Source organism: Parapedobacter indicus (assembly GCF_900113765.1).
Lineage (GTDB): Bacteria > Bacteroidota > Bacteroidia > Sphingobacteriales > Sphingobacteriaceae > Parapedobacter > Parapedobacter indicus.
The window spans coordinates 1-57,671 of the sequence record NZ_FOQO01000013.1 but is presented as its reverse complement, the minus strand read 5'-3'; the positions used below and the strand labels follow the sequence as shown (position 1 = coordinate 57,671).

The following is a 57,671-nucleotide window of genomic DNA, read 5'->3' as shown; positions in this document are numbered from 1 at the left end:
CCACACAACGGATAATAATATTTATGATCCGGTGGCGTCATGGGATAACGTGCATTTTGCAAACAATATTCGGGGTTTTGCATACAAGATCTTTGCACATCTTAACGAATTTTGAATCGTTAAGACAGCAGAATTATGGAGATTAGAAAAATAGCATTAGGAGACCAGGGTTTGGTTGTACCGAATATCGGTTTAGGTTGTATGGGCATGACGGGTTTTGAAGAGGGCCACATGTATGGTCCGGCAGATGAACAGGAATCCATCGCTACCATCCACCGCTCGCTGGAATTGGGTGGAAATTTCTTGGATACGGCAGATTTGTATGGCCCCTTTAAAAATGAACAGCTTATTGCCAAGGCCGTTGCCAATAAGCGTGACCAGTATATTATTGCAACCAAATTTGGCTGGGAGATTGATGATCACGATAAAGTGACCTGGGCCATTAACGGTAAAAAGGAATATGTAAAAAAGGCGGTGGAGCGCTCACTGAAAAACCTCAAAACGGATTTCATCGATTTATACTATACGCACCGGCTGGATAAGAATACACCGATTGAGGAAACCGTAGGCGCCATGAGTGAATTGGTTAAGGAAGGGAAAATCGGTTATATTGGTCTATCGGAGGTATCATCAGAAACCGTAAAACGGGCACATGCCGTTCACCCGGTAACTGCTGTGCAAAGTGAATACTCCTTATTTGAGCGTACTGTTGAAGAGCGCGGTGTTTTAAACACGTTAAAGGATTTGGGCGTAGGCTTTGTGGCTTATTCACCGCTCGGCCGCGGGTTTTTATCCGGTCAAATCAAAAGTATAGACGATCTCCCTGAAAATGATTTTCGCAGAGCGATTCCGCGGTTTCAGGAAGCGCATTTTTACAAGAATATCGAATTGGTAAAAGCGATTGAGGCATTAGCTGTAGAAAAGAATGTGACATCTTCTCAACTTGCACTGGCATGGATCATCAGTAAAGGTATTGTTCCGATACCCGGAACAAAACGCCGTCAGTATCTGGAGCAAAATCTGGAGGCCACGCTTATCGAATTAAATGAATCGGATTTGTTGCGATTAGAAAGCATTGTGCCACTTGGTACCGATACCGGTAAGCCTTATGATGAATTTAGTATGGGTTTGATTGACTAATGAACGCTATTAAATCAATTTCTCAGTTCCATCATCTTTTATCGCTTCCCGAGCCCCTGCATCCGCTGGTTAGTGTCATTAATCTGGATCATTGCATTTTTTTGGAAGATGAAATCTGGAAAGGATTTGTGAACCGCTTTTATTGTGTGGCATTAAAAAGGGAAGCTACCGGAAAAATCAGATACGGACAGCAGCACTATGATTACGATAAAGGTGTGCTAAGTTTTACTGCGCCTAACCAAGTTCAGCACCTCGATTTGCAAGCCACGGAATGTGGTTCAGGTTATTTGCTGATTTTTCATCCCGATTTTTTATTGAAACATAGCTTGGCCACCAGCATCCATCAATATGGCTTTTTCTCTTATTCCGTAAATGAAGCGTTACATTTATCGGCAGAAGAAGAGGAAAATCTTGTGACCATTCTGGATAAAATCGACAAAGAGTGTATGCACATCGACAGGCATACGCAAAAAATTATTCTTTCGCAGATTGAACTGCTGTTGGACTACTCAAACCGTTTTTACGAACGCCAGTTTATTACGCGTAAAAACAACAATCATCAATTGTTAGCGAAATTTCATCACCTGGTTGATGAGTATTTTAGCGGGGGGCAAACAGAAACTCGCGGCTTGTTGACTGTGCAGCACATCGCAGAGTTGATGAATCTCTCTCCCAACTACTTGAGTGATTTACTTCGGGTACACACGGGTCAGAATACACAACAACATATTCACGAGAAATTAATAGATCAGGCTAAAGAGAGATTGTCAACAACCAATTTATCGGTCAGTGAAATTGCTTATGCGCTGGGTTTTGAACACGCGCAATCTTTTAGTACGCTTTTTAAGAAAAAAACGAGTATGTCGCCAATTGAGTTTCGGCAGGCTTTTAATTAATGCAGAACCTTTTCGGCTTCAACTCCGTTCCCGTTTCAGCAAGAATCCGAGCGCAAACACCGCAAGCAGTATGATGATCGTACTCCAGTCTGCTTCACCGTCCATGGGCTGGCTTTCGGCGGTTGAGAACAAGTTCTCCTCTTCCATTTTGTATCCGTGCCTTACTGGCGGCACGGTTTGGGGTGCTGTCGCTTTTGGCTTGGCCGCCCGCGTCTCAGACTTAGTGGGCTGACGGTGCTGCCCGCCTGTCTCCGGTGTCTGGGCCTTCGCCATTTGTGTCGCACTTTTCGGTGCGGCGGTCTCGGCGCCTTGTATCTGCCCGAGCTGTCGGTGGAGCGAGCGGAGTGCCGCTTGACCGTCCGTGCCCGCCGTCCGCTGCTCGACAAAGGAAAGTAGCTGCTCGTTGCCGCATACCTGATCTGAACAGGAGAGACCTGTGGCCTCCACGGTCTCCAGGTAAGCCGATGTCAGGCTGTTCAAGGTAGCCTCATCCGGTGTCCAATAGTCTTTGCGCACTACCTCCAACATCCGGGCGAGCATTCCCTGATAGGCATACACGTTGTCTGCGTCTTCGAAGCGCTGCCTGATGTCCAGCGCATATTTGTCGGCCACATACACATCGTGCCATTCCTGCCAGTCTTCGGCCCTGATGGCTTGGTCTGTCGTGGCCTGCCAGCCCCACATATTGTCCGTGATTTGCCCCACCATCCTCGCCCCGGCATACCCCTCGTCCAGCATGTTCGTGATCCAGGTGGGGTTGAGGTACCGCGTGTTCATTTCCCTGCCGATGAACCGATCGAGGGATTCTTGGCGCGTGGCGGCCGGATCGGTCAGGTTGCTCACCACCACATCGGGTTCTGTGCCATCCAGCGTTTTTATCGCCAGCGTCATCCCGCCGAGATATTGGAAGAAGTCGTCGTTGTCGAGCACGCCATACACATTGGTAGACCGGCTATGCACCACCGCCTTGGTGCCCGAGAGCGTCTGCCGGAATAGGGAAAGGGCTAGGTCTTTACCCGTCATCTCGCTGACGGTGCTGTCGTTGGCCCCCCAGAATCCCTGTCCATACAGGTGCCCCGATCGGTTGAAGTAAACATCCGCGATCTCGCGGCTATCCTCCCACTGATCAGACGCCTGCACGGCGTTGTCCACACCGATGCCATAGGTGCCACTGGCGGTGCCGAACAGCCGCACCAAGGCCAGCCGGCTGCGCAGCTCGGGGTCGTCCACGCCGAGGCTGTCCAGCTGGCGGACCGTCGAATCGACGTGCAGCCGGATGACATTGTCCGGTTCCGGGGCTTGGTAGGCTAGCGTTACGGCCTGGTCTAGCAGATTCATTACCTGCGGGAACATGTCGCGATACAGACCCGAAGGGGTGACCACTACATCTACGCGTGGCCGGCCCAGGCTGTCCCGCGGGATGAGCTCCACGCCCTTTACTTTTCCGAAGCCATCATAGGTGGGTCGCACGCCCAGCAGGCTTAAAATCTGGGATTCCATAATCCCCTCATGCCGGATGGTTTCTACGGACCATAGGTTGAAAGCCACCTTGTCGGGATAAGTGCTCTGATGCTTTTGCACGAAGTCGCTGACCAACTGGTCGGCCAGCGTACGGCCCATCTCATAGATCTCTGCGGTCGGCATCCGCGAAGCATCGAATGCGTAGAAATTCTTGCCGGTCGGCAACGCATCGGGGTTCCGGATTGGGTCGTTCCCGAGGGAGGGCGCGATGAATTTACCGTCAAGCGCATCCAACAGGGCCTGCATCTCGGCGTCGCCGCTCCGCATGATGCGCTCGTAGAACTCAGCCGCCAGCGCTTCGGATTCTTCGGCCGACAGCCCCTTTTGCCTGCTGGCCATCGCCAAGGCCGTCGAGCGGGCTTTCTCCGTATCGGGAGAAACTCCAAAGGTATGCATGCCCATGGGGGTCTGTTTCTCGTTCAGCTCCTGCAGGTAATGTTCAAGCCGGTCTACGTCCTCAGCCCGCACCTCCGCGGAGAGGTCCAGGTCGCGCAGGATATTGGCCTTCCTCGCCAGGCGGTTGATCGCTTTGAGGTGCGCATCTGCCAGCAAGGGGCTTTTTTCCACGGCGGTGCTGTAGTCGTTTATCGCACCCGCCAGCTCGCGCAGCTCCGGGCGCAGTCCGGCTTCCTTGAAGGGGGGCGTCAAGTGGTCGATGATGATGGCCCCGCCCCGCCGTTTGGCCTGCGTTCCTTCGCCCACGTTGTCCATGATATACGGATAGATGTTGATCAGCGAACCCAGCAGCGCATCTGGCGCGTCGGCGTCGTCAAGGCCGGCTTCGCGCCCGGAGAGCCACTCCAGCGTGCCATGGGTGCCTAGGTGGATCAGCGCATCGGCCTGTTGCTGCTGCAGGTACAGGTAGAACGCGATGTATTGGTGATGCGGCGGCAGGGTCACGTCGTGGAACAGCGCTTCTTCGTCTTCGTCCCAGCCCCTGGCGGGTTGGGGCATGAGCTGCAAGTTGCCTAAGGCAACCCGGGGCAGCACGAAAAAGCGTTGCTGGCGGTCATCGGTCCATACCATGATCCGCGCCGAATCCGGCTCGCCCCATTTCCGCACCACCTCCTGCCGGAAGCGGGGGTGCAGGCCTGCGAACCATTCCTTGTATTGGGCCAGGGGAACCATTACCGGGTCCTCCTCGCGGACCAGGCGCGCCAGCTCGCCGGGTGCCCAGGTGCCGATGTTCCGCCCGCCCGACAGTACCCGCTCGAGGAGCCAGTCTTCGGTCGTCTCCTCACGGCCCAGGTTATAGTCAGCTTGCTTTAGGGCATGCACGATACGATGTATGCTCTTGGGCAATACATTGAGGTAGCTGGCACCGATATTATGCTTTCCCGGGTGCCCGTTATAGTAGATCAGCGTGATTTTCTTATCGGTATTCGCTTTGGTACGCAAGGCCGTCCAAGCCTTTACGCGGTTTACCAGGTGGGTTATCCGTCCGGGCAGTACGGTTTTCCGCTGGTAGCGGATGCCCTGGCTATCCGTTACGGTTTCTTGGGTAGCCATGACCGTGGGCTGCACCTGGCCCATGATCTCGGGCCGGGCAAGCGTCCGGATCCGATCGGTCACGGGAATCCCTACGGTCGACCGTTCCCACTCGGCCAGGGGCTGCGAGAGGGTTATCCCGTTGATTACGGGCACGCCGAGCTGCGTAAACGCCTCCGCCAGTTTTTCGGGAGCCCCTCCAGGGAGGGAGGAATAATTGACCAGCACCATTATCCGCGCCTTTCCATCGCCATCAAGGCAGAAATCGCGGATCGATTTTTCCAAGGGGAAGCCATAAAACAGCAGCACGTTGAATCCGGCGTCGGCAAGACCCCGGGCATATGCCTTGAGGTAGTCGGCCTGTTCGGTAACGAATTCGTACCGGAACCCATACAGGCCCACCCAAGGGGCGTCTGGCGACTCTGTTGCATGCGCCTGCCGGAATGTTTCGAAGTCTTGGAAGAGCTCGCCTGTGCGCCAGTCAACGATGGCATGGTCCGGGAACGCCTGGGGTGCCGGCGGGTTGAACGAAGTACCTTCATGCCGATTGCAGAGAAACTGTACCATGGCGGCGATATTAGCCGGACTGGGATGCTCGTAATATGCATCCACTGTCGCATCGAATCGCATGCCCATGGCTTTGTAGTTGGCCGCCTCGGGCGTGGTGCCCACGGCATATACCGTACCTCCGGCAGCCATGGCCTCCTCCAGTTGCGTGGCGAACCGCTGCACGACCTGTCCGGTGTGCACATAACACACTACGATTGCCGCCGATGCGATCTCCGCTTGCCCATGCTGTGCCGTTACGATCTCAAAACGATCCCCGAAGCCCGGTTCGCCCGCCAAGATGGCGATGGCATCGGCCACTGGCTTGCTGTAGTTGTCTGATACGAGCAGGGCAATCCGCGTGGGTTTCTCCTGCTGGTGGGCCACTACGGGCAGCAGCCAGAGACTGCATAACCATATACAGATGCTTCTCATTTATTCTTCGGGAATGTAGATAACCTGCCCATCGTCCAGCTGATACGCCGTACCCAGGCGTTCGCCCTGCCCCGCAGCCTGCTCGGGCGATATCCGTTTCACCTTCACCTCCCTGCCTTTTTTGCTGATGATCTCCATTTGCCCATCCTTGTTTTTCTTGGTCAATGTCAGTTCGGTTTCCGGATTGAACAGGTCCAGCACGTTCAGCGCCGACATGAGGGCCACAATCATGGCCACGATGAGCACCACGCTGATGTCGAATAAATTGGCAACCCCGCTGATGGGGTCCTCCAGTGGCACGGGACTGCTGCCCGTCTTATTTCTGTTGAGCAATCTCATCTCGTTCTACCGTTAGTTGTCCATTTCTTGCCGGCCTTGCGGTTGCCGTCCGCAGCCGTCGCTCCAAAATAGCCTCGCAGGCCAGGAAGTCCGTTGATAGCCATTGCTCCCGCTTCAGGGAGATCAGGTAAGCCACGATGCCGCAGACCAATCCGATGATCGTGGCAGTAAAGGCCGTGACCATATGGCTGGCCATGGCCGACATATCGCCGGTTGACAGGGTCGACAGCGACTGACCCATGGGGATGAGTGTGCCGACCAATCCGAGCGAGGGTGCTATTTTTACTAGGAACCGGACCCGATCCAGCTTGGCGTTTTCCGCTTTTTCCCAAGCCTGCACCAACTCGGTGAGGTTGATGTCTGCCGCATCGTGTGCCAAGATCCGCGCGATTTCCGTTTCGTTCGTTTTCAGAAACGCATCGACCCGGCCCCGTTTCTTACGCGACCGCCACTCGGCGGCAAAGGCCCCCATTGACCAGACTACCCATATGACCATCAGCAAAAGCCCCAGAAAGACCGGCAGATGCAGCAGGTTTCCGATTTGGAACAACAGTTCTTCGATAAATTCAATCATGTTTTCTGCGATTCGTTACAATTCATAGTTGATGCCCAGGAAGAGCGTTCGGCCGGGTGCGTGGTAATAGCTTGTGGGCGACGTGTAGCTGCCATAGTACAGCTTATCGAACAGGTTGTTTACGGTGAAGTTGAGGCCGATGGGGCCAACCCTTTTCGCCAACTTCAAGTCGAACACGCTTACAGCATCCATTTTCTTCTCAGCGGTGTTTTCCAAGTCGCCGAAAAACGAGCCGGTATGCCGCCCCCATAAACTGATGTGCCCGATACGGGGATTGTCGTAGATCAGTGCCCCCGAGTAGATGTGGCGCGGATTGTCGCTCATCTCCTTGCCTTCGTATTCGGGATTCGTTTCGTATTTGTCGATTTTGGATTGGTTGTGGAAATAGCTGGCCTGTACCGATACGGACGGAAATAGGCGGTACCTGGCCGAGCTTTCCAGGCCCCAGAGATTGACTGAACCGATGTTGATGTACTGCCTGACCGGAAGATTGCCGGGATCGAAGTAATCGGGCACATCCGCCGCATCGATTAGCACGGCCGCGAGAAAGTCGCTATACTGCGAACCGTATATGCTGGCCGAAAGTTCAAGCTTGTCATCCAACTGGAAATCCGCCCCGAAATCGATCGAATAGCGCATGCGCTCCGGTTTCAGGGCCGGATTTCCGAGGCGGAAAGACGATCCGAGTGGTGCGGCGTTATACATGTAGAAGGCGCCCGGCGCACGGAAGCCGGTGGCGTATACCGAGCGTATCCGCAAGTTGGGGAGCAGATCGTAGGTAAGCCCCACCTTGGGGGTCAGCATGGAAGAGCTTGCATTGTCGTAGTCGATGACCACCGCCTCACCCGATTGGGTATCGAGGAAATGTCCGTTGCGGTTTGACCAGTGGTCGAACCGCAAGCCCAGGTTGGCATGCAGTTTTGAGGTAAGGCTTACGTCATCGTTCAGGAAGAACGAGATGAAGTCCTGCCTACCGCTGAAGTTTTGATCGCCCTGACTGGGATAGTTCTTTCGGGATACCACCTCCGTAAACCGGAAGTCGGCACCAAGCGTGATATCATTGTTCCATACCCGGTGGCTTACCTTGGCGATCATCCCGTAGGTATCCAGCGGTACCCGCGAGCTATAATTGACATCGTTGAAGGTATTTGCGCTTTCGTTCCACCTTAAGGCCTGGGATGACCGGTTTTGTACGTTATAATAGACGAGGATGTCTGGCGCAAAATCCGCCTGTACGTTACGGTAGCGCAATTGGTAGTTGCCCGTAAGCGTGCGGTCATCGTAAAGGGTAGTCGTTCCCGACCGTGGCTCCTGCTGGTTGATGTCGGCCGTCGCCGCCAGTGTGGCACCGTTGCTTAAGTCGTACGTCAGCTTCGCATTCACGTTGAGAAGCGACATCTTGGGTTTTTGGAAGTAATCGTTCCACAGGTTGTCCGCCAAATAGGCGTACCCGTCTGTTTGTTTGTACTCGGCGAATGCGATGGCGCCCCAGCGCTCGGCAAACCGTTTACCCAGCTTTACGCTCGCTTGGTAGGTATTCATGGATCCGTATCGGAAATCGGCGCTCAGCACGGGTTCCGCCGCCGGAAGCTGGGTTACCAGGTTGATGGTTCCTCCCATGGAACTGGAACCGTATATGGACGATCCGGGGCCCCTAACGACCTCAATGCGCTCGATGCTGTTGGCGGTTACACTGTTCCATTCGGATACGCCGCCCGTGTACGCATCGTTGATGGGCACACCGTCTTTCAGGATCAACGTACGATTAGCAGCGCCCGTGCCCCGCAGGATGACCCCGGTGTGCGTGCCGGTGGTCGTCAATCCGCGACTGCGATCTACCATCACCCCGGGCAGGAACGCCAATGCCTCGTCGATGGACTGTATTTGCCGTAGTTCGGGGGCGCTTTTTGACAAAATGGACACGCTGGAGGCGATCTGCCTCAACTCCTTGGGGAGGGGCGATGCTGTTATCGAGATCTCATCCAGAAATAGTTTACGGGCTGGCTCGTGGGCAGCTGTATCTACAGAAGGACTTTCAGACGGATCCTGCCGTTTGGTCTCTTGGGAAAACCCGGCAAAGCCGTAAGACAGGGCCATGATAAGCAGCGTAGATAGTCGGGAAAGACCTCCGGCTCGCGTAGATTCAACACGTGAAGTATACATAGTAGGTATAGAATAAGTAAAACGAATGCAATTAAGTTGCAATATTAAAGATTAGATTTTACAAAAGCAACAATGATGCAATAATAATCAGGCGGGAGACACAGAAGTAAGATGGTAAAATACCCAGCGGAAATGTCTATATTAGCAGATTGGCTGAATGATGAGTAAACCTATGGCGACTATACTTAGATTGACGAAATTGGAAGCGGAGGAACCCGTTCGGGTGAATTTTGATAATGTAGCATTCTATCACCGCAAGGGTGAGCATACCTTAATCACGTTTGTATCGCCGAGGTTTCATGAGCATACGCTCACTGTGAAGGAATCGATAGAACAGGTGGACCGGTTGTTGGGGATATAGCGCGGGGAGATGCCACCACTACACCCCAACGACGAACCTGTAAAACGTCTTAACCGTAACGGTTAAGGATTTGGTCGTACCTCTCCTTGGTTTGACATGTAGTGTATAGTCAAACTTTTTCTTCATGATATAGGGTTTCAGATCCACCGCCCCGTCTGTTACAGGAATAGACAGCGCCGTTTCGTATACATCCGGATTGTTGGCGATCTCTGCTATAACCTTCTCTTCAACACCATCGGCTCCGACCGCCATCCGGATCGTTTCCAGGTTCTGGAGGTTGTTGTCCTCGTCTGCATCTGCCAGTTCGATTGTAATACCTGTGAGATTAATCTCCCTGACGTTATTGGCACTGACCAAAGGGGCATTTTTCTGGATGATTGCATCCAGATCCATCGCTACTTCCTGAGTCACTTCAATGCCTTCGCCAGCAATCGGTATCGCCGGTATAGTCACGGTAATAGCCTCTGCTTCATAGTCAAAATCTGCTTTCAGATTTTCTTTGATTTTCTTGCAGGAAGTTAAAAAGCCTGCGGCGAAAATCAAAATGAATACTAAAACTGGATGAATCGTTTTCATATAGTAATGATTATAAATTTTGTGGCAGCGTGAAGTGATTTCATCAGAACGCTCGTTATATTTTAACCAAAATGGATGCCAAAAAGACTTGACCCTATAGATTACTTCCGGATTCTTTTTTTCTTGTAAAGGGTACGAAACGGACGGGGGTTAAGTTCGTTTTGGTGATCCCGCCATCTCGTTTTTCTATTAACATGAGGGTTTGTGTTGATGCTTCGGGGCCGACAGGGATAACCATTCTGCCGCCATCCTTCAGTTGGTCGATAAGCGGCTGAGGAATCTCTTCAGGGGCTGCGGTAACGATGATTGCATCGAAAGGAGCCTTTGTGTGGAGTCCTTTATGACCATCGCCGATGATGACGTGGACATTGTCATAACCCAACTTGTCCAACAATTTTTTTGTTCGCTCGCCGAGTTCGTTGACAATCTCGATCGTGTAAACCTCTTTGACGATTTCGGCCAATATGGCTGCTTGATATCCGGATCCGGTACCGATTTCGAGTACGCGGTCGCCGGCTTTGGGCGCCAGTAATTGCGTCATGTAGGCCACGATGTAAGGCTGCGAGATGGTTTGATGATAACCTATGGGTAACGGTCCGTCATCGTAGGCGTATTTTTGGTATGTGGCGGGGACAAACAAATGACGCTCTACCTTACGCATGGCTTCAAGCGTGGCGGAGTGGTTGATGCCGCGTGTTTCGAGTTGGGTGCGTACCATGGAATTACGTAGCGCGTCATAACGTTGAGCGACAACCGGCTGTAGGATCAAAAAAACAAGTAGTGAGAGTATGAGCGATTTCATTTGCATTGGATAACTATTCGTATAGTTGCCCCAGTGCGCCCTGGGAACAAGCAAATAGGAGCTCGTTGTAACAGTCATTATGAGTTACAATTTTAAAAGGAAAGAGTTTTGGAAAAGGACATGGCTATGTATTCTCCGGTAATGCTCGGCTTTATCGCACGCTTGAAATGTGAAGAATAGCGATAGGATGGCTAAGGAAAACAAGTTGACTTTCATAATTGGTTATTTCGATATGTAAAGATAAACTATGTTTATCAAAAGACGGAAGAGAATAACGAAGTGCTACATGGAGCATATGTATGGAGATGGCAAATAGATTGCTAAAGATAGTTGCTTTTTGATTTCGGGAATGTACCTTTGCGATATAACCAAATGGCGACCTACCCATGGTAAAGAGCACAGATGGAAGTCTGTCGGGATTCCGGATATCGGCACTTTAACGAAGAAAAGCAGTAGCAAGACAGGAAGAAAAATATGACTTTACTTTTTTTGAACCTTGGAACCACGGAACTTATCATCGTACTGCCGTTTTTGGCATTCATGTTTTACAGTCTCTTCCATGCGGCTACGAACATGGCGATACCCGGCACGCATCGGCTGATCTGGGGGCTATTGATTTTAGCTGTTCCCCTGCTCGGCAGTATTGCATATTGGGTGGTGGGAAGGAAGCCTGCCAAGGCAAAAAGATCATGAGGCTGGTAAAAATTTCGACCTTGAAAAAATATAACAGACATAAAATTCGATAACTATGCATCGGGGATGCATTGTAAAGACAATTAGGCTGAAATAAGGTGCAAATCTTTCTGGGATTTTTAGTAAAATTGGGGCGGTTTCATGCCGACCGAACCAATGTATAAATGCAACAGATGGCAACCATGGATGACAACCAACGGCTCATGCAGGATTTCCGAGACGGACGGGGGCACGCCTTTGACCGGTTGATGAAGCAATTTGTCAAGCCGCTGACGTGGCATGTCTACCGGCTATGCAGGAATAAGGAAGTGGCTGAAGACATCGTTGCGGAGACCTTTGCCAAGCTATGGAAGACCCGCGAAAATTTCGGTACCGAGGCCAACGTCAAATCCTTCCTGTATATCGCGGCGCGCAATGCATCGCTGGATTACCTCGGATCGGTGCAGCGCCGGGTCGCGGTGCGGCAAGGCGAGTTGGATGAAGACCTGGTAAGTCGAGATATCGATCCCCTCACCCACATCATACATGCAGAGCTTATCCAGGCCTTGGTGGAGGAAACCGCGCGACTGCCGGAGCGGCAGGGCGATGTCTTCCGGATGACTTACCTTGAAGGCCTCACCACCGAGGAAATCTGCCACCTGTTGGGTATCACCCCCAACGCTGTCTTTCTGGCCAAGAAAAAGGCCACCGCCGCCATCCGCAAGGCCTTCGCCGGGCGGTATCTGCATCTTTACTTGGCACTGGTAAGCCTGCTGAGCAGGGGTGGACAGGTGAATTAAATTTTTTCAACTTTTCGGACTCGCCGAGACAGATTCGCTCACCGATTTCGTTTCCACTAAAAAACGGAAGCATTGGACCAACACGAACGTATCGTCGCGCTACTCAGGAACTACCTGAAAGAAGAACTCACAGCAGCTGAGCGGGCTGAACTTGCGGCTTGGGCAGACCACAAACCCGAAAACCGATGGCTACTCAAACGCATCGGTCAGGAAGATCGGCTCATGGATGATATGAAAGCTTATTGGGACCTCTGGAACGACGAAGAGGCCACCGGTCGCGAACAACGAATTGGCGCAAACTTCCGGGATAAAGCGGAACTGGCCGCACAGTCTCGGGTGCCGTTGAAAACACGGGGATTACGCCGGTGGCTTCCCTATGCTGCGGCCGCTTTGATCGTGTTGGCCGTGGGCTTCTGGGTGGTTGGCAATCGATGGCCGATGGCCGATGACGGAACGCTCGCCGCGACTGAAATTCGACCCGGCGGCAACCGCGCTACGCTCACGCTGGCCGATGGCCGGACGGTTGATCTGAGTGAGGAGCAAAGTGGGATTGTCGTCGGTGATGGGATCACCTATCCCGATGGGACATTGGTTGACGCGTCATTGCGGGAAAGTGTATTGGAAAGCGGCAAAAGCGCAAAGCAATCCCATATGTTGACACTCACTACGCCCAAAGGCGGCACGTACCAAGTTACCCTTCCGGACGGAAGTAAGGTGTGGCTCAATGCCGCCAGCACGATTACATATCCGAGTCGGTTTGCTGGCAACGAACGCGTGGTAGAAATTTCCGGAGAGGCATTTTTGTCGGTGACTACAGACAAAAGTAGGCCCTTTAGTGTAAAAAGTAACGGTCAGATTGTGAAGGTGCTTGGTACAGCGTTCAACCTATCTGCTTACCCCGACGAACCCGAAACCAAAACCACATTAGTGGAAGGAAGTGTACGCGTGGCGCCGAACACCGAACACCAACAATCAATCACCATTCGACCCGGAGAACAAAGTGTCGTCCGCGGTGTAACGGCCATAGTGACCCAGGTAGACGTTGAGCGCTATACATCTTGGAAAAGTGGATATTTTTACTTTAAAAACACTCCATTCAACGAAGTTATGCAACAGCTTGCGCGGTGGTACGACATCGAAGTGATTTACAATGGCAGGATTCCCCAGGAAACCTTTTCCGGCAAGATGGATCGTGATTTGACATTGAACGCAGTGTTGAAGTTATTGAATGTCTCCGAAATCCAGGCACAGATTGCGGACAACGAAAAACTGATTGTCTATTGAGCAATGTATAAAAGATGCTGTATAACCAACTAAAGACTTAACTTAATGAGGATGCATATGGAGACATAGAAACTATATACCAGTCCGTAAAAAACAAAGGGAAGTGCTGTGAACACTCCCCCATTGTTTGGACATTATCGGTTTACAAACCGCGATTCAGTAACCAATTTTTTTACTATCCAAACGTACAAACGTAATGATAAATTATGGATTTTCCGAGCGGAGTATGTTGTCCTCCGTTGGGAAACACAACCAATTGTGGCGAATTATGAGGCTCACGTCTTTTCTTTTACTAGGGGTTTGCTTAAACATTAGCCTAGCTTCGATTTCGCAGACAGTTACACTAAAAGTGCATCAGCATCCGTTGCCGGAGGTGCTAACAACCCTTGAACAACAGACGGGGTTCCGAATTATGTACAACGACCGTTTTGTTAAACCCAGTATGCTGGTTTCGCTTAATGTGAATGGGCGACCTCTGGAACAAGTACTGGATCAATTGCTCGCCCCAGAACGATTGACGTATCATATCGAAGGCAAAACAATTGCTATTCGCCGGAAGGCAACAGGACTGCCTGTTTCGGACCAGAAGGACGAACCCATTCGACAAGAACGGGTCATTAGCGGCAGGGTAACCGATGATCAGGGAAACCCGCTGGAGGGTGTAACCGTACGAGTGAAGGAAACGAATGAGGCAACTACGACCAATTCAGCAGGGGAATATCAGATTAGTGTGGCGAATGGTGGAAACACGCTGGTCTATAGTATCATCGGGTACGAAAGTGCTGAACGGATTGTTGGGGATAGATTGTCTATAGATGTCTCGCTGCGGATATCGCTTAGTGATTTGGACGAGGTTGTGGTGATTGGTTATGGCAGCCGTCAGAAAAAAGATGTCACGACGTCCATTTCCACGATCGGTTCGAAAGAGATTTCGAAAAGTATCTCCATGACTCCGGAGTTGGCCATGCAAGGGCGTATGACAGGAGTCCATGTTTCAGGAAACACCGGAAGTCCGATGGCCCGGCCAACAATTAGGATCCGCGGGGTTAACACGTGGGGCGTTACAGAACCCTTGTATGTAATAGACGGGATTCCTGTAACCGAACTCGGGAGCGGGGTAGAAGGCCAAGATGAACGGGTTCGAGACGTTCGTGGTCCGATTAATGTGATGGCGATGATTGATCCCAATGACATTGAATCCATCTCCGTACTTAAAGATGCTTCGGCTGCTGCCATTTATGGAGTCAGGGCTGCCAACGGAGTGGTGTTGATCACGACAAAAAAGGGGGCTACCGAAAAGCCCACGATCGGAGTCAGCGCTAGGCATGGAATTCAAAATATCGTAAATGATTGGGAAGTGATGAATACCCAACAATATGTACGGTTTTACGAAAATGCGTATGCACAAAACCCCAATTTCGTGCTAGACGGGGTTTTTAATCCCCAAAGCTCGGAATATCTTGGAAATACGCCCGAAACCTTCGACTGGCAGAACGCGATAATCAATAAAAATGCGCCCAATCAGGAGATGTCCGTAAGGGTATCCGGCAAAACGGATGCGACCAATTATTATACTTCGGCCAGCTTTGCATCGGCTGAGGGTACGCTAATCGGCGAGCGGCTAGATCGCTATTCGTTTAACGTCAAATTGGATAATCGATTCAATAAATGGTTGAAAACTGGTGTGAATTATCGATTGGCTTATGTAGAAGGAAACGATAATCTCCAATCGAACCTTATAGACAGAGCAGAAACGCCCCCTTGGCAGCCTATCTATGATCCTCATGGTCCTTCATTTCTGCGAGGGTTTGCACAAGTTGCCAAAGGGTATGATGAAAATGGCGTTTGGTCTGGTGAAAAGCGCTACGGCGAAGGAACACGGGTTAATTCCGTGGCCTTGAGTCAGCTTAATTTCCTTGATTATAAATCGCTCAGGAACATGGGGAATGCCTTTTTGGAGGTAAATCCTTTATCGGGTCTGTCCATTAAGGGGTCTATCAGCATAGACTGGTATAGACATGACCGTTTTAGATTCGACGATTATAACGGTGCCTACTTCTCCTACGGGACTACCCCTACAGATCGTGGAGGAGGTAATTCTGTAGGCCTTTATTCGGAAAGAGGTACAACAAACTTCAACTTAATTAAGGAGTTGACAGTAAATTACCGTAAGGCCATAGGTCAGCATAGATTCGATGTGACGTTGAATGGAATGGACCAGCAATATTCAGCAAAGTATGCAACCGCAGAATCTGAATTCATGACCACCAAAGAAAAACATTTGCTGGCACTGGGGGGCGAAAATCAATATACATTGATCGAATCCGAACGATTCCGATGGGCCCTGCAAGGATTGATGGGAAGGTTGAGTTACAACTTTGCCGATAAGTATTACGCTGATGTGACCGTCCGCCGTGATGGAAGTAATCGCTTCGCCCCGGATCGGCGATGGGGTACGTTTCCGTCGGCTTCACTGGCGTGGCGACTTACCTCCGAACCGTTTATGGACGACGTAACGTGGTTAAATGATTTAAAATTTAGAGTCGGTTGGGGGCAATTGGGCAATCAGGAAGTAAGGCCAATGGCTTATCTTTCGCCCGTCGAAAAAAGACCCACGTATGCGTTCGGCTCCAGACCGGGCGGAGATGGCCTCGGTATATACGGTGTTGGCGCTGCCATGTTTTCATTTCCTAATTCGCAACTTGGATGGGAGCAAACAACCACCACCAATATAGGATTTGATGCCCAGGCATTCGGCGCGTTTTCGGTTTCTGCCGAATATTACTACAAGGAAACAACGGGCATATTGCAGGAAACCAGCATTCCACCGAGTGTGGGTAGTGTTGAGAGTCCTGTAGACAACATAGCTGCTGTACGGAATTCGGGATTTGAGTTGTCGTTGGGCTACGGCGGCACGATTGGAAAGGTGAATTACAATGTTAGTGCTAACTTGACAACGGTGAAAAACAGGGTGCTGACCACCTATAGGGGAATACCGCTCAGTGGCGAGCACCGGATTGAAGCTGGATATCCGATGAATTACATCTACGGATATAAAGCAGGCGGTATTTTCCAAAATCAAGCCGAGATCGACAACTATCTCCGAAATGTGCAGGATTTGACCATTTCGCAGACCTTCCAGCCGGGAGATAGGTACTTCATCGATATATACGGCGCACCGGATGCGGCAAACGGTCATAGTTTTTACACACCGGCTCCCGATGGGGTAGTAAATCAATACGACCGGACGTTTCTCGGCAAGACGATTCCCGGCTACTATTACGGGTTCAATTTCGGGATTGATTATAAAGGTATCGACCTATCGGTGTTCTTCCTGGGGGTTGGCGATGTATATAAATACAATGCCGCGAGGGCGACCATGGAGGGTACCGCCACGCGTGGAAACAACCGGAGTGTGAACGTGTTGAACGCATGGAGTCCGGAGAATCCTTCGACGGATATAGCGCGTGCGGTTGTTGGGGATCCGAATGGGAGCTTGCGTTATTCATCGTATTACGTAGAGAACGCCTCATACCTCAAATTGGGCAACGCCCAACTCGGGTATACCCTGCCGCAGTCTGCATTGACTTTCTTGAAGAACAATGTGAAATACCTGCGGATTTATACCAGTGTTAACAATGGTTTTATCTTGTCAAATTGGAGAGGGCTGGATCCTGAAAATGATGCGGAACCCGAACCGCGGGTTTTCAGCTTCGGAATCAACGTGAATTTCTAATCATAGCGCATAATCGACATGAAAAAGATTGAAAATATATTGACAATAGTAGTTACCGTGGTTCTTTGTGTAGGCTGTGACCGCAATCTTGATATTAAGCCAACCAAAGAACTGGAGTCTGATTACTTTTCCGATGAGGAACGTATGCAACGCGGTGTCAGGGGCGTGTATGCCAAGATCACGGATTTCTATGGGTTTAACAATAATGCACCCAGCCACTTGCTGTGGTTGCTGCCTGGCGATGACCTGATGGGCAACAATCCGCGGACGAAAGACACATTCAAGGGACTGAGCAGCGATGATGGGGATGTGAATTTCGTGTGGAACCGTTTGTACCAATTGAACGCCAGAGCCAACACGATGCTGGAGAAAATCGAAGAGAACCTGAATGTATACAGCAACCCCGAGTTGGCTGATTACAACAAGGGAGAATTGCTTTTCATTCGATCATGGACCTTCTTCAAACTTTGGACCTGGTGGGGCAAAGCGCCCGCTATCACCGAGCGGATTCAGTCGTTGTCCGACATCCATAACCCTCCAACACAGGGCGTAGAATTGCTGGATATCGCTATCGCTGACCTGGAAGCAGCGGTACAACTGCTGCCCGATGAATGGCCTGCGGAAGAATCAGGGCGCATTACAAAAGATGGAGCGAACGGCTTGTTGGTTAAATGCTACGTAACCCGGGCTTGTAACAATGGGAAAAGCACAGCAGATTACAACGCAGCCATCGAGGCGTTCGAACGGATTTCGCCGACACGGAGGCTTACATCCCACTTCGGAGAAAATTTTGACTATCGCTTCGAAAACAATGAGGAGTCGCTCTTCGAATTTCAGGCAAGTCTAAAGCCGGCCGAAAACCCTTGGTTGGATAACGATTTCGGGGATGGCGTGGGCACGATGGGCGCATACTATAAACATTTCGAAAATGACTGGACAAATCAGGGTACGATTGTAGCACCGACACAAAAGATGGTTAGCATGTTCGACCCTGAAGATCCGCGTATCACAGAGACGTTCGCTAAGGTCTCGGATGTCGCTTTTTCCTTCAACGGCGGGTATAAAATGGTGAAATACATCAACGGCGAACGTGGTAAATACGCCGGGATCGGCGTTATAAATTCGATAAATAACACGCGTATCCTGCGATTGGCCGATGTTAAACTACTGGTTGCAGAAGCTTACCTGCAAACAGGCCAGGAAGGAGAAGCGCTCGAGCAGGTGAACGATATCCGTAAGCGGGCCAGGATGTCGACGGCGGATGGAATGGAAGCATCCCAACCGGCGGATTTGACAGCAATAGCGATGCAAGACATCATGGATGAACGGATGCGCGAACTGGTCGGGGAAGAGGGCATCCGATGGAATGATCTGGTGCGATGGCACCAAGCGGGATTCATCAACCTGCAAGCTTGGACGAAAATGGATTTCGGCATGGGGGCTAGCTACGACGACGATTTGTGGGGATTCGATGCCAATACGCACGTGCTGATGCCGATTCCGGTTTCGGAAATGGACAACAACCCTGAGATGCTCCGAAGCGGGCAAAACCCAGGCTATTAACAATTACTTATCTCAATGTAGCATACATCAAGTAAAATGGATAGAAGATCTTTTATAAAAAAAACAGGGACAGCTGCGGCATGTTCCCTGTTGCTACCAACGATTGTACCGGCCTCATCGTTGGGAAGGAATGGTCATGTGGCCCCATCCGATCGGATTAATCTCGCATTCATCGGTGCGGGCAATCAGGCAGAGAACGATGCAAAAGGGTTCCTAAGGGACAATCGCCTGCAAATCACAGCGGTTTGCGACGTGAATAAAAAAAGTACAGGGTATTGGGACGGCAAAGTAGGCGGCAGGGAATACCTCATGGATTTGGTAAATACTTCGTATAGTGAAAAGCATGGAAAATCCTACAAGTCGACTAAAGGGTATACCGACTTCCGCGAGGTCATCGACTTGAAAGATATCGATGCAGTCGTGGTGGATACCCCCGACCATTGGCACGCAATTCCGGTCTTGATGGCGGCCCGGGCACGCAAAGATATATACTGCCAGAAACCGCTTTCCTTGACCATTTCCGAAGGCAGGGCAATGGCAGATGCCGTAAAGAAGTATGGTGTGGTCTTTCAAACCGGGAGCCAGCAACGGTCGGGTAAGGAATTCCATCGGGTTTGCGAACTCGTGAGGAACGGAAGATTGGGAAAGCTGGAGACCGTCATTTGCGGATTGCTAAGTGGTACGCCGGATTTCGGAAAAACGGGCCACTTGACGAATGAAATGCCGGTTCCCAAAGATTTCGATTATGATAGGTGGCTTGGCCCTGCGCCAGAGTCGGCTTATTGCCCCGCACGTACCCACGTAAACTTCCGGTGGAATCTCGATTATTCCGGTGGAATGGTTACTGACTGGGGAGCACACCATTTCGATATTGCGCAATGGGGTATAGGTATGGACGACTCGGGGCCCGTTAAAATCACCAATCCAGAGGCGGTGTGGACAAATCACCCGGTATGGAATACGGCAGAACAATTCCATTTCGAATGCATCTACGAGAATGGTGTGAAACTTATTGCGAGTTCCAAGGTTGAATTGGGGATAACATTTATTGGCTCAGAAGGGAAGGCATGGGTATCAAGGGGAGCCTATAAAGTGGAGCCGGAAGGCATTGACTCCACGCAAATCGGCCCGGATGAAATTCATTTGTACAAAAGTGACGATCACTACCGTAATTTCATTGACTGTGTCATTTCCCGTGAGCCAACCGCGGCCCCTGCTGAAGTCGGGCACCGATCAATTACCATAGCCCATGCCGGAAACATTGCGATGATGCTCGGTCAGGAACTGGAATGGGATCCAAAAAAGGAATGCTTTGTCAATAATTTCGCTGCCAATCAGCTCCGCTATCGGCAGATGCGCGAGCCCTGGGCTTCAGTTTATAGAACATATTTGGTTTAAAGGATGAGGTACACGAGTTGTTTTTGCTGTGCATTTTTACTTATTGCGACCCTCGCACATGCACAGGTTGGCCGACAGGCGAATGGTACGATAGATTTTATGGGTTTGGAGGCATTCGAAAATGTTACGGGGAACTGGCAATTAGCGCAGGACGTGTTTTTCGATTCGCTAACAACAGCCAATGAAATCGTGGCAGGCCAGGGAATCATTGTGAACCGGCCTACGGAAGAATTAAACGGCAATTTGTTCACAAAGATGCAACATGGCGATATCGAACTGGAATTTGAGTTCATGATGGCCAAGCATTCGAATTCCGGCGTATACTTTCAAGGCAGGTACGAAATCCAGCTATTCGATAGTTGGGGTGTCGAAGTCCCGGCATTTTACGATTGCGGTGGTGTCTATCAACGATGGGATGAGCGTCGGGCCGGAAATGCAAAGGGATTTGAAGGAAAGGCTCCGCTCCGAAATGCGTGTTTGCGCCCCGGTGAGTGGCAACATCTTCGTATTGTTTTCCAAGCGCCTCGATTTGATGAGAACGGAGTGAAAATAGCAAACGCACGTTTCTTGGAGGTTGTCCACAATGACATCGTCATTCATCAAGACATTGAAGTGACAGGTCCGACCCGGTCTTCGGCATTCGAAGATGAACAGCCATTCGGCCCGTTGATGCTTCAGGGTGACCACGGGCCCGTTGCATTCCGGAATATAAGGTACGTTGGCAAGGTCTGCAAATGAAGTATGGCGAATACGGGAGTGGATTCGTTTAAGAACCGTTATTGTGCGGATGTTCGGCGATACATGAAACCAGCGAACCGGTAATATTGACCGGCGATTTCAATACCCTGCCCGGCTAATCAATTTTCAAACCGGCCGTAGATCTTACAGATCCGGAACAGCACCGCTTGGATGTCGCGGCTCTGGAGAAAAATACTGGTTTGAAGCAACGCTTGCTTACTGCCGATATTTTTACGCCGGATCAGGTCGATTTCGTTTCCGAAATTGGTGTTAATGAATTCCCGGATTTCGTTGCGGCTTTTACGGATCAGCGACACATTTGGCCCGTCGTCCTCATTGAGCTGGTTGATCACTAACGTGAAAAACTTGTCCATTTTGACGCCTAAGCCCTCTAATGTGGCGATAAACCCAGTCGCAAGGGGCTCGTGCAGGTTTTCGATATACTGGAGACTTTCAGTACTCAGGAATTTTGCCGACTGAAGCATGTCCTGTATGAGGTCGGCACCGTGCACGATTACCTCTGCCGACCGCCGGTCGGCGGCGCCAAGCTGCCGGATCGCCCGGAGGCTGTTCCGCTTGAGTTTGTATGTGTATTTAATGAGCTTCAGGAGTTCGTCGTCGGCCTTCTTTATTGCTGACGCATCGCCGTTGCGTATGCCGTTCAAAATCGTACTGTAATGACCGGATGCTTCAATGATCATAGTGACGAGCGTGTTCTTGCTGCGGATGTATACATCCAGGTCCGGCTCTTCCAGTAGGCTCAGCCGGCTCTTCTCTTTTTTTGAACGGCGTTCGCGATGGGCAAATTTTATATTGGAAATGACAATATAAATGACGACCATGCTCAGTAGAATGGCCGTGGCCAGCACGCCCTGATAAATCACGAATGCAAAGAAAGCGGCGACGGAAAACGCAAACAACGCGGTGATGAACCACCCGCCAATTACGCTGAGTACACCCGTGACCCGATATACAGCCGATTCGCGCCCCCATGCCCGATCCGCAAGAGACGTACCCATCGCTACCATAAACGTTACATAGGTGGTAGATAGGGGCAGTTTCAGCGAGGTCGCCCATGCGATGAGTATACTCGCCAGCACGAGATTGGTTCCGGCCCGGATCAGGTCAAAGGCGGGTGCATCCTGATCCACCTGGGTGGCTTTGCGCAGCTTGTCCCGTTCGAAACTCAGGTCGTACCGCCGCTTGATATTACGGGGGATAACCGTATCAAAGACATTACCCAGTAACATAGCGGTTTTTACCACCCGCCGGGATACGGTATTTGGCTTGAAGCGGTCGTCACTTCCGTCCTCATCCTGCTTGCTCAGGCTGATTTCTGTTTCCGTAACTTTTTTGGCTTTTGCACTTAGCCAGATCGTTAATGCCATAACGAGTCCGGCTATTCCCAGCATATAAGTGGGTACGATGACGTCGCTCGTCGCCAAATAGTCCTGATGCAACGCATCGGCGGGAACGCCACTTTCAGCCCAGTTCTGGTATGCCACCAACCCGGCGATGGGAACACCAATGAAATTGACCAGGTCATTTCCGGCAAATGCCATGGCCAGGGAAAACGTGCCTGCGATGACTACGATCTTGATGGGGTTTATGCGAAATTGGCGCTGCAGCCAGAAAGAGATTGCCGTCGTAACGACCAGGATAAGCAGTATAAAAACAACAAGGTTCTCATTTAGTGTTCCCACCCAATCCGCTTGTGCCAGCGTTGTACCCTTGAGTCCTTTAATCAACAGAAAGTAGATGATTACGGTAATTCCCATACCGGAAAAGGGAGCCCCCAGGCTTTTTAACCTATTTTCGTATTGAAATGTAAAAGCCGACCGGACCACATATTGTACAGCCACCCCTGCGGTAAATGCAATCACGATTGATAGGAAAATGCCCGATATGATGGAAAATGTACTCTCGGCGTTGATGTATTTCATTACCTCGCCGATGGCTTCGCCTTTCTCTGCGGCGAATAGGAAACCGACAATCGCTGCGGCACCCAGCAGTTCGAAGACAATGGAAACGGTGGTCGATGTGGGCAGGCCGAGCGCGTTGAAAATGTCGAATAATACAATATCGGCAAGCATAACGGCCAGAAAAATCCACATCACTTTATCAAACGTAAAATGTTGGGGCTGGAAAATTCCCTTACGGGCAATCTCCATCATTCCGCTAGAAAAAAAGCATCCGGCTAATATCCCGGCGCTGGCGATCAAGATGATATTCCGATACGTAGTTACCTTACTCCCGATTGCCGAATTCAAAAAATTCACGGCATCGTTGCTTACCCCTACGATGAGGTCTGCAATAGCCAGAACGAGTAAAAGTGCAACAATAAACAGTAAGTAGTCCATAAAAAATTAAGATGGAACAGCGCAAAAGTATGAAACTAATGTTATTTAATTGTTAACCCTTGCAAGATAGCAGGAAGGCATATTACGACCTACGAAAAACCCCGCACTGGGGTGGCGCGGGGTTCTCAATGCTACAACCATACACTCACTTAATCATACAACGGTACGATCCGGAACCCGAAAAGGATTTCAGACTCATCATGCCGACAGGTCAGCGTATAGCGTTTATCGGGGTCTATCTCATTTATTTTAACGTTGGTGTGATCATCCAGGAAGTTGTCATTGGGGCCGGAATCATATTCCGTGATATCAACGCGGATGCCGATTTCGTGAATTGCCTTATTCTCTTTCATCGGAAAGCAAATGGATTTGTTCATAAATATAGCTTTGCGTTCTTTCAAAAAGAATGGATTGTCTGAATTACCCTTTGAAAAAGTCCAGAAAATCTTGTCTAAGCCGGTTCCTGCGTTGGCATGTTCAATGATTTGTTTGTTCAATCGGTCCTCATCCATGATGTCTTTGTTGCTTTTGTCCAAGGCGCGGATGCGTACCCTTGCGTTGACCTGCTCGCCGTCACCGCCGTCGTCATTCACCGCACAGGTGATACTTTCCCAGATCACTTTGTACTTGGTGGCTTTGGGATGGCATTTGCGGCTCTCGTAATCGACATACATTTTTGTGCCCACGGTATGCATATCCAAGGTGCGGAGCGAATAGGATATGGGGACTTCGTCATTGGTTCCTTTCAAATAATTGGAAATGGCTTTTTTTATGTCGCCGGGATTCTGATGCGTGATGATGCTGGCAACCAGCGGGGAGCCTCCCATGGCAAATACCTGCAAAGACACGTTCTTCTCCTCAACTCTTTCTTTTACCTTTTCCTCCAGTTCTGCCGCTGCTACCCAATAATCTGCATATTGCTTTAGGTCTATATCCATGCCTTCATAACTTTCGTCGCTTTCAAAAACGAAGTACAGCATACGGCCATAGCCTATCGAGTCTACAAACACCCAATTGGGATTGATCTTGTCCCTGCTCACGGCATCGGCTATGCCAGGGTCTTCTTCCTTAATGTAAAAGAAATCCTCGGGTTCGTTTGCGGTATTGCTCACGCTTACCGTATAGTAGAGCTGTTTGGCCTCCAGGTAAAACTTATGTGTTTTCCGGGTGGAGTTGAACTCAATACGATGGCTTCCTCCGAATCCGAAATAATGCCCGCTCCCGCTGAAATTGGTTAACAGCGAAGCGTAGGAATCGAATTCACGAAGGGTTCCGGTGGATACCGCTACATCTGGCATATCCTTACTGCGGATGATCTTATTGATGGCTGCCCGTATTTCATGTTTGGTGGGATTGGGCACTTCTTGGGAAGCAACTTTGAAATGATGGCTATCTACCATCACAGTTAAAGGTTTTCTGGCATAGGGTAGGGTAGCCGCATTTCCGGCTGCCAACTCCCGCATATCGTATACGCCGCCCAGAAATATTTTTGAAATGGCATCGTTGGTTTCTACCACCTGATCTGACGACCAGATTCCTTTGGAATGGTCCACAGCGCATTTCCAACCGGGAGAATTTTCTTCCCGGATTCTATTAACGACTGCTTCTGTATAGGGCAATACGCCTCTTTTGTACTCGAGCGTGATGGTGTCTTTTTCACGGAATTTAATTTCCTGACGGTGGAGAATATTCAGTTTGACCTTTGTAAAGGCTGGTTTTACGCGCCCGATTTTCAAGTGGTCCCTTTTGATAAACATTTTTTTTGCCATGGTGGTTAGCTTTTGTGAAAGCTAATTTACCGGCCCGCCGGAATAAAAAGGGGTATAAAAGCGACATCGTGAAAAAAATTATTCGTAGCGTAACTTGCTTTGTATCGTCATCGAGTTGTTCCGGATCTCTTGTTGGATGTCCATCAGGTTCTTGCCAGTGAAATACCGGAAGTCTTTTTTCAGATGTTGCCGATCGTAGTAATTGTTCTTGTAAGCCAGGTCCGTCCAGCTGTTGTATTCTCCTTTTTCTAACATGTGGTAGGCTTTGGAAAATCGGATAATCTTGTAGTAAAGTTTAGGGTGCATGCCAATGCGCTGATGACTGATCCGTTCGAACTGGCGGACACATAACCCGCTTTTCAGGGCCACCTGATCCATTTTAAGTGCATCGGGCTGCGACCATAAACGGTACATAGCGTCATCCAGGGGGTGTATGGAGCGGCACTTGGGCAGTTGGTTCAGAAGGAACTGTTCGATGAGTTGAAGGGCGGTTTCCGGCAGAACGGTTTGTCGCAACATGGCGTTCAGAGTTTTCAATTCATTGCCGAAAATGATTTCTGCATCAACGCTTTGATCCAATAATTGATCTTGCGGTATGCCGGTTAGCCGGTATAGGGCTCCGGGTAGTAATCCCACTCGTACGGCTCGGTATTCCGCCTGCGACCGGATCAGCACCGGACTGACCTGGGCGCCTACCACTACCGTTTGCGGTTGGTTGATGAATGTTTGCTTGGAGGGTTTGTAAACCGAAATGGAATGCTCAAAATGGAAACATATTCCGGATTGTGGCGTGGGCGGATGGAAATAAAATAGATTGGCGGCCTTTGGTGATTCCTGTTGAATGTACAGTAAGCAATGCACCAGATGCCTTAAGGGAGGAGTGATGGCTAGTTCTTTGCAAAACATTTGCGTTGAATTTCTAAAACTGAAAGCTAATTTACGAATAATCCGGAAAATCCGGAGTAAGCGGTGTACTGCAAAAAGATCCCTGAAGCAGGACTCCAGGGACCTTTCTAACTACGGATTTTTGTAACGGCTATGCTCAAATGAGGCCGGGCAGATCCAAAATCTGACCATCTTTTTCCAATTGTTCCCTCAAAGCAGTGTAATCGATGTCTTGCACATCCAGATTACCATCTATTGCCTGGATGGCGGCGGTGGCTGCCGATTGCCCGAGCACCATGAACGTCCATTCCAAGCGGATGGATCCATAGGCGATATAGCTGGACGAGGGGCACGTGGGCGTAAGCAGGTTCGTGCACTCGCCCCGTTTGGGCACTAACGCACGGTAAGAGATGGGCAGCGGCCGCCATTGCCCGGCCGGTTCAAACACAAACCCTTCATTATATGCATGGCCGTCTTTGACGATACGCCGTGCACTGTGCACATCCGGAGGCCAGTACGCAATTCCTACGGGATCTTCTACAGGTATGGGATCCGGTTTGAGGATATGGTGTTCGGTAATCACGTAATCGGATACCATACGGCGTGCACTGCGCACATAGAACTGGCGGGGCCACCCGCCGTTGTCGGTAAATTCATCTTTGGCCAATCCCCAGGATGCCCATTCGCGCTGCAAATCGGGGTCCAGCTCGCCCACTTCGGGATCGGTAGCGAGAAAATAGAACCATCCCTGAGTAAATGACTTGTGCTGGTTAAAAATAGCCTCGCGCGTACGGTAATCGCCAGTAGGGTAGTCTACATTCATGCCGTACAGATTGTGTGATAGATCGTGCCAAGCACCGAGGTCTGATTTTTGATTAGGTACCAATACCCAGGGCCATAGTAGTTTACCGCCGGCGCGGAGGTACCGTAGATAAATTTCGTAGTGGCTGCGGTTGTACCCCGCGGGCTTTTCAAAAGGAATCTGGTTGTCTTTCACCGGGGTGAGGCACGCCCGGAAGCAATAGGCCTGGATGTAAGGGCTTGCACTGCCCGGCTCGCCGAGATCCCCCGCTTGAATGGTATAGATCAATCCACTTGCGGGATTTCCGGGTTCCACATAGGGATCTATATTCAACTGGAACTGGGCGTGCGTGGTTTCCGCCCGCACGCCGTTGAGTGTTTCTCCGTAAGTGGCGTTGCCTTCGCGGCCGGAGACCACGGAGATGCCTGCAGCGGCCAGTAGGTCGCCCTCATACGATGCATCCATGAATATCCGTGCACGAAAGGCACTGCCGTCTTCCATGGCAATCTGTTGGATCCGGCTTCCGCGCTTGGTCACCGCGCCGGCATCTTCAGAAAGCCGGGTCTGCGTAAACACTGCCACCCCCACGTCGGCCAGCCACTGCTTAATGAGCCGCTCGGCCACACCGGGTTCGTGCGGCCAGATTTCCCGTACCTTTTTCTTATTTTTAATCGCATCCAAAAAGGCCGCTTCGCGGCCATAATGCACGGCAATACGGCGGTAAAACTCGATGGCCAGCCCACCTACGGCAAGGCTGTTTTGGAAGTCTTTCTGACTGTCGATGTCTGTAACTCCCAAACCGTTTACCAAAATGCCTCCCACGGCATAAGTGGGCTCGATGAGAGCCACCGATTTGCCGTGGGTAGCGGCCTGTATAGCGGCTATGAACCCACCGGGTGTACCGCCGTAAATAACGATGTCATAATGTCCTTCCTGTTGGTTACAGGCGGTAATGCAGTTCATCGCCACCGCCATGATCCATGTTATCATTTGTTTCATCCTTGCCTCCAGTTAATAGCCAGCATTTTGCTCCAGTTTCTTGTTCGCTTCGATTTCCCGGAAGGGTAGGGGAAAGCGCTTGTGATGCTCCGTAATGGGAGCGTTTCTATCGAAGCTATTTTCGGCTTTTACAGCCTCGATCAACTGGTCGCGCCGTACGAGGTCAAACCAGCGGTGGCCTTCAAAGCACAGCTCAAGCCTGCGCTCAAGCATGATAGCGGCATTAAACGCTTCTTTATCCAGACCGCTCAGCTCCGCGAGCCCTGCCCGTTTTCTTACCCGGTTTAATGCCTGGTATGCCTCGGTGGTAGGCCCGTTGTTGGCCTCGTTGAGTGCCTCTGCGTAGATGAGCAACAGCTCGGCATAGCGCAGATACGGCCAGCTGGTGCCCCCATTGAGGCCCACGCGTACGGTCGGGTCGGCCAGCTTCCAAAATGAGACCGCAACCGTTGGGTCGGGATCATCTACGGACAGGTGCACCGTTTGGCCGGTTCCGGGATGGACGTATGACGTCAGGAACGTGACGGCTTTGCGTTTGTCATTGGCTGCATAGCTGTCAAAAAGTGATTTGGTAACACGGAATATGCCATACCCATTGTTGGGCACGATGGGTGCACCGCGCGGAGCATATCCGGTGGTAAAGCCATTGCCTTTGATATCCGTGATAAACTGTACCTCAAAAATTGACTCTTTCCCGCCGCGGTTGGCCAGTGCAAACACATCTGCATAATCTTCCCAGAGGTCGTACCGATTCAGATCGATCACTTCTTTGGCCTTGGCAGCCGCCTGCGCCCAGTAAGGCGAACTTGGCGTATTGCCCGCCCGGGTGAGGTATACCTTGGCAAGTAATGCCGTTGCCGCAGCAGCCGTGGCCCTTCCCTTGTCGTTGTCTGCATGGTTGACGGGCAACGCAGCCGCCGCTTCCAACAGGTCTTCTTCGATAAACTGGTAAACATCCGCTACGGGCGATCGCGGAATCTCGACATCGTCCAAATTGGTGGTCTCGTTTTTTACCAACGGAACATCGCCGAAAAAGCGGACCAGGTTGAAGTAATGCAGCGCACGCAGGAATTTTGCTTCAGCGGTGAATACGTGTTTTTGCTGCTCATTCATGGAAACACCGGGCAGGCGGTCGATCAGCACATTGCTATACTGGATGCCCTCGTAGGCGCTGCTCCATATCTGGCCGGGATAGAGGTTGGATGTGTTGTGACTGTACCTCCAGATGGCCACGCGGTCTGGACCTCCGGTTAGGAACGGCACGGCATTGTCTGTACAGATTTCGTTAGGGGTGAGGATATGCTCATTGCGGTACACCTCCTGCAGGATGCTATAGGCACCTATCAATGCCGCTTTTGCATCGGTTTCATTTTGGTAAAAGGTTCCCGATGTAAGGTATCCCCTCGGAGCTACTTCCAGCGAAGCCGTACAGCCTTGGAGGATGGCCAAAACGGAAACTAAATATATAATGTGGGTTTTCATAACTACAGTTTAATGTTTAGTCCAAACAAAAGGGTTTTCGCATTGGGATAGCCATCAAAATCCATCCCTTGGTTGATGGCAGAACTTCCGAAACGGCTCACTTCAGGGTCGAAACCCTTGTAGTTGGTAAAGGTCAGGTAGTTTTGAGCGGCTGCGTAAATCCGCACTTCACGGATACCCATTCCCTTTACCGATATCCCTTTGAAAGTGTACCCCAATGAGATGTTTTTAAGCCGTAAATAGGAGCCGTCTTCGATGTGAAATGAAGATAGAATGCGCTGGCCACCGGTTGAATTTGCTCGAGGGATGGTCTGGCTGGGATTTGTTGGCGTCCAACGGTCGAGCACGTCAATGGATTGATTGTTGTTTCCATTGAGGCTATAAAGATCGAACCGTGCGAAATTGAGGATGTCATTGCCAAGGCTCCCCTGTAAGAAAAGCGATAGATCGACGTTTCGCCAACGGAACTCATTGGATATCCCCCCAAAGAACGGTGGGTTGCCGTTGCCGATCACCGTGCGGTCATTATCGTTGATCTCTCCATCGTTGTTTATATCTGCATACCGCAGATCGCCGGCCTGGGCATTGGCTTGCCCGGAAGCGCTCGCTTCTGCATCACTTTGGAATATGCCGACCACTTTGCGGCCATAGAAATTGCCTAGCGGTTCGCCCACCTTCATCAAGATGGTGTTGGAGACCCCGTGGTGGCCGCTGCCGGCACCCGTTGTAAACTCTTCTCGCCCATCAAGACTCAATACCTTATTGCGGTTGGTGGTGAGGTTGATCGCAGTGGTCCATTCAAAAGCTTCCCGCTTCACATTGATGGTGTTGAGCGCCAGCTCAAATCCCCGGTTTTCCACTTCCCCGATATTGCGCAGGGAAATGCTGTAACCGCTGGTTTGCGGCACATTGACGTCAAACAACAGGTTAAATGTACGCTTCCGGTAGTAGTCGGCCGTAATTCGTACGCGGTTAGACCATAGGGCGAGATCTATACCTGCATCGAGCTGAGCATTGCTCTCCCAGCCCAGGTCGAGGTTGCCCAAGGTTAACGGTTTGGCTCCCGTTTGCAGCACAGGATTGGCACCACCCAGCGGATATTGCACATAGCCGATGATAGACAGGTAGCCGAAATCCCGGATATCCTGGTTGCCGGTAAGGCCGTAGCTAACGCGGAGCTTAAAATCGGAAATGGTTTGCTGGTTGCGCATAAATGACTCGTTGATTACGCGCCAGGCGAAAGCTCCCGAGGGGAAGAATCCGTATTTTTTGTTGGGTCCGAACCGTGAGGAACCATCTGCGCGGGCCGTCAGCGTGAGCAGGAATCGATCCTGAAACCGGTAGTTAATCCGGGCTAGGTAGGATTGAAGGGCCCAATCGCCCGAGTCGGAATAGGGACGTTGTAACGTGCCACCGGCACCAAGGTTGTGGTACAGCGCGAAATCATCAATAAAATCGGCCGCATTGGCGATGACGCCCTCCACGTATGTGCCCTGTACGGTATACCCTGCCAGTGCCGTGAGGTGGTGCTGCTGGCCGAACGCACGGTCAAACGTTAGGGTGTTTTCATTCAGCCATTCCCGGCCCATATTGGCGCTAACCCGTGCCACTCCATTGGTACCCATGCCCAAGCCGATGTTGCGGGTCACGTAGTAGTTGTTCTTGACATTTTCGAGGTTGCCCCCCAATGACGTGCGCAACGTAAGACCTTCCCATAGCTTCACATCGGCAAAAGCGTTTGCGAAAATGCGGTTGCCTAGCGTTTTGTCGGTAATTTCACGCGCAATACCTACCGGATTATCTACCAGGTTACCATTGAGCGGACCTTGGTCTCGGTAATAGGAGCCATCTTCATTAAACACGGAGAATACAGGCGCATAGTTGATGGCGGCATTCATCACTCCGGCGTTGGACCCGCCGCCGATTTGCGAATGGGCAGCCTGCCCATTGGTCATGGACCCCGTTAAATTCAGCCCTATCGCTACATACTTGGAGAGTTCCCTGTCGATATTTGTGCGCAGCGTATACCGTTTGAAGCTCGACCGGTCAATGATGCCTTCCTGGCTGTAGATATTGCCCGATATGGCGTAGCGTGTCTTGCTTTCACCGCCGGTTAGCATCAGCTGGTATTGTTGCAAGGGAGCCGTGCGCAGTACCTGCTCCTGCCAGTCGGTGTTTATGTCAATCTGTTCGGGGCGCGGCCGTTCCGGCGAGGAGCCGTCGAAGTAGGCCGTCCCTCCGCCATTGACGCGTGCATCGTTAATGAATTCAGCATATTGCAGGCTATTCAGCAACGGAATGGTGTGCCTTACCCGTTGTATTCCATAATAGCTCTCAAAAGCAATTTCATTCTGGTCGACTTTGCCCCGCTTTGTCGTAACGATAACTACCCCGTTGGAACCGCGTGAGCCATAAATAGCAGTAGAGGAGGCATCTTTGAGAATTTCGATCGATTCGATATCCGCCGGGTTCAATGTATTAATCGAACTGGTGGGAAACCCGTCGACCACGTACAGCGGGTCGTTGCCGGCATTGACCGATCCCGTGCCCCGGATGCGGATGGTAGCCGGCGAGCCGGGATTACCGGCGTTTTGGGTTACCAATACACCGGGCGCCCGCCCCTGCAATGCCCGGCCAAAGTCAACAACGGGAGTGGCTTTCACGTCTTGTTCGGAAATGGTCGCCACCGCGCCGGTCAAATCGGACTTACGCACAGTACCGTAGCCTATCACCACAACCTCTTCAAGGTCATCGATGGCCTGCTGCAGCACCACATCTACGGTGCTGGCTTGGCCAATTGAGCGTTCGGCGCGGGTGTAGCCGACCATCGTGAAAACCAAGGTGGTCTCGCCGATAGGTACCGTTACTTGATATCGGCCGGTGCGGTCTGAGATAACGCTACGTTGCGATTGCTTCCACGAGATGGTTACTCCCTCCAGCGGCTCACCATTGGCAGTGGTGATACGCCCGCTGATGACGCGCTGCTGCGGTTGCACGGTTGGCATTTTGCTGCGGCTGGCTCGTGAAATGACGACACTCTTTTCTTCGATGGTATAGGTAAGTGGCAACCCTCCTATACATTGGTTCAGTACCTCTTGGATGGTAGCGTTCTTGCAAGTCACATCCACTTTGGGCGATCGGGTCACCGCATCGGCATCAAAAAGAAAATAATATCCCGTCTGTCGCGTGAGCTCCTGGAAAACGGTTTCTAACGGCACCGAGCGCAGCTGCAATGTGATTTTCTGCGCGCTGGCCCACACACTGGCGTGCATACTGAGTACAAACAAGATAACTGTCAATCTCATAATTACCGGGATACATAACTGGTATAGTGTGCTTTGGGGGATACCCAAAACTACTTTTTTTTCATACATTTGAAAAAGGTTTGTTAGTTAAAATTGGTTCTATAACACCTGGAATTAACGAGCCCTGGGGTCCTTGACCTTGGCAGTCGGAACGGTGCAACGTTCCGACTTTTTTCGTTCAGATGGCTTGTAGTTATTTTGTAATCAGCACTTTACCTCCCTCCATTTTATAATGCAATAATCCGGTACCCTGCAGCGCCCTCATCAACCTGTCTATGCTATCAAACCGGGGCACATTCCCTCCAATCCGTTTACCCGCCATGCCATCGCGGTACGCTACTTCAATATCATACCATCGCGCTACTTTACGCATCACTTCCTCCACAGGCTCATTATGAAACGTAAACAGGCCCGTGCGCCACGTGGCGATATGTCGTGTATCTACCTTGCTTCGCTTTATTACTTGGTTCTCTTCGTTAGCTAACGACTCCTCTCCGGGCTTTAACACGAGTGAGGAACCCCCGGCATTGCCCGGCACTGACCGGTCAACGCGCACACTCCCCGATACCAAGGAGGTTTTTACGTAACCATCGTCTGCATATGCACTGACGTTGAACGTGGTTCCCAATACTTCCAACGACTGAAGCGGTGTTTGTACGATGAACGGCTTTTCTGCATCATGCTTGACGTCGAAAAAAGCTTCCCCACTCAGTTTGACTACTCGTTTGGTACCTGTAAATTGCACCGGAAATGTAATGGAAGATGCCGCATTGAGCCATACGTGGCTACCGTCGGGCAGCGTCAACTGGTATTGCATCCCTTTCGGGATATGGATACTATGATTCGCACCTTCTGCGCCGAGCGCGTCGGATTGCGGGTGGTACACCAATTCCTTCCCATCTAATACGACGGATGCCCCACCCTCATTTGCCACGACTCCGTTTTGCAGGGTCGCCAGATCGATCGTCGTGCCATCAGCCAGGCGTAGGATGGCTTTGTCGGCAGGGAGCGAAACCGGAGGGGCTGGTTGCATAGCATGCCGATTTGCTTGATTGCCTGTTTGCAACGGATTTTTTTCCTGCATCCACCACAGCCCGACGCCCAGGCAGAGAACGGCCGCTACCCCTCCCAGCCAGTAACGGAGCCGATGGTGGCGGCGGAGTGCACGTTCCTTCGTAAAGCGGGGATCAGCGATAATCGCTTTGAAGAGATCCGGGCGATTGACCCGCATCTCGTTATCTTCCGCTACCTGGCCTAACCGGCTATCAATCCATGAAGAAAAAGCCTGCTCATTGCGGTGGTCGGTCAAATATCGATGCAGCTCATCAAACTCCGCGCGAGTTATTTTACCTGCTTCAAACGCGTTCAATAACTGCCGTATATGCTCTTTGTTTTCCATAACTTACCCGCAACGCACAGCATGGTTGTAGCCATTGCTCCTATAGGTACGTGACATGCCGCTGGGTGGGTAGTGGCTAATTAAAAAAATTACGGGAAACTGTAAAAGAGCGCGAGGTAAATAACTCCGTGCTGCTGGAAATGTTCGCGGAGGATTTTCAGCGCATTCACCAGGTGATATTTGACTGTATCGCGCGATATCTGTATGCGGTCTGCGATTTGCTGGTAGGTAAGCCCTTCATCCCGGCTCAACATAAACACAGCGCGTTGCTGGGCTGATAGTTGTTGTAACCCCGTTTCGGTGATATAGGTTAATTCATTCGCATTGATTTTTTCTTCGGTAGTGTTATCGGAGGTTTGTATGCGCTGGAATAAGCGATCTAAAAATGCTTTTGAGGTGGCCGCCTTCCGCCAATGATCGATAATGGTGCGCCGGGCGATTACATACAGATAAGGTACGATAGATCGATGATCCTCCAATGTTGAACAATGCAACCAGAAATGCAGAAAGGTATCCTGTACGATGTCTTCACTCAACGATTCATCGCGCAACAATCGAAGCGCATATTGGTAGATTTTCCAATGATGTGCTTGGAATACAGCTTCAAAGGCCGACGGGTCACCTTGCTTGAGGCGAGATACCAGCTTTGAGTCATCACGATGCTTCACTATACAACTCGATTAATCGGTTACCTTACACTTGGATAGTCGAGGCAAACTACCAAAAAAATAAGGACATATACAAATATCTACCCTATTTTCAACGGGCCGATTCATCATCGTGACCTGCATTTGCCGGTGGCCAACACAAGCAGGCGTATTTGCTTTTCGTTTTGCAAGCTGTATATTTGTGATACACCAAGTAGCAAACCTACCGGTGGTAAGATTGTCGTAAACCAAGTAGCCGATATGGAAACGAGTAAAACGAACATTACGAATGTATGATGGCTGTGTCCAAGCGGGTTTTAATCACCGGAGCAACAGAGGGTATAGGCAAAGAGGCTGCGTTTCAATTGGCAGCGAATGGATTTGAGGTCATTCTACACGGGCGTAATGTGGAAAAAGCCGCATCGGTAAAACAGGAGATACAAGTACGATATCCGGATGCGAAACTGGATGTCCTGATTGCCGACCTGGAAAACAGGACGGACACGATGAAGCTTGCTGACACCTTTAATCAACGGTATGATTCGTTGGACGTGCTCATTAACAATGCAGGTGGTGTGATGAATAAAGTACGACAGGAAACCGTGGACGGCTGGGAACGGACGATTGCATTGAATGTGCTGGCTCCATTTATGTGTTCGGCACTGCTGTTGCCTGCTTTGCAAAGACGGCCAGGCGCCAAAATTATCCATACGTCTTCGATGGCCCATATTATGGGGAAACCTAACCTTGGTGACCTGATGTATGAAACGAAATTCAACGCTCAACAGGCGTATGGCGATGCAAAATTGTACGTTATTCTCCTAGGACTTGAATTTATACGAAGACAGCAGTTGGCAAATGACACCAATCCAATAGGGATGTACGCTTTTCACCCCGGTGTCATTGCCTCCAATTTTGCCAAAAACAGCACATCGTTATATCATCATTTCTTTAGGCTATTCAGGCCTTTTTTAGGTTCTGTAAAACAGGGTGCGGATACGATGATATATCTTACAGCGCAGCCTAATGAAGCATTGCGGAATGGTGGCTACTATGTAAAAAGGAAGATAAAGAGGGCAAGGTTGCCCGCGAACGCCCTTGACGTAGCTGCACAGCTATGGGAGCGCTGCGAATCGCTGACGGGAATCCGTTTTGGGTGACGGGTATAGAAGTTTCTAAAAAACTTGATGTACATTTGAAAAGCACTTAATACGTTACCAATAGAAACTGTGATATGAATCAAAAGGAAATTTCACGCAAAGAATTTGTAAAAGGAATGGCGGTCGCGGCTGCTGGATTTATGATTGTTCCCCGGCACGTATTGGGCGGAAAGGGTTTTTTAGCGCCGAGCGATAAAATAACAGTAGGAATTATTGGGGCGGGCGGAAAAGGCAGACAGAACGCTGCTGAGCTTTTGAAATTAACCGATGTACAAATTACGGCAATTGCAGATCCTGCCAAGTACTGGGACTTAAAGGATTTCTACTATAAGTCAAAAGCCGGGCGTGAACCGGTCAAGGAAATGATCGAAAGTCATTATAAGTCTACCAATGCTAATTACAGAATCAATGAATACATCGACTTCAGGGAGATGCTTGAGAAAGAATCGTCTCTCGACGCCATCCTGTGTTCAACACCCGACAATACGCACGCCTATGTGTCGATAAAAGCATTGCGGGCCGGTAAACATGTATATTGTGAAAAACCGCTCACACATAACATCTGGGAAGCGCGGAAGGTAAGGGAGGTAGCCAGGGAAAGTGGTTTGGCCACTCAAATGGGGAATGTGTTGCACAGCGGGGACGGGATACGGCAAACCGTTGAATACCTCCGCGACGGTGCGATCGGGAAAGTTGAGGAAGCACACACCTGGGTGCCCGCTTCGCGGTGGAATCCGGGTTTGAAGGGACTGCCCTCCGGGCCCGCAATCGATGAACAAGCGATCGGATGGGATTTATGGCTGGGACCTACGCCTTATATGCCTTGCCACAAAGAGTATACTCCGGTCGCCTGGAGGGATTTCTGGGCACTCGGTTGCGGTGCGCTAGGTGATTTTGGTTGCCACGACCTGGATGCTTCGGTCTGGGCATTTGACCTCGATGCTCCGGAAAGTATTGAAATATTCCCTGCGGGCTATAGCGACGCGGATATCGCTCCTTATGGTGAAATGGGATACTATCATTTTGCGAAGAAAGACAACCAGCCCGAATTTAAACAGGCCTGGTATTCGGGGGGGCTAAAGCCCGCCCGGCCGGAATTGCTGCCTGCTGATGTGGAGTTGCCCAGCCGTGGTTCGCTTTTTATTGGAAAGAAAGGGATTATCGTAACGGGCGCAGGAGGTTCAAATCCTCAGATCTTCCCTGAAAAGCGAAGCGAAAGATATAATCCGCCAACGCCTAGTATCCCCCGCTCAAATGGGCATTATCGAGACTGGATTGATGCCATAAAGGGCGGACCAGCTGCGAGTGCTAACTTTGAATACGGGGCCCGCCTTACTGAGATTACACTTTTGGGTGTGCTTTCACTCCGATTGGGTGGAAAGAAAATTGAGTGGGATAGTGAAAATATGCAGGTGAAGGGATTGCCCGAAGCAGATCAGTATCTCCGGGAGCCGGTTCGGCCGGGATGGGAAATGGCTTAATTGGTGTCTCAGGTTGATTTATGATCAAACTAAAAAGGCTGTCTTAAAAGACAGCCCATTGATAAGACGAAGGTAAACAACCCTAAAACGTCAAGAGCGAAGTAACGGGTAGGTGATCCGATGGATAATGATCGCCGTTATAGATATCGGATATAACCTTGTAATCTTCGACCTCGAAATGCGGTGTCAGAAAGATATAATCGATGCGATTTTTGGGCTCACCCTGAAAAACACCGCCTCCTAAGTTGGTGTTTTCGACTCCCTGACGGGGTGTCTTGCTGCGGTCATACGCATCATCGAGTAGCGTTTTTATGGCTTTAACCTGGGAGGTTTCGACGGTGGAATTGAAATCGCCCACGCAAATGGCCGGGGCTTCCCCGGCGATTTCTTTGACTTTCCGAACGAGCAGCGGGCCCGACTCTCTTTTGGCTACTTCCAATCGCCAGTAGAAATGGACATTGAAGAAGAAAAACTCTTTACCCGTTTCTTTCACCTTGAACTTTGTCCAATTGCAGATGCGCCGGTCCGTAGCGTCCCAGCCGATGCTGGGTTCGTCGGGAGTTTCGCTGAACCAAAATACGCCGCTATCGAGCACCTCAAATAAAGCAGTACGATAAAAAGTGGCGCAATTATGCAGGTCGCCCTTACCGCCATAAGGGTGGCCAACGTAATCAAAGCCTGGCAGCAGGCCCTTCAGATCTGCCAGTTGATTAGCGTCCCCTTCTTGGGTGCCGAACACATCGAACTGATGGTTGCGTATTACATCCGACACGGCCCCCTTGCGTAAATCCCAGCCGTTGCCGGATTGCTCGTCGGCATCGGCGTCGTAGCGGATGTTGAAGGTTGCCGCACGGAACTGTGTTTTATCCGTGGAAGATTGTTGGGCCTCGCTCGTCGGATCGCCGCAGTTAAAGAAAGCGAGACACAGCGTACATAGATATAATAAAGTCGTTTGCATGATCTTGTTTGTTTTGGTACGCTAATTTAATTAACATCCCACCACAGTTTGAAATTAATGTCATCTCCCCCCATCCGGTCGATTGCACGTTGGTAATTTTCGGGGTTGTAAATTTGTTGTATACCTGGATACAGCAACCGCGAAGGCATGACACCATCGTTGAGCATGGAGTTGGTCTTTGGCAAAACAGGGTATCCTGTTCTGCGGTATTCCGACCACTGCTGGAAATCCGTAAAATACAGAGCGAGGTATTTGTGCAGCATGATGCGTTCCAAGCTGCCATCATAAATCGCCAACGGGCTGAGAAAATAGGCATCGTCGATATTTTCTTCGGTGACGATGTTAATGGCAGCACGGATGCCTGCTTTATAGAAATCTTCGGCACCGGTTAAGTAGCCCCGCTGCGCCAGTTCTGCTTTTATAAACGAAACTTCGGCATACGTAAGGATGGGGATCTGCATGGGTACAACGACTTGCTGGTTATTCATGTAAGACGGTGAATAGGAAAAGGCAGCGTCGTCGTAACCGCTGGGGATGCCCTTGTAACCGATGTCGGCGCCTTCTGCCCGGGCCTGGGTGACAAAGAAAGGCCGCCGGGGGTCGTCGAGTTCGTTGAGTATATCGATAAAAAAGGCCGCCACGGAATGCTGGGTACTGAAGTCAAGTGCGCGCGACCAGGGCGAGATATTGGGCGTAACGCCTGTTACCTGTAAGATAACCGACTCTTCGACATTCGCGATGACGGGCGACGCCGTAGGATCTTCGATGATGGTAACCATCTTCGCATAGGCTGAAGGATCTACGTCCGATATCCGCAACAGAAGCCGCAGGCGTAGGGAGTTTGTGAACTTCTGCCACAGATGGGTATCGTTTCCGAACAGAATATCGGTCCCGTACACCATGCCGGCGGCGTGGTCATACAGGGAATTGGCCCGCTCCAGATCTGCCAGCAACTGGGTGTAGATATCCTGCTGGCTATCGTACACGGGTTGCAGAATACCTTCTTCGGCCCGGGAAGCCTGAGAGAAAGGTACATCGCCGAATACATCCGTTAGGTTGGCATAGATCCATGCCCGCAGGGTCAGCGCAACGCTGATGTAATTGGAGGCATTATCCTTTTCGGCGGTTTGGAGCATTTCACTGACGTTTTTTGCCCATTTATAGGATGCATCCCATTGCGAAAGCCCCGTGTTTTCGAGGATTTCATAGCGGTGCACCCCTCCATAATATTGGGGATAATTTAATTGTACCTGCATCAGCTGACAGGTGATGTTATAATTATTCCGCAGATTGGTTGACGCCATATTGTAGATGATTTCATTCAATAGGGTGCCCGGGCTGATCTGATCGATCAAATTGGGATTCTTGTTGATCGCTTCAAAATTCTTTTTACATGCTGCCGATAACAATACAGTGAGTGTTAAGGTCAGTAGCGTAATCCGTTTCATTCGTGGAGAATTTATAGTGATTGCTGCATGGTGCTTACCGTGCATCGTGTTAAAAATCTATTTTCAAATTGCAGCCATAGATGGCGGTGTAGGGCATGGGCGTGATTTCCAAGCCGGGAATAAACACCGTGCCATTCATGGTGCCTGCTTCGGGGTCAAACATCGGGAACTTATCGAACACCGCTAAATTTCTGCCGAACAGGCTGAGGGAGAGGCCATCGATACGAAACCGTTGAAGGTGCCGCTTGGGAATCTGATAGCTGAGCGATACTTCGCGGACCTTGATGAAGTCGGACGCAAACACACCTGCTTCCGTGGTTTGGTGAACCTGCCCGTAATAAGCCTGCGGATCCGCCTGGACGGTATTGGGGGCGTAAGATCCATCTGCATTTTTTACCACTCCATTGCCAATGATGAATCCTTCATCCCGCCCGGGGATGGTATTGGGCAGCGTGCCTGCCCAGGACGCTCGGTTGTAAGTGCCCGAAAAGATGAGGCCGCCATACTGCCCATCCAGCGTAAAGCTTAGGCGTACATTTTTATACTTCAACGTACTGGTTAACCCCGCTTTCCATTCCGGAGCCGTGTTGCCGATGTACTCGGGGACACTTCCGCGTGTGGGTACACCGTTTGCAAAAACAATATTGCCGTCTGGATCGCGAACGAATTTCGTGCCCCAGAGGTCTGACGTGCTTCCGCCCACCGTGGCAATGAGATGGCCTTGCCAAACCGTGGTCAGTGTTTGCTGCTCAAGGTTGTCGGTCAGTGCCATGATTTCGTTGTCGTTGGTTGCCCAGTTGCCGATCACTGTCCATTCCCAGTCTTGGCTTTTAACGGGCGTACCGGTTACTATTAGTTCGACCCCCTTGTTGCGGACTTCACCTGCGTTGATAACCCGCCTGCTGTAACCGGCCACAATATCTGCGGGCAGGGCCAGGATTTGGTTTTCCGTGCTGGATGAATAGTAGGTCGCATCGATACCTAAGCGGCTACTAAACAGCTTCAGGTCGATCCCGGTTTCCCAACTTGATGTGATTTCGGGTTTCAGGTTGGTGTTGTGCATGGTGCCGGGTACCTCCGCCGAACTCGGAAAGCCGCTTTGGCTGTAATACTTACTCGTCTGATAGGGATCAGCATCGCTTCCTACCCGTGCGTAGGAGGCACGGTACTTGAGATAGCTTATCTGCTGTGGGAGCTGAAACAAATCAGACAGGATGAAGCTTGAGGTGGCCGATGGGTAGAAGTAGGAATTGCTGTTGGCCGGCAAGGTGCTCGACCAGTCGTTACGACCGGTCAGGTCCAGAAAAATCCGATCGCGCCAGGAGAAGGATGCCATGCCGTACAGACTATTGATCTGCCGCCTCACGTCGTTCGTAGTTACCAGCGGATTGTTGACGCCATTGGCTAAACTGTAGACGGAAGGAACGATGAGGGCATCCACCGACGACATGACGTTGCGATGATCATATGACATCCGGCTCCCGCCGGCCATCACGTTGTAATGGACGTCGTCTCCGATGGTGTTTTTATAGCTGGTCAGGAAATCCATGTTGATTTCCTGGCTGGCCACATCCTGGCGGCCATAGTAGCCGCGGGGATGTTTCTTGGAGGAATAGCCACGCTCGGTCTCCCGCAACTGAGTCAACGAATTCAAGGATAACCGTCCCATGACATCCCAATTTTCTGAGATCTTGATATCTGTTTTTACGTTGCCCACAAGTTGGTTGCTCGTCAACGGATTTTTATCTACATGCATCAGGAAATAGGGATTGCTGGACCATGCTGAAAAGGGATTCAGCTGCTCCAGGTTTTCCTTTCCGTGCTGCCAAATGGGCTTGTACCAATTGATGTCTACGCTGGGCATAAGGAACATCATGAAATAACCCAACGAACCGTTGCTGATTCCAAATGCCGGTAGATTTTCACTCGTCCGGCTATTGTAATTGAGCGATGTGGTTAGTTTGACACGTTGCGTTACCTGGTAGTTGCCATTGAAGGAAATGGTATTCTTCTTGAATCCGGTATTGGGTGCAATGTAGTTGTTATCGGTATGGGCGATATTCAATCGCATTGACCCGTTATCGTCGCCGCCCTGGAATGACACGGCATTTTCAAAGGTGGACCCCAACCGGAAGAAATCTTTCATGTTGTTTTTGTAAGGTCGCCATAAAGTTCGTTCGGCTCCCTGTGCCTGCGTAACCGGATCGTACTGATAATAATATTGGCCTTCGAACTTAGGGCCGTAGGCCTCTGGGGTATTGGTGCTTGGCCCGTCTTCCGAGTCGCCGAAGGAATAGTACGGGTTGCCGTTGGCATCTTTGCGACTTGTGCCGCCGGCACCGTATTCATATTGATAGTTGGGCCAGTTTATAATATTATCCAGCAGGGTGGTCGAATAGAGTGTAACACCTAGCTTTTGGTTTTTCTGTCCCGATTTGGTTGTAATGATCAGGGCTCCGTTTGCAGCCCGGGAACCATAGAGTGCGGCTGCGGAAGGGCCTTTTAATACCGTCACGCTTTGGATGTCTTCCTGGCGCAATTCGGATACGGCATTGCCATAATCTACGGGAGCTTCGGTGCCGTAGGCGGCGCCGACATTATTACCGTATGCGGTGGTTTCTTGATCCATGGGCACACCATCGATGACAATGAGCGCATAATTGCTTCCGGGATCAAGGGATGTGGCGCCGCGCAGCTGAATACTCTGGGAGTTGATGGGGCCGGTACCTCCCGAAATAATGTTCAACCCCGCTACTTTACCTTTAAGTCCTTCCGACCAATTGCTGGATACAGCGGATGATAGCTGCTCGGAATTGAGTGTCTGCTGGGCATAGCCCAACGCTTTTTCTTCTCGTTTGATGCCCAACGCAGTGACAATCACTTCGTCGATATCGCTCACCGTCTGCTGGAGCAGGATGTTGAGGGTTCGTTGGTTTCCGACGGGGACTTGCTTCGTCGCATAACCCACATACTTGAATAGCAGCACATCTTCCGGTGATACCTGTATGTTAAACCGTCCGTGCTCATCTGTGATGGTCTCGAGCGCGGAATTTTTTACCGAAATACTGACGCCTGCCAATGCATTCCCCAACGAATCTTTTACCTGACCTGTAACGGACTGCTGAGGCTTTTCGGACGGAAAGCTTTCTGCCTTTTCGATCCGGCTACTCCGCTTTGTCCGATCTTGGGAAATCAATATGTTTTTTCCTGAAAGCGTATAGGTCAGGTTTTTATCTGCCAACAGCAGGTCGAGAAAGTCGGATAGTGGCATGTTGCGGACCGAAATAGTTACCGGCGATAATTCTTCCAGTAGTTTGCTGTTATACAAAAAATTATAGCCCGTCTGATTTTTGACGACCTGAAGAATAGCGGCAATCTCTTTGTCAGTGGTATGGATCGTTACGGTTTGCGACAGACTCTTTGCACTTATGTGAAGCGCGCACACAAATAATAAAAAGGAGAGTATCTTCATCCTCAGGGTTATTTGCTTCAATGACAGGTAGTTCTTCTTTGCTTTTAAAGAAGTCAACTGGTTTTGCATAATGAATTTGGAAATAGAACCCTACTCCCGGTACTTAGCGCTAAAAAATTGTATATCCTTTTTAGTTTCCCTAAGTTTGCAGTGTTCTGATAAATCAATTTGTTAATTAGTTCCTAGTTTAACAGATCTGATCTGGACATTTTTATGGGGGAGTGGTACGAACACTTCTCCATAATTTTACCTATGTCGTTCCTAATGTATGTTGCTCATCGTTTTCATTTAGATTTTAATGGATTATTAATTTATTGGACACCAATTCCAGATTTACGCCCGATACTTTTAGAAATTCGGCTACGATTTCGAAATCTACCGAACGGCTCAATTGACCGGTGAAGTATTCTTGGGGAATTTTGTTTCTGTATTCAACCTCCAGATCGTACCACCGCGCTATTTGTTTGGCTACTTCTTCAAACGGTGTACGGTTAAAATTGAATTCGCCTTGTTTCCAAGAAGTTGCCTGTTGCACATCACCCGATTCGATTTTCAGCTGATTTTCTTTGCCGGCAATGGCGGCTTGACCGGGCTGTAACTTAAAACGGTCGTTACCTGTTCTGTCGCGCACCTGTACCGAACCTTCAACGAGTGTCGTGGTATTCAGCTCATCATCGGAATAGGCTTTAACGTTAAATGCAGTGCCTAATACGGTTATTTCCTGATAATTACTCTGTACGATGAAAGGCCTTTTGGCGTCACGTGCCACTTCAAAAAAGGCCTCGCCGCTAATTTCGACCGTGCGCTGGTTTGTTGCGAATTCAGGAGGAAATTTCAATGTTGAATTGGAATTCAGCCAGACCCGGGTACCATCGGATAGTGTAATTTGATACTCACCGCCTTTGGGTACAACGAGGTTAAGGTGCTGCGTTTCCAAAAGGATGTTTTCGGCCACGGCCTGTCCATCGGAATAAAACATACCTTGATCGGTCACAAGCAAACCACGGTCGTCCGCAATTTCTTGCTTACGTCCATTATCGGCTAGCAGAATTGCCTTCTTTGAGCCGGGTACGACTTCGGCAACCGGCTCATTGTAGGAAGCAGTATACTTGTTAGAAAAGTAAAGGCTGCAGAACCCGATAACTACGATTGAGGCAGCGGCAGAGAGCCAGGCAATGCGCCGCTTAAGGGTCTTGCTTTTTTGAGAAGCTATCCGATCCAGGAGATCGGGGAACGACATTGAACGGCCGGACGCCATGTAATCTGCCCACTCTGGCCTGGAGGGGATGGGGCGATCGGGAGAAAAATCTTCCAGCAGTTTACGGTATGTGGGATGAAGGGCCGCCCATTGTTGCAGTTCCTGCAGTTCGTGAGCGGAAATATCGTTTTGGCGATATTTATTGAGAAGGGTTACTATGTGCGCTGTTTGGTTCATCCTATCTAGTTATCTATAGAAACTAAATAGGGTAGAAAACCTTACATGAAAAAAGTAAATAGCCAATCTTTTTGGCTTTTGAATGCTTTCTTTAATGTAGAGATAGCCCGGGAATAATTGACATAAACCGTATTTTTGGACATCTGCAGGGCTTCTGATATTTCGGAATGGCTTTTGTTTTCATAGTGACTCAGCTGAATCACTTTTTGTTGGGTTTCAGGTAGTTTCCGGACTTCCTGTGCAATCATTTCAAACAATTCTGCTTTTATCTGTTTCGCATGGCCTTCGGGATCTTCGGCGAGCAAATCGTCTGGAAGCTCGGTTTCAAAATGCTGTCGCGCATAGGCGGAATTTAGAAAGGAAAGGCAGGCGTTTTTGGTGACGATATATAAAAAGGCTTTGATTTTTTCTTCATCGTTGAAATTTGCCCGTTGCTGCCACAATTTCACAAAACTATCCAGCACGATCTCTTCTGCTTCCGGTGCGTGATGTTTGAGAAATGATTTGGCAAAATAGTGAAGGGGTCTTTTATACATATTAAAGTAAATTTCCAAGGCGGCGGGGTCTCCTGCTTGAAAATTAGCAATGATAGTTGAAAGCCGATTACACATCATCCGTACGTTGAATGGCCCAAAGGTACTCCAATTGGCCGCGCGTGTCAAATTAAGTCTTTGTTAATAGGAGGTCTTTTCTTAGTTAAGCTTATTGGCTACAATAACCTGTTGTAAATATCCAAAATTTTATTGAGAACCTAAAACTTGCGAATATGTGGTTAAGCATTTATCTTTACAGATAAGATGAATGAAATTAATAAGCCCAAATTATACCTGGCCATACTGATGATTGCAACGATGCTGTGCTTTGCGGTGTTGGAGGGATTGAAAAAAGCCGGTCGGCTTCCGGAGTTCAGCGATGATCACCGGCTATATGCGATTACGGTCGGCGTGGTCCTCGTTACCCTGATCGGTGTAGTATCGATAGTCATGCGGCAACGGGACAATGTAGAAGAATAAGGTTATCCTGTCTTCGCTGCTGGGTGTTCTGTCCGGTGAGGGACCGCAGCATATCGCTGAGTAGTGTTGTAGTCAAAACGCCTTAACCAGCCGCGTCAATCCTTCTTCCAGTAGTATCCGCGGACAGGCAATATTGACGCGTAAGAACCCTTCGCCGGCGTCGCCATAGAGTGTGCCGGGGCTTAGCCATAACTGTTGTTCGTGCAGCAGCCTGTCGGTAAAATCCGCGGCGGATGGAATAACCGAACGGCCGTCCAACCAGACGAGGTAGGTGGCTTGCAGTGGGATTACATCGACCTGTGGCAGGTGGGTCCGACAGAAATCCGTTAAATACGTAAAGTTGGCAGCGAGGTAGGTTTTCAGCGATTCCAGCCAATCTTCGCCATGTTCGTAGGCGGCAATAAGCGCTTCGATAGCGAAGGGATTTAAGAGGGCCATCTCCTGCATCTCCAGGATGTGACGCACGTGCTTTCTGAATACGTCATTTTCAGAAAATAAATAGGCTGCCTGCAGTCCGGCGATGTTGAAGGTTTTGGAAGGAGAGCTGACCGTGATGGATTGCAACGCATAGTCATGGCCTAGGGATGCGAAGGGGGTATGCCGGTGCGGGTCGTAAACCAGGTCCGAGTGGATCTCGTCGGAAACGACCACGACATGGTGCCGTAGGCATATTTCACCGATGCGCAGCAACTCTTCTGCTGTCCAGACACGGCCTACGGGGTTATGTGGGTTGCTAAGCAGCAGAAGCTTCACCGCGGGATCAGCGGCTTTGTTCTCCAAATCATCATAATCAAGATGGTATACACCGTTATACAGCCGTAGATTATTTTGGACGGCCTGCCGGTCGCAGTGGGCAATGCTGGCAAAGAAGTGGTTGTATACGGGCGGCTGTAGCAGGATTTTGTCACCAGGGGCGGTCAGCGCACGGATCAGGGCGGACAGGGCCGGGATAACTCCGGTGACCGGAATCAGCCAATCCGGATGCACGGCAAACCCATGCCGCTTTTTCCACCAGCCGAGGATGGCATCGTAGAACCGCTGAGGCGTTTGGGTGTATCCGAAGATTCCATGCGCCACGCGGTCCTCCAGTGCTTGCTGGATGACAGGAGCAGCTTTGAAATCCATGTCGGCAATCCACATGGGAAGCACATCCGGTCCGGTAGCGTCCCATTTTATGCAATCTGTATGCTTGCGATCAACAGGTTGGTCAAAGTGATAATCCATGGGCTTTTTTATAAAGGCGAAAATACGCTCCTGAAATCCAAATCGCCAAAGAGGAAGTCTTGGGAATCGATATTCAGCTTAAAACTTTTTACTTTCTTATCGGTGCCACGTTCAAAAATAACTGCTCCCGGAGGAACAAAAGGGTCGTTGAATATAACGATTAAGGTATCTCGGCCGCTTGCGTAGAGGTAGCGCATGCTCAGCGGTACAAAGATTTTTTCATTGACAAACGATTCCCAGGTTTTACCACTGATGGCTTCGACCACCAGCCCGGCCACGAGGTACATCACATTTTGATAGCCCATTTCGGTTCGGAAATCATTTCTGATCGGTGCATGCCTGATCTTTTCGGCGATCTCTTTCCGGGTGTAGGAAGTGCCATACCACAACAGGTCGCCATCAAAGGTAGCCAGGCCTGACCGGTGGCTTAATAAATCGACGATCGTTAGTTCCTTGGTAATCCAGGGATCGCTCAATTTAAAATCGGGTAGGTATTGGATGACCTTGTCGTCCCAGTTGAGTTTGTTTTCTTCAACAAGGATGGCGAGTGCCATGGCGGTGAACGCTTTGGTGCAGGAAGAAATCGGAAAGACCGTCTGGGTATCGACGGGGTTCCCATTGGGTAGGCTTGTGGTTCCGTAACCTTTCTTAAAAAGCACCTTGTGATTGTGGATGATGCCAATGGCCAGCCCGGGCATTTGATAATCAACAACCTGTTTGGCGATAAAGTCATCCATGTTTCCCAAGCGCTGCTGTTGGGCGGGCACCAGATAGGGAAGCACAATGAATAGAAGAGCGAAGAGGTATTTGTTAATCATCCTATCAAACTTAGATAAATTATTGATCTTTTTAATTATTTTTTGGTATCGATCGCTATGCTAAGTTTATTTTTATATGCGATCTACTCGGCTGCCTCCAAGACGCAACTTTTTTCATCGATCGGCTTTTGGAAATTTAAGAACGAGTATTACCTTTAGCAAAATAAACGCATTCCATGCTCCGTGTCACTTGCGCAATTATCATCCACAACGAGAAAATATTAATCTGCCAACGTAGCAATACGATGAACCTGCCCCTAAAATGGGAGTTTCCGGGAGGGAAGGTGGAGCCGGGCGAAGATGAAACACGGACCATCGTGCGTGAGATCAAGGAAGAGCTGCATTTGGATATAGAAGTAACAAAACGGCTCCAACCGGTGGAACACGATTATCCAGCCTTTCGGATCCGTTTGGTCCCTTTTATCGCGAAGATGATAGGCGGTGAATTGCTGCTCGAAGAACATGCCGACGCCCGATGGATAGCGGTCAATGAACTAAATCGATACGACTGGGCGCCTGCTGACCTGCCGATTGTTGAACAGCTGCAAGTGGAGCGATAGCGGAAGCATGCATCACTTCTTTCTTACAGGAATCCACACTTCGCTATACGCATGGTCCGCTTTCTGCCTATCCATTTTTGTAAAGGAAAAAGAAGGTGCATCAATCACGTTATAATCGGAGGAGGGAAGCCATTGCGCATAGATGCTAGCCATTGTCTGCTGCAGGATAGCCGGAAATGGTCCCTCGTTTGGAAATACGGCCCAAGAGCCGGCCGCAACGGTTACCTTATCGAGTTGCTCGCTTACTTGGTTTTCGGTGGTTAATACACCGATCAAGTGAGTTAAGTCACCTTCTTCTTTCAAAAACTTGGCATCGGCATCGTACGAAACATTGACGATCTCATAGGGTGCAATATTTTGGAGCGAATGCATTTCTCTCTTTTGCACCTCTGTAATGCTTCGTGCAAGTTTTACAATTTCGTTATTGACACCTTCAAATTGCATAGGCACGCGTTTGCTTACGCCGACAAAGTGAAATGCCGGTTTGTCTTCAATTCTAAATTCCATGGTGGTTCCTCCTGTTACTGTAATGATAAATGAGAGTTTGGGAAATGTTTTGCTAGTCTTTTTTTTGATAACTTCCGACGGCAAAACGCCGCTCCACTTTTTGAATGCCCGGGTAAAACCGTCCATCGATTGATAACCGTATTTGAAGGCAACATCGGTTACCCGTTCTCCGGCCAGTAAATCTTTGTTGGCTTCCGACAGTTTTCTGTTTTTGATGTATTCACTAAGCGTAACTCCGGAAAGGTAAAAGAATATCTTTCGGAAGTGAAAGTCGCGAATCCCTGCATATTCGGCAATGGACTCGAGTGATAACTCGTCGGTTATGTGATCTTCGATATACGCAACCACTCGGTTTAATTCGTTCACCATTTGCTTCTCTTTGATGGAACAAAATTACCATTGCTTTTTTTGCAATGCTCGACTTCTGAACACAAAAAATGTCGGGTAGGTAGAAATACGTCCGGACAACCTGTTAAATGGAGAGAGATTGCTATCGTTATTGACCGTATCAAGAGGCCATGATCCAGATTGCCCAGATAAGCAGTTGGGTAATCAACCCCATGAGCAAAGTGGCCGTAGTGAAGACTTTTAGCGTAGCGGTAGCGCTAATGCCCGAAAATCGGCTAACGACCCAGAAGTAAGAATCGTTCATATGACTCACACACATGCTACCGGCCCCTAAGCTAAGGATGGTCAGCGAAAGGCCCAACGGGTGCTCCAACCCCAGATTGCCCAGCATGGGGGCAACAAGTGAAGCACCGGTGATGACAGCTACGGTGGAGGATCCTTGGGCAGATTTCAGAAATGCAGTAATCAGAAAGGGTAGAAATATGCCCAGCGATGTGCCACCCAGCAGCGTGCCGATATCGTGTCCGATACCCGAATGCTGGAGCAACTGCCCATACATGCCGCCTGCACCGATGATGGCCACGATGACTCCCGCTTTTTCTACGCCTTGGGTAAGCCAACCCGGAAGCTTCTTACGATCGGCTCGTTTGACCAAAAAGAGGGCAACCAGAATGCCCGCACTCAGGGCAATGTTCGGGTCGCCCACGAATAGAAGCCATTGGGCCAACTTAGGAAAATGCTGCAACTCAACAGAAAAAAGTTGGGCGAAGGAACCGCAGGCGATCAGGGAGATGGGTAGCAGTATCGGAAGAAAAGACAGCCACGTAGGGGGTAGTTGTGATTGTTCTTGCGCCGTATCAATCGGAGGCACATAGTCGTCCGCCACGCGTTTTCCCTTCCATCGGGCATAAAAAAGGCCTACGGCTGCAGCAGGTATCGAAAGTAGGGCGCCCATCAGCATGATGGTTCCGAAATCGGCGCCTATGGTTTCAATGGCGGCGGTAATGCCGGGATGAGGAGGCACCAAACAATGTACGGCGTATAGGGAAGTGGCCAGTGTTGTGGCCATGACGGCCATGGTCCAGGATGTTGTCCGGACGATGGAGTGATTCAGCCCGTTCAAGACAATAAAGCCGCTGTCACAGAAGACCGGAAAGCCAATGATGTATCCCGTTAGGGCGATACCCAGCGGTGCGTTTTTTTTGGAAACCTTGTGGATGAGGTATTCGGCCATGCGGATGGTGGCTCCGGTCTTTTCCAGTATTCCGCCCAGCGTTGTTCCCAGAATGATGAGTACACCCACTTTGCCTAGGGTATTGCCAAAGCCTGCTTTCAGCTGTTCAGCTAGTTCGGACAGAGGCATCCCGGTAAGCAATCCGACACCTAGCGCGGCCAAGGACAGTGCGAAAAAAGGGTTCAGTTTTTTAGGTCCTGTACTCCAGATGACAAAGGCAACGGTCAGTACTAATGCGGCTATTGAAATATACATCGTTTGAAGATAAATCTCACTTATGTGACTTGCTTAATGGTATACTCCGTATGGTTGAAGGAGAAGCGGCTGCCCGCTTGCACGCCAACTAATCGGCTGCCTATGGGGGAGGCCGTGGACACCACCCAGTATGTGTTGCCTTTCACTTCCAGGCGGCCTATGCTGATTGCGAGGAAAAAGGTGCCATGGTTAGTCTCAACAAGACTACCTAGTTTTGCCGGTCCGGAATGTGGACGTGCGTCTAACGAAGCCAGCAATTGTCCCATCCGTTCCGCATCCGTCAGCAACTGCTGATGCCTGGCAATTTCCTGTTGCATCATTTCACGTGTGGTTTCAAATTTGTCGCCCGCACTGCTTTTTGTATCATCGGCGGCGGCATCACTGGCAGAAGCTAGGGCTTGCTGGGCATTGGTGGTGCGTTCGTCTACATAGCGGCGGCAAGCGGCCAGCAGCGAAACCTTGAGGGTGTGGTATGGCTCGTCCATGTTTTCAGGGTACGTATTGTTAGGTGTGTGAAAGAATGTTTATGGTTTTCCCGAAAGGGTCCTTTACATAGAATCTACGGACCCCCCAAGGTTCGTCTGCTGGGCCATAGATCACGGCAAATCCCGCATTTTTCATTTTGCTATGCATCTCGTCGACATCGTCAACCTCAATGGAAATATCAGGTACCGGGGTTCCGGAACCGCCTTCGCTAGCGAAACTGATTTGTACCTGCATTGAGCTGTCTGTACCATATGTGCGAATCCAGGTCAGGTCCATTAAGATCTCCAGCCCGAGAATTTCGTGATAAAAATGCTGCGCTGCTTCAATGTTTTCTGTTGCCGTGTTTACGACAATTCTTCGTACCGTCATATATTGACCATTTGCTGAGAGCAAAACTACGAAAATTGGTTTATGGAAAATACCGGCGACAGACATCATTCAGATAGATAAACCTTTTACATCATGGCTGAATTGAACACCGGACGGAGGTTACAACCTAGGGTTGACCTCACCGCTATGGTAGACCTGGCTTTCCTCCTGATCACCTTCTTTATGCTAACCACCAACATCAATAAGCAGCAGGCACTTGATGTGGCGATGCCCGACCTGACCGATTCCACAGACTTTGCGCCGTTGGCAGACGACCGGACGGTTACGTTGCTGCTAGGCGAGGATGGACGGGTGGATTGGTATTGGGGCATGCTGGATAAACCGCTTGCCGGTCCGTATACATCTAGCATAGATAAAGGAGGCATACGGGAGGTGCTGTTGCAAAAGAAAGATGAGGTGCCGACGGTGACCGAAGATGGTAAAGGACTCATCGTAGTGATACGACCCAGTACGCGTGCAGCATATTCGAGTCTCGTGGACATACTGGATGAAATGAAAATCTGCGGTATTGATCAGTACATGATCGGTGAGATAAGTCCCACGGAGGAGTCGATTTTGGCGCTATGATATGCGGCGAAACCGTAAGCGCTGGTAAGGAAGCAACAAAAAACCGAAGAAAATAGCGCCCGAATTTATATTTTTACGGCCATACCATTACTGGAAAATATGGCATCGGGTTTTTTTGCAATTCTGGACGATATAAGTGCGTTGATGGACGATGTGGCCACCACAGCGAAAGTGGCGACCCGCAAAACTGCGGGAATATTGGGCGACGATCTGGCGGTCAATGCCGAAAAAGCGACGGGTTTCCTCGCATCGCGGGAATTGCCGGTGCTGTGGGCCATCACAAAAGGGTCGTTCCTCAACAAAGTAATCATTATTCCCGTGGCCTTGGCGCTCAATGTGTTTTTTCCGGTGGCGATAAAAGTCATTCTCGTTCTAGGAGGGTTTTACCTAGCTTATGAGGGGGTCGAAAAGATTATTGAATTCCTCTTCCACCGTTCGAAAAAAGGGCACGAAGTGGTTGCGGAAAGTAATGAAAACCGGAGCGATGCTGAAAAGACCAAGATTAAAGCGGCGGTGACCACCGATTTCATTTTGTCGATTGAGATCGTGATCATCGGTCTGGGAACGGTATTGGAAGAAAGCTTGTCAATACAGATTCTCACCGTTTCGGTAGTTGCCTTGCTGGCTACGGTGGGAGTATATGGTATCGTCGCGCTCATTGTCCGTATGGACGATGCGGGTTTTAAATTGATAAAACGTACACAAGACACGGGATGGTTGGCCAAGGTGGGGCACCTGTTGGTAAACTCGTTGCCGATCGTGATCAAATGTCTAGGAGTAATCGGTACCATCGCGCTAATTTTGGTTTCGGGCGGCATATTTGTACATAATATTGATTACCTACATCATATTTTAGGTTCATGGCCTTCATTCCTTAAGGAAATGGCGATCGGTTTCGTAGCTGGACTGATTGCAGTGGCAATTTTGACGGTTGGCAAAAAGATGTTTTTCCGTGGGTGAGTTGATACTGAACCGATTCGAAGAAGCCGATTTCAGCTGGCTGCAAGGCTGGGTTACTTCGCCCGAATTGCTGTTTCAATTTTCAGGCGGGCACTTTTTCTATCCGCTTAATTTTGAGCAGCTCATGAATTACCGCGCTGAACATCCCGATCGGCTTATGTACACAGCATGGATGGAAGAGCAACCCGTGGCGTTCGGCGAAATCATTCCCCAAGATAGCGGCCAACCCAGATTGGGAAGGATATTAGTGGGAAATCCGGCTATGCGCGGCCAAGGCGTGGGTACGCGCTTTATTAGTGCGTTGGTGGAGGAGTGCGGACGGCTATACGACTGCAATACCGTGGAACTGAACGTATGGGACGAAAATACGGGAGCTATCCGGTGCTACGAAAAGGCAGGGTTTGTTTTTCAGCCGGACGACCGTGTGGTGCTGCAAGCGTTTGGACGCGACTTCAATATCCATAAAATGGTGAAAGTAAGATATTAACTATATTGCGATATTAACTATACTTCGTCGTCATCCAAGCCTCCTGAAGCAGTACCTGCAAGATCTCCACCTTCTCGATCTACCTCATCGGAATCATCCGTCTCACGAACATTGGCGTCATCGTCTGAATCGTCGTACTGCTGCTGTTTATCAAAGGCTACATGATTTGCACGTTCATTTTCAGCAATTCCTTTTTCTCTTTTCTCCGGATCAACCGGTGGGTGTTGTTGGCCGTTGCTCGTCATAGCGGGTTTTCCTCCTTTTTATGTCAACAAGGACCGAAAGAAAATGTTTGCTCGGAGAATCCGCTCTGAACATTCCGATATATTGTTTCATGTATTCCGGGATAAATTCACCAGGTGATTTGTTATCTTTATGCCCAAAACCAGCTATGAGATGCGTGTAGGACAATTGACGATATTAATCGGGGTAATAGGATCTTTGTATATGGCGACGGCATTTGCGCAAAAGGGAAGCGATGAAGCGCCATCGAAAGCGATTATCGTGAGCGCAGAAAAAGACGATGCATTCGACCGAACCGTAGACCGTTTACTGGAAACAGGCCGTTTTGTTCGTTCTGTCGACAAGGATGCAGGTTTTATCCAAGCGAGGGTGTTTTTGAAAGACCGACGAGTGATATCTGCCAAGAAAGGAGAAAGGCAAACATTGAATTTGGTGTTGAGACCGAATCATTCAGGAACCAAGATCGTTCTTCAAATTTACAGCGAGGACTATCGTTTCGGCGGTGACGTTGGAAATCGTAATTATTATTATGAAGAAAACGGAATTGTGGATGATGATGCCGTTTATCAGGAAATTTTAGAGGATCTTCGTGAGCATATCGAACGGTAGAGCGCTAAATTATGAATAGAATCACTCGCTTTATCGGAACAACCGGGTGGGTAGGCCTTGTAGCGGCGAAGTACAACCCGGCGTCGGTCAATCACCCGCGCCTAAACCGAACCGTATGCCCCCGCACGGTGCATGTTGCTGAACCGGAAAGAACACCGGCCTGCTCATAAAGATTGGGAATTCATCGACCCTAAGTTCTCTGTCAGTTTCTTACCTTTGCGTCGACATGGGTATTATGAACTGGCAGCAATTGCTGTCCGCCAAACGTTGGGGATATGAATCCCGAAGGCAGGATGATCAGCAGGATGCGCGTTCTGAGTTTCAGCGCGACTACGACCGGTTGATTTTTTCATCGCCTTTTCGCAGACTGCAGAATAAAACACAGGTTTTTCCGCTGCCGGGCAGTGTATTCGTGCACAATAGGCTGACCCATAGCTTGGAAGTAGCCAGTGTTGGCCGGTCGCTGGGGCGCATTTTCTATAACGAGATGCGGAAAGCAAATCCAGATATCGACCGCGAGCTTCCCTACCTGCAGGAGGTGGGCAACATTATCTCAGCGGCTTGCCTGTCGCATGATTTGGGGAACCCGGCTTTCGGCCACTCCGGCGAAGCTGCTATTTCCAATTACTTTACGGTGGGCATGGGGAGTATATTTGAAGAGCAGGTAACCGGAGCGGAATGGGCCGACTTGACGCATTTCGAGGGCAATGCAAATGCATTGCGGATATTGACCCATCCGTTTGCCGGCAAGGACGAGCATGGTTTTGCGCTTACCTACAGTACGTTGGCGGCGATTGTAAAGTATCCGTGCGCAGCTACGGACGGCCATATCAAAAAAGTGCACCATCGAAAGAAGTATGGTTTTTTCCAATCGGAGCGAGCTGTTTTTGATAAAATTGCGGCTGAACTGGGGTTGGTGAAGGACACGGAAGTCCCGACTGGCTACAAACGGCATCCGCTGGTTTATTTGGTGGAGGCCGCAGATGATATCTGCTATAACATTATTGACTTGGAAGATGCCCATCGCTTGGGTATTCTGCACTATGAGCAAGTGGAGAGTTTGCTGCTGCCCGTTTGCCGGGATGAACACTTGAAAGAGCGCCTGCAAAAACTTGCCGATTTTGATAGTCGGGTCAGCTTGTTGAGAGCCAAGGCAATCAATACGTTAATCGGGGAATGCGCAACAGTGTTTACAAAAAATCAGGATGCATTTCTGGATGGGGTATTTGGCAGACCACTGATCGAAGCGGTGGATACGGATCTGGTGGAGGCTATGGATACTATCGAGGAGGTGTCGGTGAAGAAAATTTACAATGCGCAGTCGGTTGTACAGATTGAGGTGGCTGGGTATAAGGTAATGAACGGGTTGCTTGAAGAATTTATTCCGGCCTATCTTAAGCAGGACAGGACCCCTTACGATACTAAATTGCTGGCATTGATGCCGCGCCAATTTCACACTCGGCAGAATGATGCCTATGCAAAAATCCGCTCAGTGTTGGATTTTGTTTCTGGGATGACCGACCTGTATGCAGTTGAATTGTACCGTAAGATAAAAGGAATATCGTTTCCCTCGCTAGACTGACGGTTGATGAACATAGCTTGATACATACCCATGCATTTATATAATCCCTTCAAGAATTTTCGTTTCGATAATAACACCTGTTTCCTGAGTGGGCAGCCTTTGCAATCGGGAGATGAACAAATACAGGTTTTTCCTCATTGGCTCATGCGGAAATTTGAGCTGGAAGATAAGCCTTTCAAACTGCTCGATGAAAGTATCCGTACCTACAAACAACTGCAACTGCCCTGTGCAACGGCTATAGCCGAACGGATCGCCGAAATGGATCTTCGGGTGGAGACAGCATTCAACAACGGATATAAAGCAGTGAGACAGATAGACCGCCTGCTGCTTTTTCAATGGGTGGCCAGGATGGTATACGGAGTCGTATTCAATGAAATACAGGCAGGCATCCGGCAGCAGATGCTGAGCGGAGAAGCAATGAATTTTTCGCAGGTGCTGGCGCATAAATTCAAAAACCTGCATTTAATGTTGCAGTCATTGATTTTACCAATGCAATTTGATGGCGGGATGCCATTTACGGTGTTGATTTTTGAGGTTGACAACGACGGACAGACATTCAATTACCGGGATGAGATCAATACATTGGTGTATTCGCTCAGAATGAACGACGTGGGTATTATTGTATGCCTGCAGGATAACGGAACAAACGGTATTTACCACCGGGAGTTTGTGGAGAAAGTGGAGGGAAGGTGTCTTCACCCGATTCAGTTTGAAGAATTATGTGCGCGTTTCTTCTACTCGGCTTACTTATTTAACCGCTTGCCTGAATATACGGTTCTGCCAACAGATGAACAGGTTTACGTCGAACCGATGCCCTTAGCTGATATGAGCATGAAGCCTATTTTTGACCCTTGGCAAGTAAAAACGTATGGACAGGTGCTGGAGAACTTTTGGAAGCCTTGGGGGTATACGTTGTTCGAAATCATCAAGGATCCCGAAAACCCGATGTCGTTTCTGATAGATGGCGAAGGTAGCCCAGTGTCCGGTAGTACGATAAACCTACCTAAGGCCTGACAGTGTGATTTCAAGAAAATATTGGTTTTATTTGGACTCGTACCTGATTTATCTGTATTTTTGTAACCCTGCTCTTTTTTGACGGGGCTTGTTCATTGAAAGGAATACAGATTGCGAAAAATTAATGAGACTGATAATCAGTATAATTATCAAATAATTTAATTTTTTGTTTGCAATCAAGAAAAGTGTTTTTACCTTTGCACCCCGCGATCGACAAAGGGAAGAGAGTGAGGTCGAAAAGCGAGTGTTGTTTGATAGAAGAATTGGTAGGAATTGTTGGGAAAGTTAGCCGTGGAAACATGGTAAGTGAGAAGAAAAAAAATAAAAAAATATTTTTTGTTTTTAAGATAAGATTTCTACCTTTGCAGTCCCAAACGGAACAGGGGTTCGAAAGAAGAGAGTTCCGGCCCAGCAGCGCGATGCGGCTGGTGTTTGAAAGAGAGAAAATCTGCCGGTTCAGAACCGGCGTGATATAAAAAGCCGAAGCGCGAGCGGAGGCGAGATAGTTCTTAAAGATATTGATATTCATGTAGCGTAACGAGTAGTCTGTTTTACAGACAAAAGTTAAAAAAAACAGACCTAAGTCAATCAGTAAATAGACATAATAACAAAGATTGATTCCGAGAATATCGGGTCAGATCGATAACTTCATTTTACAATGGAGAGTTTGATCCTGGCTCAGGATGAACGCTAGCGGCAGGCCTAATACATGCAAGTCGAACGGGATCCACCAGCTTGCT

48 protein-coding genes and 1 rRNA gene are annotated in these 57,671 nt (G+C 49.7%); 22 read left to right on the top strand and 27 right to left on the bottom strand.

Annotated elements, in window-relative coordinates:
- The first annotated feature begins 135 nt into the window (after positions 1–135).
- Both BMZ56_RS22205 and BMZ56_RS22200 read left to right on the top strand, forming a co-directional pair.
- Entirely contained in the window at positions 136–1,140 is a 1,005-nt protein-coding gene (locus tag BMZ56_RS22205; RefSeq protein ID WP_090631124.1) for an aldo/keto reductase, read from the top strand.
- A complete protein-coding gene (locus tag BMZ56_RS22200; protein ID WP_090631121.1) occupies positions 1,140–2,036 on the top strand; it encodes a helix-turn-helix domain-containing protein in 897 nt (298 codons plus the stop codon). Before BMZ56_RS22205 ends, BMZ56_RS22200 begins: the two co-directional genes overlap by 1 nt.
- Before the next feature lie 18 nt (positions 2,037–2,054).
- Here BMZ56_RS22200 and BMZ56_RS22195 read toward each other — a convergent pair whose 3' ends face one another.
- From BMZ56_RS22195 to BMZ56_RS22180, 4 genes are read right to left on the bottom strand one after another with little or no spacing between them, the layout of a single operon-like run.
- Positions 2,055–6,026 (bottom strand): cobaltochelatase subunit CobN, encoded by a 3,972-nt coding sequence (locus BMZ56_RS22195; RefSeq protein ID WP_090631118.1) that lies wholly within the window; start codon positions 6,024–6,026, stop codon positions 2,055–2,057.
- On the bottom strand, positions 6,027–6,365 hold the full coding sequence (locus BMZ56_RS22190; protein WP_090631115.1) for a DUF2149 domain-containing protein: 339 nt from the start codon (positions 6,363–6,365) through the stop codon (positions 6,027–6,029).
- Positions 6,343–6,939 (bottom strand): MotA/TolQ/ExbB proton channel family protein, encoded by a 597-nt coding sequence (locus tag BMZ56_RS22185; protein WP_090631112.1) that lies wholly within the window; start codon positions 6,937–6,939, stop codon positions 6,343–6,345. Before BMZ56_RS22185 ends, BMZ56_RS22190 begins: the two co-directional genes overlap by 23 nt.
- 15 nt (positions 6,940–6,954) lie before the next feature.
- A complete protein-coding gene (locus tag BMZ56_RS22180) occupies positions 6,955–9,102 on the bottom strand; it encodes a TonB-dependent receptor plug domain-containing protein (protein WP_090631109.1) in 2,148 nt (715 codons plus the stop codon).
- Between the two features lie 172 nt (positions 9,103–9,274).
- On the opposite strand from BMZ56_RS22180, the gene BMZ56_RS22175 reads away from it, so the two are divergent.
- Positions 9,275–9,463, top strand: coding sequence for a hypothetical protein (locus BMZ56_RS22175; RefSeq protein WP_090631106.1), 189 nt, complete (start codon positions 9,275–9,277; stop codon positions 9,461–9,463).
- 18 nt (positions 9,464–9,481) lie between these two features.
- Here BMZ56_RS22175 and BMZ56_RS22170 read toward each other — a convergent pair whose 3' ends face one another.
- The gene (locus BMZ56_RS22170) at positions 9,482–10,039 is read right to left on the bottom strand and encodes a hypothetical protein (protein ID WP_090631104.1); all 558 of its coding nucleotides are present in this window, start codon (positions 10,037–10,039) and stop codon (positions 9,482–9,484) included.
- A 94-nt stretch (positions 10,040–10,133) separates the two neighbouring features.
- The gene (locus BMZ56_RS22165) at positions 10,134–10,841 is read right to left on the bottom strand and encodes a protein-L-isoaspartate(D-aspartate) O-methyltransferase (protein WP_090631386.1); all 708 of its coding nucleotides are present in this window, start codon (positions 10,839–10,841) and stop codon (positions 10,134–10,136) included.
- 474 nt (positions 10,842–11,315) lie between these two features.
- Between BMZ56_RS22165 and BMZ56_RS22160 the strand changes: the two genes are divergently transcribed.
- From BMZ56_RS22160 to BMZ56_RS22130, 7 genes are all read left to right on the top strand, one after another.
- Entirely contained in the window at positions 11,316–11,534 is a 219-nt protein-coding gene (locus BMZ56_RS22160) for a PLDc N-terminal domain-containing protein (RefSeq protein WP_090631102.1), read from the top strand.
- A 173-nt stretch (positions 11,535–11,707) separates the two neighbouring features.
- The gene (locus tag BMZ56_RS22155) at positions 11,708–12,313 is read left to right on the top strand and encodes an RNA polymerase sigma factor (protein ID WP_177195264.1); all 606 of its coding nucleotides are present in this window, start codon (positions 11,708–11,710) and stop codon (positions 12,311–12,313) included.
- Positions 12,314–12,385: 72 nt separating this feature from the next.
- Complete coding sequence (locus BMZ56_RS22150) at positions 12,386–13,597, top strand: FecR family protein (RefSeq protein ID WP_090631095.1); 1,212 nt, start codon at positions 12,386–12,388, stop codon at positions 13,595–13,597.
- A gap of 349 nt (positions 13,598–13,946) precedes the next feature.
- Positions 13,947–17,333: a TonB-dependent receptor gene (locus BMZ56_RS22145; protein ID WP_177195263.1), complete on the top strand. Its 3,387-nt coding sequence runs from the start codon at positions 13,947–13,949 to the stop codon at positions 17,331–17,333.
- Between the two features lie 18 nt (positions 17,334–17,351).
- On the top strand, positions 17,352–18,896 hold the full coding sequence (locus BMZ56_RS22140) for a RagB/SusD family nutrient uptake outer membrane protein (protein ID WP_090631089.1): 1,545 nt from the start codon (positions 17,352–17,354) through the stop codon (positions 18,894–18,896).
- A gap of 36 nt (positions 18,897–18,932) precedes the next feature.
- Positions 18,933–20,294 (top strand): Gfo/Idh/MocA family protein, encoded by a 1,362-nt coding sequence (locus tag BMZ56_RS22135; RefSeq protein WP_090631086.1) that lies wholly within the window; start codon positions 18,933–18,935, stop codon positions 20,292–20,294.
- Between the two features lie 3 nt (positions 20,295–20,297).
- Positions 20,298–21,032: a 3-keto-disaccharide hydrolase gene (locus BMZ56_RS22130; RefSeq protein ID WP_090631083.1), complete on the top strand. Its 735-nt coding sequence runs from the start codon at positions 20,298–20,300 to the stop codon at positions 21,030–21,032.
- Positions 21,033–21,151: 119 nt separating this feature from the next.
- Here the strand turns inward: BMZ56_RS22130 and BMZ56_RS22125 are convergent, their stop codons facing one another.
- The 8 genes from BMZ56_RS22125 to BMZ56_RS22090 form a co-directional block, all read right to left on the bottom strand.
- Positions 21,152–23,392, bottom strand: coding sequence for an inorganic phosphate transporter (locus BMZ56_RS22125; RefSeq protein WP_090631080.1), 2,241 nt, complete (start codon positions 23,390–23,392; stop codon positions 21,152–21,154).
- A gap of 149 nt (positions 23,393–23,541) precedes the next feature.
- A complete protein-coding gene (locus tag BMZ56_RS22120) occupies positions 23,542–25,161 on the bottom strand; it encodes a thiol-activated cytolysin family protein (protein WP_090631077.1) in 1,620 nt (539 codons plus the stop codon).
- 78 nt (positions 25,162–25,239) lie between these two features.
- Entirely contained in the window at positions 25,240–26,067 is an 828-nt protein-coding gene (locus BMZ56_RS22115; RefSeq protein WP_090631074.1) for a DUF6597 domain-containing transcriptional factor, read from the bottom strand.
- Positions 26,068–26,203: 136 nt separating this feature from the next.
- On the bottom strand, positions 26,204–27,847 hold the full coding sequence (locus tag BMZ56_RS22110) for an FAD-dependent oxidoreductase (RefSeq protein ID WP_090631071.1): 1,644 nt from the start codon (positions 27,845–27,847) through the stop codon (positions 26,204–26,206).
- A gap of 12 nt (positions 27,848–27,859) precedes the next feature.
- Positions 27,860–29,329 carry a RagB/SusD family nutrient uptake outer membrane protein gene (locus tag BMZ56_RS22105; protein WP_090631069.1) on the bottom strand — a complete coding sequence of 490 codons (1,470 nt, stop codon included), beginning with the start codon at positions 29,327–29,329 and terminating at the stop codon, positions 27,860–27,862.
- Positions 29,330–29,331: 2 nt separating this feature from the next.
- Positions 29,332–32,634 carry a TonB-dependent receptor gene (locus tag BMZ56_RS22100; protein WP_177195262.1) on the bottom strand — a complete coding sequence of 1,101 codons (3,303 nt, stop codon included), beginning with the start codon at positions 32,632–32,634 and terminating at the stop codon, positions 29,332–29,334.
- 193 nt (positions 32,635–32,827) lie between these two features.
- A complete protein-coding gene (locus tag BMZ56_RS22095; RefSeq protein WP_090631062.1) occupies positions 32,828–34,033 on the bottom strand; it encodes a FecR family protein in 1,206 nt (401 codons plus the stop codon).
- 89 nt (positions 34,034–34,122) lie between these two features.
- On the bottom strand, positions 34,123–34,701 hold the full coding sequence (locus BMZ56_RS22090) for an RNA polymerase sigma factor (RefSeq protein WP_177195261.1): 579 nt from the start codon (positions 34,699–34,701) through the stop codon (positions 34,123–34,125).
- Positions 34,702–34,973: 272 nt separating this feature from the next.
- Here BMZ56_RS22090 and BMZ56_RS22085 point away from each other — a divergent pair, with 272 nt between their 5' ends.
- A complete protein-coding gene (locus tag BMZ56_RS22085) occupies positions 34,974–35,840 on the top strand; it encodes an SDR family NAD(P)-dependent oxidoreductase (RefSeq protein WP_090631055.1) in 867 nt (288 codons plus the stop codon).
- 74 nt (positions 35,841–35,914) lie between these two features.
- Positions 35,915–37,321, top strand: a complete 1,407-nt coding sequence (locus tag BMZ56_RS22080) for a Gfo/Idh/MocA family protein (protein WP_090631052.1) — start codon at positions 35,915–35,917, stop codon at positions 37,319–37,321.
- 82 nt (positions 37,322–37,403) lie between these two features.
- On the opposite strand, the gene BMZ56_RS22075 is transcribed toward BMZ56_RS22080, so the two are convergent.
- From BMZ56_RS22075 to BMZ56_RS22055, 5 genes are all read right to left on the bottom strand, one after another.
- Positions 37,404–38,279: an endonuclease/exonuclease/phosphatase family protein gene (locus BMZ56_RS22075; RefSeq protein WP_090631049.1), complete on the bottom strand. Its 876-nt coding sequence runs from the start codon at positions 38,277–38,279 to the stop codon at positions 37,404–37,406.
- A gap of 26 nt (positions 38,280–38,305) precedes the next feature.
- A complete protein-coding gene (locus BMZ56_RS22070; protein ID WP_090631383.1) occupies positions 38,306–39,727 on the bottom strand; it encodes a SusD/RagB family nutrient-binding outer membrane lipoprotein in 1,422 nt (473 codons plus the stop codon).
- Between the two features lie 49 nt (positions 39,728–39,776).
- Positions 39,777–43,199 carry a SusC/RagA family TonB-linked outer membrane protein gene (locus BMZ56_RS22065; protein WP_218146640.1) on the bottom strand — a complete coding sequence of 1,141 codons (3,423 nt, stop codon included), beginning with the start codon at positions 43,197–43,199 and terminating at the stop codon, positions 39,777–39,779.
- 295 nt (positions 43,200–43,494) lie between these two features.
- Positions 43,495–44,634, bottom strand: a complete 1,140-nt coding sequence (locus tag BMZ56_RS22060; protein ID WP_090631043.1) for a FecR family protein — start codon at positions 44,632–44,634, stop codon at positions 43,495–43,497.
- A 41-nt stretch (positions 44,635–44,675) separates the two neighbouring features.
- Positions 44,676–45,245: an RNA polymerase sigma factor gene (locus BMZ56_RS22055; RefSeq protein ID WP_245893360.1), complete on the bottom strand. Its 570-nt coding sequence runs from the start codon at positions 45,243–45,245 to the stop codon at positions 44,676–44,678.
- A gap of 186 nt (positions 45,246–45,431) precedes the next feature.
- Here BMZ56_RS22055 and BMZ56_RS22050 point away from each other — a divergent pair, with 186 nt between their 5' ends.
- Positions 45,432–45,647 (top strand): hypothetical protein, encoded by a 216-nt coding sequence (locus tag BMZ56_RS22050; protein WP_090631038.1) that lies wholly within the window; start codon positions 45,432–45,434, stop codon positions 45,645–45,647.
- Positions 45,648–45,719: 72 nt separating this feature from the next.
- On the opposite strand, the gene BMZ56_RS22045 is transcribed toward BMZ56_RS22050, so the two are convergent.
- Complete coding sequence (locus BMZ56_RS22045; RefSeq protein ID WP_090631036.1) at positions 45,720–46,871, bottom strand: MalY/PatB family protein; 1,152 nt, start codon at positions 46,869–46,871, stop codon at positions 45,720–45,722.
- 8 nt (positions 46,872–46,879) lie between these two features.
- Positions 46,880–47,689 carry a serine hydrolase domain-containing protein gene (locus BMZ56_RS22040; RefSeq protein WP_090631033.1) on the bottom strand — a complete coding sequence of 270 codons (810 nt, stop codon included), beginning with the start codon at positions 47,687–47,689 and terminating at the stop codon, positions 46,880–46,882.
- 176 nt (positions 47,690–47,865) lie between these two features.
- Here BMZ56_RS22040 and BMZ56_RS22035 point away from each other — a divergent pair, with 176 nt between their 5' ends.
- Complete coding sequence (locus BMZ56_RS22035; protein ID WP_090631030.1) at positions 47,866–48,249, top strand: (deoxy)nucleoside triphosphate pyrophosphohydrolase; 384 nt, start codon at positions 47,866–47,868, stop codon at positions 48,247–48,249.
- Positions 48,250–48,261: 12 nt separating this feature from the next.
- Here BMZ56_RS22035 and BMZ56_RS22030 read toward each other — a convergent pair whose 3' ends face one another.
- From BMZ56_RS22030 to BMZ56_RS22015, 4 genes are all read right to left on the bottom strand, one after another.
- Positions 48,262–49,125, bottom strand: a complete 864-nt coding sequence (locus tag BMZ56_RS22030) for an AraC family transcriptional regulator (RefSeq protein ID WP_090631027.1) — start codon at positions 49,123–49,125, stop codon at positions 48,262–48,264.
- A gap of 139 nt (positions 49,126–49,264) precedes the next feature.
- The gene (locus tag BMZ56_RS22025) at positions 49,265–50,593 is read right to left on the bottom strand and encodes a GntP family permease (protein ID WP_090631024.1); all 1,329 of its coding nucleotides are present in this window, start codon (positions 50,591–50,593) and stop codon (positions 49,265–49,267) included.
- Between the two features lie 20 nt (positions 50,594–50,613).
- The gene (locus tag BMZ56_RS22020) at positions 50,614–51,078 is read right to left on the bottom strand and encodes a hypothetical protein (RefSeq protein ID WP_090631021.1); all 465 of its coding nucleotides are present in this window, start codon (positions 51,076–51,078) and stop codon (positions 50,614–50,616) included.
- A 19-nt stretch (positions 51,079–51,097) separates the two neighbouring features.
- Positions 51,098–51,448, bottom strand: coding sequence for a VOC family protein (locus BMZ56_RS22015; RefSeq protein ID WP_090631018.1), 351 nt, complete (start codon positions 51,446–51,448; stop codon positions 51,098–51,100).
- Positions 51,449–51,541: 93 nt separating this feature from the next.
- Between BMZ56_RS22015 and BMZ56_RS22010 the strand changes: the two genes are divergently transcribed.
- The 3 genes from BMZ56_RS22010 to BMZ56_RS22000 all read left to right on the top strand — a co-directional run bounded on the left by BMZ56_RS22010 (position 51,542) and on the right by BMZ56_RS22000 (position 53,483).
- Positions 51,542–52,036, top strand: a complete 495-nt coding sequence (locus BMZ56_RS22010) for an ExbD/TolR family protein (RefSeq protein WP_090631015.1) — start codon at positions 51,542–51,544, stop codon at positions 52,034–52,036.
- Positions 52,037–52,135: 99 nt separating this feature from the next.
- Entirely contained in the window at positions 52,136–52,996 is an 861-nt protein-coding gene (locus BMZ56_RS22005) for a DUF808 domain-containing protein (protein WP_090631012.1), read from the top strand.
- A complete protein-coding gene (locus BMZ56_RS22000) occupies positions 52,989–53,483 on the top strand; it encodes a GNAT family N-acetyltransferase (protein WP_177195260.1) in 495 nt (164 codons plus the stop codon). Before BMZ56_RS22005 ends, BMZ56_RS22000 begins: the two co-directional genes overlap by 8 nt.
- Before the next feature lie 17 nt (positions 53,484–53,500).
- Here BMZ56_RS22000 and BMZ56_RS21995 read toward each other — a convergent pair whose 3' ends face one another.
- Positions 53,501–53,728, bottom strand: coding sequence for a hypothetical protein (locus BMZ56_RS21995; RefSeq protein ID WP_090631006.1), 228 nt, complete (start codon positions 53,726–53,728; stop codon positions 53,501–53,503).
- Between the two features lie 151 nt (positions 53,729–53,879).
- Between BMZ56_RS21995 and BMZ56_RS21990 the strand changes: the two genes are divergently transcribed.
- The 4 genes from BMZ56_RS21990 (at position 53,880) to BMZ56_RS21980 (ending at position 56,931) form a co-directional block, all read left to right on the top strand.
- Positions 53,880–54,335 carry a hypothetical protein gene (locus tag BMZ56_RS21990; protein WP_143072995.1) on the top strand — a complete coding sequence of 152 codons (456 nt, stop codon included), beginning with the start codon at positions 53,880–53,882 and terminating at the stop codon, positions 54,333–54,335.
- 11 nt (positions 54,336–54,346) lie between these two features.
- Positions 54,347–54,505, top strand: coding sequence for a hypothetical protein (locus BMZ56_RS25700; protein ID WP_177195259.1), 159 nt, complete (start codon positions 54,347–54,349; stop codon positions 54,503–54,505).
- A gap of 65 nt (positions 54,506–54,570) precedes the next feature.
- On the top strand, positions 54,571–55,917 hold the full coding sequence (locus tag BMZ56_RS21985; RefSeq protein ID WP_090631381.1) for a deoxyguanosinetriphosphate triphosphohydrolase: 1,347 nt from the start codon (positions 54,571–54,573) through the stop codon (positions 55,915–55,917).
- Positions 55,918–55,947: 30 nt separating this feature from the next.
- Positions 55,948–56,931, top strand: a complete 984-nt coding sequence (locus tag BMZ56_RS21980; protein WP_317048206.1) for a hypothetical protein — start codon at positions 55,948–55,950, stop codon at positions 56,929–56,931.
- A gap of 121 nt (positions 56,932–57,052) precedes the next feature.
- On the opposite strand, the gene BMZ56_RS25485 is transcribed toward BMZ56_RS21980, so the two are convergent.
- Positions 57,053–57,460, bottom strand: coding sequence for a hypothetical protein (locus BMZ56_RS25485; RefSeq protein ID WP_143072994.1), 408 nt, complete (start codon positions 57,458–57,460; stop codon positions 57,053–57,055).
- 126 nt (positions 57,461–57,586) lie between these two features.
- On the opposite strand from BMZ56_RS25485, the gene BMZ56_RS21970 reads away from it, so the two are divergent.
- A 16S ribosomal RNA gene (locus BMZ56_RS21970) occupies positions 57,587–57,671 on the top strand; the annotation flags it as partial.

Bases quoted from the DNA above. Each gene is read 5' to 3' on its own strand.
- BMZ56_RS22205 (WP_090631124.1), top strand. From the start codon at position 136: ATGGAGATTAGAAAAATAGCATTAGGAGACCAGGGTTTGGTTGTACCG.
- BMZ56_RS22200 (WP_090631121.1), top strand. From the start codon at position 1,140: ATGAACGCTATTAAATCAATTTCTCAGTTCCATCATCTTTTATCGCTT.
- BMZ56_RS22195 (WP_090631118.1), bottom strand. From the start codon at position 6,026: ATGAGAAGCATCTGTATATGGTTATGCAGTCTCTGGCTGCTGCCCGTA.
- BMZ56_RS22190 (WP_090631115.1), bottom strand. From the start codon at position 6,365: ATGAGATTGCTCAACAGAAATAAGACGGGCAGCAGTCCCGTGCCACTG.
- BMZ56_RS22185 (WP_090631112.1), bottom strand. From the start codon at position 6,939: ATGATTGAATTTATCGAAGAACTGTTGTTCCAAATCGGAAACCTGCTG.
- BMZ56_RS22180 (WP_090631109.1), bottom strand. From the start codon at position 9,102: ATGTATACTTCACGTGTTGAATCTACGCGAGCCGGAGGTCTTTCCCGA.
- BMZ56_RS22175 (WP_090631106.1), top strand. From the start codon at position 9,275: ATGGCGACTATACTTAGATTGACGAAATTGGAAGCGGAGGAACCCGTT.
- BMZ56_RS22170 (WP_090631104.1), bottom strand. From the start codon at position 10,039: ATGAAAACGATTCATCCAGTTTTAGTATTCATTTTGATTTTCGCCGCA.
- BMZ56_RS22165 (WP_090631386.1), bottom strand. From the start codon at position 10,841: ATGAAATCGCTCATACTCTCACTACTTGTTTTTTTGATCCTACAGCCG.
- BMZ56_RS22160 (WP_090631102.1), top strand. From the start codon at position 11,316: ATGACTTTACTTTTTTTGAACCTTGGAACCACGGAACTTATCATCGTA.
- BMZ56_RS22155 (WP_177195264.1), top strand. From the start codon at position 11,708: ATGGCAACCATGGATGACAACCAACGGCTCATGCAGGATTTCCGAGAC.
- BMZ56_RS22140 (WP_090631089.1), top strand. From the start codon at position 17,352: ATGAAAAAGATTGAAAATATATTGACAATAGTAGTTACCGTGGTTCTT.
- BMZ56_RS22135 (WP_090631086.1), top strand. From the start codon at position 18,933: ATGGATAGAAGATCTTTTATAAAAAAAACAGGGACAGCTGCGGCATGT.
- BMZ56_RS22130 (WP_090631083.1), top strand. From the start codon at position 20,298: ATGAGGTACACGAGTTGTTTTTGCTGTGCATTTTTACTTATTGCGACC.
- BMZ56_RS22125 (WP_090631080.1), bottom strand. From the start codon at position 23,392: ATGGACTACTTACTGTTTATTGTTGCACTTTTACTCGTTCTGGCTATT.
- BMZ56_RS22120 (WP_090631077.1), bottom strand. From the start codon at position 25,161: ATGGCAAAAAAAATGTTTATCAAAAGGGACCACTTGAAAATCGGGCGC.
- BMZ56_RS22115 (WP_090631074.1), bottom strand. From the start codon at position 26,067: ATGTTTTGCAAAGAACTAGCCATCACTCCTCCCTTAAGGCATCTGGTG.
- BMZ56_RS22110 (WP_090631071.1), bottom strand. From the start codon at position 27,847: ATGAAACAAATGATAACATGGATCATGGCGGTGGCGATGAACTGCATT.
- BMZ56_RS22105 (WP_090631069.1), bottom strand. From the start codon at position 29,329: ATGAAAACCCACATTATATATTTAGTTTCCGTTTTGGCCATCCTCCAA.
- BMZ56_RS22100 (WP_177195262.1), bottom strand. From the start codon at position 32,634: ATGAGATTGACAGTTATCTTGTTTGTACTCAGTATGCACGCCAGTGTG.
- BMZ56_RS22095 (WP_090631062.1), bottom strand. From the start codon at position 34,033: ATGGAAAACAAAGAGCATATACGGCAGTTATTGAACGCGTTTGAAGCA.
- BMZ56_RS22085 (WP_090631055.1), top strand. From the start codon at position 34,974: ATGATGGCTGTGTCCAAGCGGGTTTTAATCACCGGAGCAACAGAGGGT.
- BMZ56_RS22080 (WP_090631052.1), top strand. From the start codon at position 35,915: ATGAATCAAAAGGAAATTTCACGCAAAGAATTTGTAAAAGGAATGGCG.
- BMZ56_RS22075 (WP_090631049.1), bottom strand. From the start codon at position 38,279: ATGCAAACGACTTTATTATATCTATGTACGCTGTGTCTCGCTTTCTTT.
- BMZ56_RS22070 (WP_090631383.1), bottom strand. From the start codon at position 39,727: ATGAAACGGATTACGCTACTGACCTTAACACTCACTGTATTGTTATCG.
- BMZ56_RS22065 (WP_218146640.1), bottom strand. From the start codon at position 43,199: ATGAAGATACTCTCCTTTTTATTATTTGTGTGCGCGCTTCACATAAGT.
- BMZ56_RS22060 (WP_090631043.1), bottom strand. From the start codon at position 44,634: ATGAACCAAACAGCGCACATAGTAACCCTTCTCAATAAATATCGCCAA.
- BMZ56_RS22055 (WP_245893360.1), bottom strand. From the start codon at position 45,245: ATGTGTAATCGGCTTTCAACTATCATTGCTAATTTTCAAGCAGGAGAC.
- BMZ56_RS22050 (WP_090631038.1), top strand. From the start codon at position 45,432: ATGAATGAAATTAATAAGCCCAAATTATACCTGGCCATACTGATGATT.
- BMZ56_RS22045 (WP_090631036.1), bottom strand. From the start codon at position 46,871: ATGGATTATCACTTTGACCAACCTGTTGATCGCAAGCATACAGATTGC.
- BMZ56_RS22040 (WP_090631033.1), bottom strand. From the start codon at position 47,689: ATGATTAACAAATACCTCTTCGCTCTTCTATTCATTGTGCTTCCCTAT.
- BMZ56_RS22035 (WP_090631030.1), top strand. From the start codon at position 47,866: ATGCTCCGTGTCACTTGCGCAATTATCATCCACAACGAGAAAATATTA.
- BMZ56_RS22030 (WP_090631027.1), bottom strand. From the start codon at position 49,125: ATGGTGAACGAATTAAACCGAGTGGTTGCGTATATCGAAGATCACATA.
- BMZ56_RS22025 (WP_090631024.1), bottom strand. From the start codon at position 50,593: ATGTATATTTCAATAGCCGCATTAGTACTGACCGTTGCCTTTGTCATC.
- BMZ56_RS22020 (WP_090631021.1), bottom strand. From the start codon at position 51,078: ATGGACGAGCCATACCACACCCTCAAGGTTTCGCTGCTGGCCGCTTGC.
- BMZ56_RS22015 (WP_090631018.1), bottom strand. From the start codon at position 51,448: ATGACGGTACGAAGAATTGTCGTAAACACGGCAACAGAAAACATTGAA.
- BMZ56_RS22010 (WP_090631015.1), top strand. From the start codon at position 51,542: ATGGCTGAATTGAACACCGGACGGAGGTTACAACCTAGGGTTGACCTC.
- BMZ56_RS22005 (WP_090631012.1), top strand. From the start codon at position 52,136: ATGGCATCGGGTTTTTTTGCAATTCTGGACGATATAAGTGCGTTGATG.
- BMZ56_RS21995 (WP_090631006.1), bottom strand. From the start codon at position 53,728: ATGACGAGCAACGGCCAACAACACCCACCGGTTGATCCGGAGAAAAGA.
- BMZ56_RS21990 (WP_143072995.1), top strand. From the start codon at position 53,880: ATGCGTGTAGGACAATTGACGATATTAATCGGGGTAATAGGATCTTTG.
- BMZ56_RS25700 (WP_177195259.1), top strand. From the start codon at position 54,347: ATGAATAGAATCACTCGCTTTATCGGAACAACCGGGTGGGTAGGCCTT.
- BMZ56_RS21985 (WP_090631381.1), top strand. From the start codon at position 54,571: ATGAACTGGCAGCAATTGCTGTCCGCCAAACGTTGGGGATATGAATCC.
- BMZ56_RS21980 (WP_317048206.1), top strand. From the start codon at position 55,948: ATGCATTTATATAATCCCTTCAAGAATTTTCGTTTCGATAATAACACC.
- BMZ56_RS25485 (WP_143072994.1), bottom strand. From the start codon at position 57,460: ATGAATATCAATATCTTTAAGAACTATCTCGCCTCCGCTCGCGCTTCG.